The organism is Streptomyces sp. NBC_00028 (assembly GCF_045041065.1).
Taxonomy (GTDB): domain Bacteria; phylum Actinomycetota; class Actinomycetes; order Streptomycetales; family Streptomycetaceae; genus Streptomyces.
Map to the genome: position 1 here is coordinate 2352270 of NZ_CP108293.1, position 56442 is coordinate 2408711.

Below are 56442 nucleotides of genomic sequence, written 5' to 3' on the forward strand. Positions count from 1 at the left end.
GAGGAGGATCCGCCCGCCGCGGGCCCGGCCCGGGTGCGGGAGGTGCACAGCGCGTGGGAGGGGTTGCTGGAGCTGCGCCGGATGACGAACCAGGACGGGGCCACGGACCGGCCGTGCGGCTGGGAGCGCGCGCATCTGGTGCAGGCCGCCGCGCTGGCCCTGGAGGCGGCCGGGCACCCTCCCGCTCAGGCCGATGCCGAAGACGGCTACCGGGTGCGCGCGACCCCGCAGCCCGACGCGGTCGCCGTGCGCGAACCGGACGCCGCCGCGCTCACGGCCTGCGCGGCCACGCTCCAGGCGGCGGGCTGGCAGGTCGGCGAGTACACCGAGCCACGCACCCGAGCCCGCTATCTGCTGGCCTCGCCGAGACGCGTGTAACAGCCACATGCCAGGATCGGTCCATCAACTTCCGTGGTACGAGAGGGGATTGAGATGACCGAGCCGTTCGCCGTTCCGGTGACAGTCCGCGGGTACGAGACGGATGTCCAGGGCCACCTGAACCAGAGCGTCTACATCAACTACGCGGAGCACGCCCGCTGGTCGCTGCTGCGGGCCGCCGGGATCACCCAGGCGGGGCTCATCGGCAGCGGTGTGGGGCCGGTGGCGCTGGAGACCACGATCCGCTATCGGCGGGAGCTGCTGGCGGGCGACGAGGTGGAGGTGAGCTGCGGCTTCGAGTGGGGCGAGGGCAAGACCTTCCGCATAGCGCAGACCATCCGCAAGAAGGACGGCACCGTGGCCGCCGAGATCACGGCCGTCGGCGGGCTGATGGACCTCACCGAGCGCAGGCTGGTCGCGGATCCGCGGAGGTACTTCAAGGAACTGGCGGCGGATCCGGCGCTGTTCGGCCTGTGAACCGCCCGCGAGACGCCGGTTACGCGTCGACCAGCTCCGGCCGGTGCTCGGTGTCGTAGGCCGCGCGCGACTCCGCGATGTAGACCCTGTTGCGCTCGGCCCAGTCGGTCAGGCGTTGCAGGGTCTCGTGCAACTCCCTGGCCGCCCGCGTCAGTTCGTACTCGACCTTCGGCGGGACCGTGGGATGGACGGTGCGCGTCACCAGGCCGTCGCGCTCCAGGTTGCGCAGGGTCAGGGTGAGCATCCGACGGCTGATGCCCTCGATGCCGCGCTCCAACTCGGTGAAGCGGATGGGCCCCTGAGCGGCGGCGACCAGGATCTGGACGCTCCATTTCCCGGAGACCCTGTCAAGAACTTCCCGCACCGGGCACGCGTGCGCGTTCACTGCCTCGACGGTTACACCGGTGTTCCTCTGTGACATCGAACTGCCTCCTTACGCCTCGCCTCATGGTCACTGACGATGCACTCAGTTACAAGTCGTGCACCCAAGGAGAGCGAAGGTCATGCCGACCACGATCGAGTCACAGGCGAAGGCGCAGGCGACGGCCGCGACACCGCCCCGAACATACTCCCGCTGGGCGTCTCTCGTCGTCCTCTGCGCGGGGACGCTGATGACGATCCTGGACGGCAACATCGTCACGGTCGCCATGCCGGCCATACAGAGCGACCTGGGCTTCTCGGCGACGGGTCTGGCCTGGGTCGTCAACGCCTATCTCATCCCCTTCGGCGGGCTGCTCCTGCTCGCCGGCCGGCTCGGCGACCTCGTGGGCCGCAAGCGGATGTTCACGGCGGGGCTCGCCGTGTTCACCGCGGCCTCCGTGCTGTGCGGGCTAGCGACCGGCCAGGGCGTGCTGATCGCGGCGCGTGCCCTCCAGGGCGTGGGCGGGGCGATGACCTCGGCGGTCGTGCTCGGCATGCTGGTGGCACTCTTCCCCGAGCCACGTGAACAGGCCCGTGCCATCGCGGTGTTCAGCGCGGTCGGCGCGGCGGGCGGGGCGCTCGGCACGTTCCTCGGCGGGGCGCTCACCGAGGCGTTGAACTGGCACTGGATCTTCCTGATCAACCTGCCGATCGGGATCGTGGCGTGGCTCGCCACCGTACGGGTGCTGGAGCCGGGCACCGGGGCCGGGCTCGGCAAGGGCGCCGACTACCCCGGCTCGGCCCTGGTCACGGGCGCCCTGATGCTCACGGTCTACGGCATCGTCGGCGCCGGCGACCGCGACCTGACCCACACCCTCCTCCTCGCGGCGCTCGCCCTCGCGCTCTTCACGGCGTTCACCCTCCGCCAGGCCCGGGCCGCCCGCCCCCTGCTGCGGCTGCGCCTGTTCCGCTCCCGGCTGCTGAGCGGCGCGAACGCCGTGCAGATCCTGATGATCGGCACGATGTACGGCTTCCAGTTCATCGGCGCGCTCTATCTCCAACGTGTCCTAGGCTACGGCGAGTTGCTCACCGGCACCGCGTTCCTCCCGGCGCCGATCGCGATCGGGCTGCTGATGCTCGGCCTCTCCGCCCGCACGATCGGCCGCTTCGGCGCCTACCGGGTGCTGCTCGCCGGGCTCGTCCTCATCGTCGCCGGGATGGCGCTGCTGGGCCGCGCCCCAGCCGACGGCTCCTACGTCACCGACGTACTCCCGCCGCTGCTTCTGCTCTCCGCCGGGTTCGCCGCCGCGATGCCCGCGCTGACCGGGCTGGCCATGTCGGGAGCGCGGGAGGAGGACGCGGGACTGGCGTCCGGGCTGTTCAACACCACGCAGGTGGTGGGAGGTTCACTCGGGCTCGCGGCGCTCTCGGTCCTGGCGGCGAACCGGACGGAGGGGCTGCTCGACGGCGGCGGCACGACGCTGGTGGCGGCCACCGCCGAGGGCTACCAGCTGGCGTTCCGGGTGGGCGCCGGGATCGCGCTCGCCGCGCTGGCCCTGGCGACGGTGGTCCTGCGGCCTCGGAGCAGGTGAGACGCCGACGGCCACCCGGGACGTCCTGCGCCCCCGGACCAGGCGAGACGACGGCGGGCGCCCCGCCCCGCGCCCCCGGACCAGACGGGACGACGGCGGGCGCCCCGCCCCGCGACCCCGGACCAGACGAGACGACAGCGGGCACACCACCCCGCAACCCCGAACCAGGCCAGACAACAACGGGCACACCACCCCGCAACCCCGAACCAGGCCAGACAACAACGGGCACCCCACCCCGCAACCCCGAACCAGGCCAGACAACAACGGGCACCCCACCCCGCAACCCCGAACCAGCTGAGACGACAGCGGGCACCCCACCCCGCGACCCCGGACCAGCTGAGACGACAGCGGGCACCGCGCCCCGCGACCGCGGGCCCAGTGTGAGCCGGCGGCGGGCCCCCGTGCCCGCCGCCCCCGCGTCACGCCTCGACGAACGCGTGCCGGTGGTCCTCGGCCCACTCCCGGTAGGACCGCGCGGGCCGTCCCAGCGCCTCGCGCACATCGTCCGTGACGGTGGTGTTGCCACCCCCGCGCGCGAACTCCAGCCCGCCGAGCACCCCGTCCACCGCCGGCTCGCTCAACCCGGAGGCGGCCAGCTGCTCCCGTATCTGCTCCGTCGACGGAGTGACCGTCTCCACCGGGCGCCCGATCACCTCGGCGAGCACCGCGGCCTGGTCGGGGACGCTGATCGCCTCGGGCCCCGTCAAGGTGTACGTCCGCCCCGCGTGCCCGGGGCCGGTCAGGGCCGCCACCGCCGCCTCGGCCACGTCCCGCGGGTCGACGACGCCCTGCCGCCCCTCCCCCGTCAGGTTGGGCACGGGCTGCCCCGCCCGCAGCGCCTGTGCCCAGCCGAGAGTGTTCGAGGCGAAGGACGAGGGCCGCAGGATCGTCCACTCCACCCCGCTCGCGCGCAGGGCCTGTTCACCGGGCAGATGCCAGGTGCCGAACGGGCCGAACTCCGGCTCACCGGTGCCGATGGAGGAGAGCTTCACGATCCGCCGCACGCCCGCGGCCCGCGTCAGCTCGATCAGCCGCGCGTCCCGCCCGCCGTCCTCCGGCCCGAGCACCCCCACGAGGAACGCGGCGTCCACCCCCACCAGCGCCGCCTCGACGGAGGGCTGGTCGAGGAAGTCGCCGCGCACCACCTCCACCCCGTCGGGCACCACCGCCCGCCCGGGGTCGCGGGTCAGGGCCCGCACCTTCTCACCACGTGCCGTGAGCTGTCGTACGACTTCGCTTCCGATGGTGCCCGTGGCACCCGTCACCAGGATCATGGCCTCCACGCTGCCGGACGGGCCGAGGACGACTCTTGGAGATTCCGGCACGGTTGGGCGCCCCACCCGGCCGCCGCGCCCGCTTACGGTGGAGGAGTGACGACCACGACCGCCGAGCCCTTGCCGCCGCTTCCCGACGCCCTGCGCCCCTGGATCGCCGAGACCAGCACGGTGACGGGCGGCAAGTCCGTCGCGCACGCTCCCGACACCGCGACGAAGCTGGTCGTGCGGGTCGAGGAGGGCGGCCGGCGGGATGTGCTGGTCGTCGGCCCACAGACCCGCGCCTCCTACCACCGGGCCGAGGGGGAACGCCTCTCGTCCTGTCTGCAACTGCACCTGGCGCCGGGGACGGCACGTCCGCTGCTGGGCGTGGCGGCGGCCGACCTGGTCGGTCGGGTCGTACCCCTGCGGGAGCTGCCCGCACGGGCGGCACGGCAACTGTCGTACGGCATAGGCGACTTGGCTCTCGACGACATGCTCGGCCGACTGGCTGCCGCACTGCCGCCGCTCCCGGAGTCCCGGAGCGGGCTGCTGCGGGCCGCGGTGGACGCCCTGTCGTTCCGCGGCGGCCGGATACCGGGGCAGGTGAAGGACGTGGCCCGGGAACTCGCCGTCAGTGAAAGGCAGTTGCGGAACCTCTTCGCGGAGGGCGTCGGCCTCTCCCCCAAGCACTACGCCCGCATCGACCGCGTCCGCGCGGTGCTGGCGCAGGCCCCGACCGCGAGGTGGGCCGATCTCGCCGCCACCACCGGCTACTACGACCAGGCCCACATGACGACCGACTTCCGGACCCTGATGGGCGTTCCGCCGCGTTCCTTCTTCACCGGCCGCCTCCCCGAGGCCCGCCCCTGCCAGGCGTTCGACCGGCTCCGCACGCGGGACGCGGACTCACAGTGACCTGCTAACGGCACCTCACGGCTTTCCCAAGTTGGCGCGCGACTCTCGACTGCCCTTCACAGCGCCTGCCTTGGAGATGAAGACGTGCCCCTGATGTCCGCGAAAGCCGCTCGCCGCACCCTGCTCGCCGCCTTCGGCACGGCCGTGCTGAGCACCCGGTGGCCGTCCGCCGAGGCCGCTGCCGCCACCGGGCTCGACGCCCCGGGGAAGAAGGACATCGCCATGCGGCTGGTGTCGAGCGCGGAGAACTCCTCGCTCGACTGGAAGGCGCAGTACAAGTACATCGAGGACATCAGGGACGGCCGCGGGTACACGGCCGGGATCATCGGCTTCTGCTCGGGAACGAGCGACATGCTGGCGCTGGTCGAGCTGTACACGGAGCGGGATGCCGACAATCCGCTCACCGGCTACCTGCCCGCCCTGCGCGCGGTCGACGGGACCGACTCCCACGAGGGCCTCGACCCGGGTTTCCCCGCCGCCTGGCGGAAGGCGGCGAGGACGGCCGCGTTCCGCGAGGCCCAGCGGGACGAGCGGGACCGGGTCTACTTCGACCCGGCCGTGGCGCGCGCCAAGAAGGACGGCCTCGGCACGCTCGGCCAGTTCGTCTACTACGACGCGATGGTGATGCACGGCCCCGGCACGGACGCCGTCAGCTTCGGCGGCATCCGCAAGCGGGCCCTGAAGCACGCCGACACCCCGGCCGCCGGCGGCGACGAGACGACGTATCTGCACGCCTACCTCGACGCCCGGGTGTGGGCGATGCGGCAGGAGGCGGCTCACAGTGACGTGAGCCGGGTCGAGACCGCCCAGCGGGTCTTCTTGAAGAAGGGCAATCTCGACCTGGACACGCCGCTCAAGTGGAAGGTGTACGGGGACAGTTACACCATCGCCTAAGCCGAGCCTCAGTGCGCTGCGGCGATCTCCTCGCCCGCCTCCATCGGGTGCGTCACGTCCTGCGCGTCGCGCTGCCTGCCCAGGTGGTTGAAGACCAGGTTGAGCGCCACCGCGGCCACGCAGCCCGTGGAGATCCCCGAGTCGAGCACGATCTTCGCCGTCTCAGGGAAGGCGTGGTAGAACTCCGGCGCGGTGATCGGGATGATCCCGACGGCCAGCGAGACGGCGACGATCAGGACGTTGTTGTCCTTGTCCAGGCCGGCCCTGACCAGGGTCTGGATGCCGCTGGCCGCGACCGACCCGAACAGGACGACGCCCGCTCCGCCGAGCACCGGGCGCGGTACGACCGCGATGAGCGAGGCGGCCATCGGGCACAGGCCCATCAGCACCAGGAAGGCGCCGCCGGTGGCGACGACGTACCGGCTGCGGATCCGCGTCATGGCGACCAGGCCGATGTTCTGGGCGAAGGCGCTGCACATGAAGCCGTTGAAGAAGGGGCTGAGCGCCGAGCCGAGGGTGTCGGCGCGCAGGCCCGCCGCGATGGTCCGCTCATCGGCGGGGCGCTCGACGATCTCGCCCAACGCCAGCATGTCGGCGGTCGATTCGGTCATCGAGACCACCATCACCACGCACATGGACACGATGGCCGCGGCCTGGAACTGCGGGGCGCCGAAGTGGAACGGCGTCGGGAAGCCGATCACGTCCGCGGCCCCGACCGGGCTGAAGTCGGTGACGCCGAAGGGGATCGCGAGAAGGGTGCCGATCACCAGGCCGAGCAGCACGGCGATCTGCTTGACGAACCCGCGGGTGAAGCGGCGCAGCAGCAGCACGATCACGAGTGTCGCGCCCGCCAGGCCCAGGTAGGTGGTCGAACCGTAGTCGTCCGCCGCGGGGTTGGGGCCCTGCGCCCAGCCGAAGGCCACGGGCAGCAGGGACACGCCGATGAGCGTGATGACCGTCCCGGTGACGACGGGCGGGAAGAAGCGGATCGCCTTGCTGAAGAAGGGGGCGGCGAGGAAACCGAGGAGTCCGGCGACGATCACCGCGCCGAATATGATGGGCAGCGCGTCGGACTTGTCGTCGGTGGAGGCGACGATCGCGGTCATCGGGGCCACGCCCGCGAAGGTGACGCCGTTGACGAAGGGGAGCCGGGCACCGATCTTCCAGATGCCGAGCGTCTGGAGGAAGGTGGCGAGGCCCGCGGTGAACAGACAGGCGCCGGTCAGGAAGGTGAGTTCGGTGCCGGAGAGGCCGACGGCCGCCCCGACTATCAGGGGCGGGGCGACGACTCCCGCATACATGGCGGCCACGTGTTGGAGGCCCGTGGTGGCCATTTTGACTGCGGGGAGTTTTTCGTCGACGGGGTGTGTGTCGTCGGCTCGTTGGGCGGTCACGGCGGTTCCTCCGGGTCAGCTAACACGTCGGCTCTGACGTGGGTTTCTTGGAGGTGGTGCACGGTCGTGCGGGACCGGAGGACGGGTGGGGTGCACGGGGGGACATGCACGGTGACCGTTCCGGGGCGCACACGTGTGGCGTACGCCCCGGAGACGGCCGCCATGAACCCCGCTCGGGTTCACGGCTACCGGCCGGGAGCCGTCCCTCCCAGCCGGAGATCAAGTGCCGTACAGGAATACGGAGTTACTGCGCGGCGATCCGCGCCAGCCGCTGCGCCTGCTCGCGCGTGGAGCGGGCGATCGCGTCCTCGTCGGCGTGCAGCAGGCGGTTGTTCTCGACGATCTGGCGGCCGTTGACGAAGGACGCCGTGACCGGGGCCGCGGCACCGAAGACCAGCGCGGTCACCGGGTCGGCGATGGAGGCGTGGGCGAGGGTGTCCAGCTTCCACAGCACCAGGTCGGCGAGCTTGCCGGCCTCCAGGGAGCCGATCTCGGCGCTGCGGCCGAGGACCTGGGCCCCGCCGTAGGTGCCGAGGCGCAGCGCCTGGCGGGCGTTGAGGGCGGCCTCGCGGTGGGCGCCGAGGCGGTTGATGAGGAGCGCGTTGCGCAGTTCGGTGTGGAGTTCGCCGGACTCGTTGGAGGCGGTGCCGTCGACACCGAGGCCGACCGGGACACCGGCGGCCAGCATGTCGGGGACGCGGGCGATACCGGCGGCAAGGCGGGCGTTGGACGACGGGCAGTGGGCGACACCGGTCTTCGTGCGGGCGAAGGCGGCGATGTCGGAGTCGTTCATATGGACGCAGTGCGCCATCCACACGTCCTCGCCGAGCCAGCCGGTGGACTCGAAGTAGTCGGTCGGGCCCATGCCGAACAGTTCCTTGCAGAACTGCTCCTCCTCGACGGTCTCCGAGCCGTGGGTGTGCAGCCGCACGCCGAGACGGCGGGCCAGTTCGGCGCCCTGGCGCAGGAGTTCGGTGGAGACGGAGAAGGGCGAGCAGGGGGCGACGGCCACCTGGGTCATGGCGTCGAAGGAGGAGTCGTGGTGCTCCTTGACGGTCGCCTCGGTCGCGGCGAGGGCGCCTTCGAGGGTCTCGACGGCGAAGTCCGGGGGCAGGCCGCCGTCCTTCTCGCTGCGGTCCATGGAGCCACGGGCGAGGGTGAAGCGGACGCCCATCTCGCGGGCGGCGCGGATGATCGAGCCGGACAGGTCGCCGGAGCCCTGCGGGAAGACGTAGTGGTGGTCCATCGCGGTGGTGACACCGCCGCGGGCCATCATGCCCAGCGAGCCCTGCGCGGCCGAGTACGTCATCTGCTCGTCGATGCGCGCCCAGGTCGGGTACAGCGCGACGAGCCAGTTGAAGAGGTTGTGATCGGTGGCCAGACCCCGGGTGATCCACTGGTAGAAGTGGTGGTGGGTGTTGACCAGACCGGGGGTCACGAGATGTCCGGTGGCGTCGATGCGGCGTACGACGTTCTCCAGGCCCTCGGGGGCCCTGCCCGCGCCGAGCGACTCGATGCGGTTGCCGGCGATGACGACGTGACCGCTCGCGTACTCCGTGTCCTGGGCGTCGACCGTCGCGATCGAACAGTTCTCGATGACGATGCGCTGGGCTGTTGCTGCCATGGTTTCGTCCTTTGCGCTTCGGTGGAGAGGGCACGGCAGGACCCCGGAAGATTTGAGTGCCGCGGCCGGTTCGGAGACCTCAGGAGACCTCACCGGCCGCGGGTGCCGCAAAAACGTGCGTTGTTACAGGTTGGTGAGGTCCACGGGGATCTTCGGCTCGCAGCCGTCCCGCAGGATCGTCGCCTCGATCAGGCCGTAGGGCCGGTCCGCGGCGAAGTACACCTCGTTGTCGTTCTTGAGCCCGAACGGCTCCAGGTCCACCAGGAAGTGGTGCTTGTTCGGGAGCGAGAAGCGGACCTCGTCGATCTCGCTGCGGTTGTTGATGATCCGCGAACCCATTTGGTACAGGGTCTGCTGGAGCGAGAGCGAGTAGGTCTCGGCGAACGCCTGGAGCATGTGCTTCCTGGTCTGCTCGTAGGACTTCTCCCAGTGGGGCATCCGCTGCTCGTCGTCGGTCCAGTTGAACCGCCAGCGGGCCGAGACCTGGGTGGCCAGGATGCGGTCGTACGCCTCCTGGAGCGTCGTGTACTTGTCCTTGACGTAGCCCCAGAACTCGGAGTTCGTCGAGTTCATCACGACCAGGTCCTTCAGACCCGAGATGACCTCCCATGACGAGCCGTCATAGGTGATCTGGGTGACCCGGGTCTCCTGGCCCTTGCGCACGAACGAGTGCTTGACCTCGTCCGCGCCGATGAACTGGGAGTTCGCGTCGGAGGCGGCGATGCGCTCCCAGGCGTACTCCTCGATCCGGATCCGGGCCACCTTGATCGGCTCCTGCGAGGTCACGAAGTGCCGGGCGAGGTGGATGCCGAACTGCTCGGCCGACTCGATGCCGTGCTCCTTGGCGAACGCGTACACCGTGTTCTTGGTGGTGTCGGTCGGCAGGACATGGGCGTTGGAGCCGGAGTAGTGGACCTCGTCCATGTCGCCGCTCAGCGCGACGGACACGTTCAGGTCCTTGATGTGGTGGGTGGCGCCGTCCCGCGTGATCTTTACGACTCGGTTCTCGGCCTTGCCGTACTGGTTCTGTCCCAGGATCGTGGGCATGTCTGCTAGCTCCCTCGGTAAACGGAGTAGCCGAACGGGTTGAGCAGCAGCGGTACGTGGTAGTGCTCGCCGGGCTTGACGGCGAAGGTGATCGCTACCTCTGGAAAAAACGCACCGCTGTCCCGATTCGCGGGGGCGTCCTGCTGCGCATCGGCTTGCTTCTTCTCGAAGTACGGTTCGACGGCGAAGTCGAGCCGTACGTGTGTGGTGCCCTCCGGCAGGGCCGGCAGGTCCTTGCACCGCCCGTCCGCGTCGGTCGCGCTGCCGCCGAGCGCCTGCCAGTCCGCGCCCGGGCCCGGGCGGGCGGACAGCTGGACGGCGACTGCCTCGGCGGGGCGGCCGATGCTGGTGTCCAGGATGTGGGTGGACACCGAGGCGGTGGTGCTGGTGCTCATGCTGCGTCAGTCCTCTTCGACGAGTCGGGCGAGCCGGATACGGTTGATCTTGCCCAGCTCGGTGCGGACGATCTCCCGCTCCTGCTCCGGCGCGTTCCCGATCCGCTCCTTGACCGCGTCGCGCATCTGCTCGCCGGTCCGGCCGGTGGCGCAGATGAGGAAGACATGGCCGAACCTCTCCTGGTAGGCGAGGTTCAGCTCCAGCATCTCGGCCTTGAGCTCCTCCGTCGCGCCGGCCATGCCGCGCTGTTCACGGGCGGAGGTCGGGTCGCCCTCCTTGGGGCGGCCGATGGGCGGGTGTCCGGCCATCGCCTCGGCGAGGTCCTCGGCGGTCAGCTCGGCCGTCGCGGCGTCGCTGACGGCGTAGAGCTCGTCGCTGGTGGAGTAGGGGCGGGCGGCGAGCAGCCGCCGCGCCCATGCCGTGGAGGCACACGCCTCGTGGAGGGCGGCGAAGGCCGCGTGCTCCTCCAGGGCGTTGAACCGGGTCAGGCCCGGCGGCGTGGAAGTCGAAGTCACGGGAGCCTCCGTGGCCATGTTGCTGAACGGGCTGCCGATAGCTAACGCCCTTCGAAACACCACGTCAACACTTTGTTGAAAATTCGGGGTTACAAGCCCCTGCGGGGGCTACAGGCCCTTGTCGCGGTTCAGATAGTTGTAGACCGTGAACCGGCTGACGCCGAGGGCGCTCGCCACGGTCTCCACGCCGTGCCGTACGGAGAAGGCGCCACGCGCCTCGAGTATGCGCACGACCTCCTGCTTGGCCTTGCGGTCCAGGTCGGCCAGCGGCTTGCCCTGTTTGCGCTCCATGGCGGCCAGGATGTGATCGAGGGAGTCCGCGAGCTGTGGCAGGCGCACGGCGACCACGTCGGCGCCGTCCCAGGCCAGCACGACGTCGTCGGGGCCGGCCTCGTCGGGCGGGACCAGCTCCCCGCCCATGGCGTCGACCAGCGGCTTCACCGCCGTGATGAAGGGTTCGTCCCCCGAGCCGGTCACTTCCCGCCCTCCCCGACCACGTTCTCCCCGATCACGTTGACCTGGAGCGAGACCCGGGTGGCGCCGGCCGCCAGGGACCTGCGCAGCAGCGCGTCGACAGCGGTGAGCACGGCGTCGGCACCGCCTTCCACGGTGTTGCCGAACGGGCCGACGTCCACCGCGTCCAGTTCGGCGCTCTCGACGACCTCACGGGCCGCGACCGCGTGCGCGGGCGCCTCGTCCAGGTCGAAGGGCTCGGTCGTGAACTCCACTCTCAATCGCACGCGCTCAACCTAACGCGCGGCGTCGACTTCCGCCGAGCCCTCTTGACAAGCGACGAGACCCGACGGCAATCTTCCATTAAGCAGAAACGAACTTCCGCAATACGGAATCACTCGACACGGAAGGGAGCGCAGACCCCTATGGGATTCGCAGACCAGCGCTTCAACGTCAACCTGTCGATCCTCTTCACGGAACTCCCGCTCCTGGAGCGCCCCGCGGCCGCCGCCGCGGCGGGCTTCACCGCGGTCGAGCTGTGGTGGCCCTGGGTCGACTCCCCCACCCCCGAGCAGTCCGAGCTCGACGCCCTGAAGAAGGCGATCGAGGACGCGGGCGTCCAGCTCACGGGCCTGAACTTCTACGCCGGTCAGCTGCCCGGCCCCGACCGCGGCGCCCTGTCGATCCCGGGCGAGGAGTCGGAGAGGTTCCGCGCCAACATCGAGGTGGCCGCGGACTTCGCCCGCTCCCTCGACTGCAAGGCGCTCAACGCCCTGTACGGCAACCGCGTCGACGGCGTGGACCCGGCCGCGCAGGACGCGCTCGCGCTGGAGAACCTGGTCCTCGCGGCCCGCGCGGCCGACCGGATCGGCGCGATCCTGCTGATCGAGACGCTGAACAAGCCGGAGTCGCCGCGCTACCCGCTGGTGTCCGCGCCGGCCGGGATCGGGATCGTCGACAAGGTCAACGAGGCGACGGGACTCGGTAACGCCAAGTTCCTCATGGACCTCTACCACCTGTCCATGAACGGCGAGGACCTGCCGGCGGTGATCGAGGAGTACGCCGCGAAGACCGGCCACGTCCAGATCGCCGACAACCCGGGCCGTGGCGCCCCGGGAACCGGCTCGCTGCCCCTCGAAGACCTCCTCGACCAGCTGAAGAAGGCGGGTTACGACGGCTGGGTCGGCCTCGAGTACAAGCCGGGCGACCGCCCGAGCGCCGAGGCCTTCGACTGGCTGTCCCGCTGACCCCCTCCCCGAAAGGCACCCCCATCATGAGCAACACCCTTCCCAAGATCGCGTGGATAGGCCTCGGCATCATGGGCTCCCCCATGTCCGAGAACCTGATCAAGGCGGGTTACGACGTCACCGGCTTCACGCTGGAGCAGGACAAGCTGGACCGCCTGACCGCCGCGGGCGGCAAGGCCGCCGCCTCGATCGCCGAGGCCGTGCGCGACGCCGACGTGGTCGTCACCATGGTCCCGGCCTCCCCGCAGGTCGAGGCCATCTCCTACGGCCCCGACGGCATCCTGGAGAACGCGAAGTCCGGCGCCCTGCTGATCGACATGTCCTCGATCACCCCGCAGACCTCGGTCGACCTCGCGAAGGCCGCCAAGGACAAGGGCATCCGCGTCCTGGACGCCCCGGTGTCCGGCGGCGAGGCCGGCGCCATCGAGGCCGTGCTGTCCATCATGGTCGGCGGTGAGCAGGCCGACTTCGCCGCCGCCAAGCCGATCCTGGAGGCGCTCGGCAAGACCATCGTGCTGTGCGGTCCGCACGGCTCGGGCCAGACCGTGAAGGCCGCCAACCAGCTGATCGTCGCCGTCAACATCCAGGCGTGCGCCGAGGCCGTGGTCTTCCTGGAGAAGTCCGGCGTGGACCTGAAGGCCGCGCTCGACGTCCTCAACGGCGGCCTCGCGGGCTCGACCGTGCTGACACGCAAGAAGGACAACTTCCTGAACCGCGACTTCAAGCCGGGCTTCCGTATCGATCTGCACCACAAGGACATGGGCATCGTCACCGACGCCGCCCGCAACGTCGGCGCGGCCCTGCCCGTCGGCGCGGTCGTCGCCCAGCTGGTCGCGTCGCTGCGCGCCCAGGGCGACGGCGGCCTGGACCACTCCGCACTGCTGCGCGCGGTCGAGCGCCTCTCCGGCGCCCAGCTCTGACACTCAGCCCCCCAGACCCCGGGCGGCGCACGCTGCTGACACCTGTCCTGTCGCGCCCAAGCGGCGGCGCCGCCCGGAATCCACTTCAACAAAGTGTTGACGTCCAGATCGCCCCACTTCTAGGCTCCACAAAGCGGAAACAGGTTTCCGCTGTCACCCGCACGGAAGGTCCCCGATGTCGAAGCGCGTGCTGACGACCGAGTCCGGCGCCCCGGTCGCCGACAACCAGAATTCCGCCTCCGCCGGTGTCGGCGGTCCGCTCCTCCTCCAGGACCAGCACCTGCTGGAGAAGCTCGCCCGCTTCAACCGTGAGCGCATCCCGGAGCGCGTGGTGCACGCCCGCGGCAGCGGTGCGTACGGCTACTTCGAGGTGACCGACGACGTCACCGGGTTCACGCACGCCGACTTCCTGAGCAGCGTCGGCAAGCGCACCGAGGTCTTCCTGCGCTTCTCCACCGTGGCGGACTCGCTCGGCGGCGCGGACGCGGTCCGTGACCCGCGCGGCTTCGCGGTGAAGTTCTACACCGAGGAGGGCAACTACGACCTCGTCGGCAACAACACCCCGGTGTTCTTCATCAAGGACCCGATCAAGTTCCCCGACTTCATCCACTCGCAGAAGCGCGACCCGTTCACGGGCCGTCAGGAGGCGGACAACGTCTGGGACTTCTGGGCGCACTCCCCCGAGGCCACGCACCAGATCACCTGGCTGATGGGCGACCGCGGCATCCCGGCGTCGTACCGCCACATGAACGGCTACGGCTCGCACACCTACCAGTGGACGAACGCCGAGGGCGAGGCCTTCTTCGTCAAGTACCACTTCAAGACCAACCAGGGCGTCCGCTCCCTGTCCGCCGAGCAGGGCGCCGAGCTCGCGGGCAAGGACCCGAACTCGCACCAGACGGACCTACTCCAGGCCATCGAGCGCGGGGTGAACCCGTCCTGGACGCTCTACGTCCAGATCATGCCGGCGGCCGAGGCGGCGGACTACCGCTTCAACCCGTTCGACCTCACCAAGGTGTGGCCGCACAAGGACTACCCGCTCCAGCGCGTGGGCCGGCTGGTCCTCGACCGCAACCCGGACAACGTGTTCGCCGAGGTCGAGCAGGCCGCGTTCTCGCCGAACAACTTCGTGCCGGGCATCGGCCCCTCGCCGGACAAGATGCTCCAGGGCCGGCTGTTCGCCTACGCGGACGCGCACCGCTACCGCCTGGGCGTCAACCACACCCTGCTCGCGGTGAACGCCCCCAAGGCGACGACCGCGCAGAACTACGGGCGTGACGGCCTCATGGCGGCCAACTCCCAGGGCCGCGCGGCGAAGAACTACGAGCCGAACTCCTACGACGGCCCGGCGGAGACCGGCCGCCCGCTCGCCGCCCCACTGGCGGTCAGCGGCTGGACCGGCACGCACGAGGCGCCGCAGCACACCAAGGACGACGACTTCTTCCAGGCCGGTGAGCTCTACCGGCTGATGTCCGAGGACGAGAAGAAGCGTCTGATCGCGAACATCGCCGGCGGCCTGTCCCAGGTCTCCCGCGACGACGTGATCGAGAAGAACCTGGCCCACTTCCACGCCGCCGACCCGGAGTACGGCAAGCGCGTGGAGGAGGCGGTCCGCGCCCTGCGCGAGGACTGACCTTCCAGGGGATGAGCTCCCTGTTCGCGCCCGGACGCTGAGCGACCCGGATGAGGGGTGGTCCCTCGGTACGGGGCACGGGCAGGGTGATGGACCGCGGCGGCGTGCGAGCCAGTGCGGTGGTGAAGGACCGGAGATCCTCTTCTCGACCTGAGGGAAGGGCGTTTCGGGCTCCGTCGCTGCCGCCGCGGTCCCAGCAGCACGGCACGACCCGAAGAGCACCGGATACGGACGGTCCCGTATCCGGTGCTCTTCGCCGTGTCCGGGATGCGCGGACGGCTTGCGCGCAGCACGCTGAAGGCATGGCACACGCACCGCACCATCCGCACGTCGTGGTGCACTCGCCGGGCCTGGACGGCTCCCGGCGGGTCACCGCGGACGACCACAACCTCGGCGTCGCCTCCCACCTGGACGATGTCGTGGAGCTGCTGCGCCTCGCCGATCTCGACCGGATCGAGGTCGAGGACGAGGACATCGTGGAGTGGCAGGGCGGCGGCCCGGACGACTGGCCGGGGCTGTCCGAGCACCCTCAACCGTGAGCCCGCCTACACCCGGCGGCGTAGACGGGCTACGGAACCCTCAAATCAACCTCTGAACCCGCCCCCGGAGGCTTCAACCGCCCCCGGGGGCGGGCACATTGTCGTCACGCGGTGCCCGCCGGCACGGGGGCGGCGGGCACCGCGTGACGGGGGTACGGGGGGGCACGGGGGATACGGGGGGACGGGCACCGGGGGGACGGGACATGCCGAAGGGGCGGCCCATCCCCCCGGCTGGGCCGCCCCTGTGGTCGCTGCGGTACGTCAGGCCTTCAGCGTCCTGATCGCCGTCGGGGCGTGCCCCGGCTCCGTCGCGAGCTCCTCGAACTCGGTGACGTCACTGATGTCGGCGGTCTTGCTCATCGCGATGTTGGTGATCCGCTCCAGGATCGCCTCGACGACGACCGGCACCCGGTACTCGGCGGCCAGCTTCTTGGCCTCCTCGAAGGCCGGCAGCAGCTGGTCGGGCTCGGTGACGCGGATGGCCTTGCAGCCGAGGCCCTCGACGACCTTGAGGTGGTCGACGCCGTAGACGCCCAGCTCCGGGGAGTTGATGTTCTCGAACTCCAGGTTGACCTGGAAGTTGATGTCGAGACCGATCTGCGCCTGCCGGATCAGGCCCAGGTAGGCGTTGTTGACCAGGACATGGACGTACGGGATCTTGTGCTGCGCGCCGACGGCCAGCTCCTCCAGCATGAACTGGAAGTCGTAGTCGCCGGAGAGGGCGACGACGGGCGTCTCCGGGTCGGCCTTGGCGACGCCGAGCGCGGCCGGGAGGGTCCAGCCGAGCGGGCCGGCCTGACCGCAGTTGATCCAGTGCCGCGGCTTGTAGACATGCAGCATCTGGGCGCCCGCGATCTGCGAGAGGCCGATCGTGGTGACGTAGCGCGTCTCGGGGCCGAAGGCCTTGTTCATCTCCTCGTAGACGCGCTGCGGCTTCATGGGCACGTTGTCGAAGTGCGTACGGCGCTGGAGGGTGGCCTTGCGCTCCAGGTGGGAGGCGACCCAGGCGGAGCGGTCGGGCAGCTCGCCCGCGGCCTTCAGCTCGCGCGCGATCTCGACGAAGAGCTCCAGGGCGGCCTTGGCGTCGGAGGCGATGCCGTAGTCCGGGGCGAAGATCTTGCCGATCTGGGTGGGCTCGATGTCGACGTGGACGAACTTGCGATCGCCCCGGTAGACGTCGAGCTTGTAGCCGGTGTGCCGGTTGGCCCAGCGGTTGCCGATGCCGAGGACGAAGTCCGACTCCAGGAACGTGGCGTTGCCGTAGCGGTGCGAGGTCTGGACGCCGACCATGCCGGCGTTCAGCTCATGGTCGTCCGGGATGGTGCCCCAGCCCATCAGGGTGGGGATGACCGGGGTGTCGGTGAGTTCCGCGAACTCGACGAGCAGGTCGGAGGCGTCCGCGTTGATGATGCCGCCGCCGGCGACGATCAGCGGGCGCTCGGACTCCAGCAGGAACCTGATCGCCTTCTCGGCCTGGGCGCGGGTCGCGGCCGGCTTGTAGACGGGCAGCGGCTCGTAGGTCTCCGGGTCGAACTCGATCTCGGTGAGCTGGACGTCGATCGGCAGGTCGATGAGGACCGGTCCTGGACGACCTGAGCGCATGAGGTGGAAGGCCTGCTGGAAGACGCCGGGGACCTGGGCGGCCTCCAGGACGGTGGTCGCGGACTTGGTGACCGGTTTGGCGATCGAGGCGATGTCGACGGCCTGGAAGTCCTCGGTGTGCAGTTTGGCGACCGGCGCCTGGCCGGTGATGCACAGGATCGGGATCGAGTCGGCGATCGCCGAGTACAGGCCGGTGATCATGTCGGTGCCGGCCGGCCCCGAGGTGCCGATGCAGACACCGATGTTGCCGGGCTGGGTACGCGTGTACCCCTCGGCCATGTGGGAGGCGCCCTCGACGTGCCGGGCGAGCGTGTGGTCGATGCCGCCGCCCTCCTTGAGGGCGCGGTAGAAGGGGTTGATCGCCGCGCCGGGCACACCGAACGCGTTGGTGACGCCCTCGCGCTTGAGGATCTCAACTGCCGCGCGGGCAGCGGTCATACGTGCCATCGAGTACTCCCTGCTTCGGCTGTCGGATTCGCACTCCCGTCGCGCCCCGCGGTGAGCACTTCCGTACGCTCGAAATTCCACATTACGGAAACTAACTTCTACTATCTGGAATCAATGTAAGTGGAGGGGTGAAGGGCGTCAAGAGACGGACAAGCCGGGGTTCGCTGGAGGACGATGGGAGCGCTGTCCCGACGTGCGGTCGTTCTGGAGTGGGCCATGTCCGAGAACGTGTCGGTGCGCTGCCCGGTCTGCCGGCGCGAGCACTTCTATGCGGCACCGTCCTATCCGTGCGCCTGCGGGGCGCCGGTGACACCGGCGTTGGACCGGCGGGCGCGTGCGACGACGGTCACGCACCGCTCCTGGGAGGACGACTGGGTGACAGTCCTGTGCGCGCGCTGCGGGCGCACGGGCGAGTGGCCGCACCCCGAGGTGGGCTGCGCGTGCGGAGCGGTGCTGCGCGTTCCGGTCACCCCGGAGGCGGTCGGCATCACGACGACCCGGCGCGTCGAGCAGTCCCGCCGGCGCACCTTCCAGCCGGTGACGATCCGCACGGCGCGCGACGCGGTGACAGCCGCGGCCCTGTACCTGCGCTGGCTCGGCTACCAGGACATCCGCCGCGCCGACCAACGCCCCCCGAACGGCATCGGCCTCGCCGCCCGCGGCCTCCTCGCCCAGGTCGACCCGACCGTCCGCCCGGCCTCACTCCGCGACGTCGAATGCCTGTGGCTCACCGCGATGACGGAATCCGCGGACTGCGTCTACTTCTCCCTGGCCGGCTACGCCACAGAGGCCCGCACAGTCGCCGACGCCCTGGGGGTACCCCTGTTCGTCCTCGACCTGACGGGAACACCCCAGCCGGTGAACGGCCTGGCGGACGAACTGGATTCCACGGGGGCGTAGGCCTTTGGCGGTGGAGCCGAAAGGGGGCTGCGGTGAAAGAGATACGGCCGCTCGGTCGACGAGGCTGAGGTTGCCGATGCTCGTACCGATCGCGGTTGTCAGGGGCGGCGCCGGGACGGCCGCCGTCGTGGGCGTCGGAAACCCGATGCGGCCGGACCCGGCGCCCTGCACATCGAGCAGGTGTCCGTCCACCCGGGCTTCCGCGTCCTGGACGCGAGTGAACTCACCCCTCCGCGTAGGTCTCCCGCAGTTCCACCTTGCGTACCTTTCCCGACACCGTCATCGGGAACGACTCCAGTACCTGGAGCCTGCTCGGCACCTTGTAGTGGGCCAGGCGGCCCTCGCAGAAGGCGTGGACGTCCTCCAGGGTCGGTGGGTCGGCGGGGTCGCGGGGGATGACGCAGGCGAGGACCTCCTCGCCGTACCGCTCGTGAGGGACGCCGACGACCTGGACGTCCGCGATCTTCGGGTGGGCGTAGAGGAACTCCTCGATCTCGCGCGGGTAGATGTTCTCGCCGCCCCGGATGATCATGTCCTTGATGCGGCCGACGATCTCGACATAGCCGTCCTCGCGCATCACGGCCAGGTCGCCGGTGTGCATCCAGCGGCCCGCGTCGATCGACTCGGCGGTCTTCTCGGGCTCGTTCCAGTAGCCGAGCATCACGCTGTAGCCGCGGGTGCACAACTCCCCCGCCTCGCCACGGGGTTGAGTCACTCCCGTCACCGGGTCCACGATCTTGACCTCGATGTGGGGCAGGACGCGGCCGACCGTTCCCGTGCGGTGTTCCAGGTCGTCGTCCCGCCGCGTCTGGAGCGACACCGGGGACGTCTCGGTCATGCCGTAGCAGATGGAGACCTCCGCCATGTGCATCTCGGCGACCACCCGCTTCATCACCTCCACCGGACACGGCGAGCCCGCCATGATGCCGGTGCGGAGGGAGGAGAGGTCGTACGACGCGAAGTCCGGGTCGTTCAACTCCGCGATGAACATGGTCGGTACGCCGTAGAGGGAGGTGCAGCGCTCCTGCTGGACGGCGTCCAGCGTGGCCTTCGGGTCGAAGGACGGGGCCGGGATCACCATGCAGGCGCCGTGCGAGGTCGCCGCCAGATTGCCCATCACCATGCCGAAGCAGTGATAGAAGGGCACCGGGATGCAGATCCGGTCCTGCTCGCTGTACGCGATCAACTCCCCCACGAAGTAACCGTTGTTGAGGATGTTGTGGTGGGAGAGGGTCGCCCCCTTCGGGAAGCCCGTCGTCCCCGACGTGTACTGGATGTTGATCGGGTCGTCGCAGGACAGCTCCGGGTACGGCGCCGGGGTCGCCCGGGCGAGGAGCGCGTCCCAGCTCGGGTCGCCGATGAACACCGTCTCCCTCAGCCGCGGGCACGCACCCCGCACCTCCTCCACCATCGCCCGGTAGTCGCTCGTCTTGTGACTGAGGGACGCGAACAACAGGGAGATCCCGGCCTGGTTGAGCACGTACTCGACCTCGTGGGTGCGGTACGCCGGGTTGATGTTCACCATGATCGCGCCGATGCGGGCGGTGGCGTACTGGACGAGCACCCACTCGGGGCAGTTGACCGCCCAGATGCCCACCCGGTCACCCTTGGCGACCCCGCTCGCCATCAGCGCGTACGCCAACTCCTCGACATCGGCGGCGAATTCACCGTAGGTCCAGCGCCGTCCGGACGGTACGTCGACCAGTGCCTCACGGTCCGGCCAACTCGCCACCGCCCGGTCGAGGTTCGCGCCGATCGTGTCCCCGAGCAGTGAAGTCCCGCTCGTCCCATGGGTGTAGGAGCTCATCGGAAGTCCTCCTCGCGGTACTCGGCGGCCGAGCCGGCGGCCGTGGCCTCGCGCAGCTCGATGCGGCGGATCTTGCCGGAGACGGTCTTGGGCAGCGGCGCGAACTCCAGGCGGCGGATGCGCTTGTAGGGCGCGAGGACGTCCCGCGAGTGCTCGAAGAGGACCTTCGCGGTGTCGGGGCCTGGTTCCCAGCCCTCCGCGAGGACCACGTACGCCTTCGGCACCGCGAGCCGCAGCTCGTCCGGCGCGGGCACGACGGCCGCCTCGGCGACCGCCTCGTGCTCCAGCAGCGCGCTCTCCAGCTCGAAGGGGCTGATCTTGTAGTCGCTCGCCTTGAAGACGTCGTCGCTGCGGCCGATGTAGGTGAGGTAGCCGTCCGCGTCCCGGGATGCCACGTCCCCGGTGCGGTAGTAGCCGCCCGCCATCGCCTCCGCCGTACGGTCCGCGTCGCCGTGGTAGCCGGTCATCAGGCCGACGGGCCGCGCGGACAGGTCGAGCGCGATCTCGCCCTCGTCGGCACCCGGAGCGCCGGTCACCGGGTCGAGGAGTTCCACGCGGTAGCCGGGGCTGGGCCGTCCCATGGAGCCGGTCTTCAGGGGCTGGCCGGGGCTGTTGGAGACCTGGACCGCCGTCTCCGTCTGTCCGAAACCGTCCCGGATCGTCACCCCCCACGCCCGCCGCACCTGCTCGATGACCTCGGGGTTCAGCGGCTCGCCCGCCGCCACCGCCTCCCTCGGCGGGGTCCGCAGCTGGGTGAGGTCGGCCTGGATGAGCATCCGCCACACGGTGGGAGGGGCGCAGAAGGTGGTCACTCCCGCGCGGTCCATCTCCGCCATCAGCCGGGCCGCGTCGAAGCGCGTGTAGTTGTGGATGAAGACGGTGGCTTCCGCGTTCCAGGGCGCGAACAGGTTCGACCAGGCGTGCTTGGCCCAGCCGGGCGAGGAGATGTTCAGATGCACGTCGCCGGGCCTGAGGCCGATCCAGTACATGGTGGCCAGGTGCCCGACCGGGTACGAGGTGTGGGTGTGCTCGACCAGCTTGGGGCGGGCCGTGGTGCCCGAGGTGAAGTAGAGCATCAGCGGGTCGTCGGCCCCGGTCGGGCCGTCCGGCGTGAAGTCGGGCGATGCCTCGTAGGCGTCCTCGTAGCGCCGCCAGCCCTCCGAGGCGCCGCCGACCGCGATCCGGGTGTAGTCGCCGGGCACGTCGTCGAACTTGCCGGTGTCCTCCGACCGTACGAGCACCTGGCGCACCCGCCCGCGCTCGACGCGGTCGCGCAGGTCGGCGGGGCCCAGCAGCGGTGTGGCCGGGATGACGACGGCGCGCAGCTTCATCGCGGCGAGGGCGGTCTCCCACAGCTCGGCCTGGTTCCCGAGCATCACCAGGACGCGGTCCTCGGCGCGCACTCCCTGGTCGCGCAGCCAGTTCGCGATCCGGTCGGAACGCTCGGACAGCTCGGCGAAGGACAGCCTGACCTCGGCGCCGTCCTCCTCGACGATGTGCAGGGCGGTCCGGTCGTTGCCGTCGGCGATGACGTCGAACCAGTCGAGCGCCCAGTTGAAGCGCTCGGGCCGGGGCCAGGTGAAGCCCTCGTAGGCCGTCGCGTAGTCCTCGCGGTGGGCGAGCAGGAAGTCCCGCGCTGCGCGGAACGACTCCGTCGTCATCTGTCCTCCTCAGGGCCGGACCATTGCCGGGCGGCTCTCTGTCATCGTTTACTCCGTGATGCAGGTCTCACTACCCCCGAACGGGGGTGTGCGCCGCGGCGAAAGGACGAACGGGTGGCTACGGAGGCGGCGGAGATCCGCAACGCGCTGGTGCGGCTGCGGCGGACGACCGGGCTCCCGGTCGCCTTCGGCGGGCTCGTGGAGGCCGGCCGCCCCCAGATGCGCATCAGCGAACTGAGCGGCACGGCGACGGTCGCGCTGCGCGCCTTGGCCGTGACCTCGGGCAGCGGCCTCGGCGGCAGGGCGGTCGCCCTCGCCCGCCCGTGCGCCGTGACGGACTACTCCGCCTCCCGGCAGATCAGCCACGAGTACGACGCCCCGGTCGCCACCGAGGGCCTGCGCTCGATCGTGGCGGTGCCCGTCGTCGTACGGCGCCGGGTGCGGGGTGTGCTGTACGGCGCGCTGCGCACCGTACAGCCGCTGGGTGACCGGGTGCTGGGCGCGGCGATGGAGGCGGCGCGGGACGTGGAGCAGGCGCTGGTGGTGCGCGAGGAGGCGAGGGAGCTGGTGGCGGCGGCCGAGCCGGCCGGGGTGGACCCCGTGTCGCGGGAGCAGGTCCGGGAGGCGCACGCGGCGCTGCGGGCGCTGGCGCCACGGATCACCGACCCGGCGCTGCGGGCCGAACTCCTCGACGCGTGCGGACTGCTCACCCCGCGGCAGCGACCGGTCCGCACGGCCCTCGCCCCGCGTGAGCTGGACGTCCTGGCCTGTGTGGCCGAGGGAGCGACCAACGCGGCGGCCGCCGAGCGGCTGGGGCTGCGGCCGGAGACGGTCAAGGGGTATCTGCGCTCGGCCATGCGCAGGCTGGGCGCGCGCACCCGTGGGGAGGCGGTGGCGGCGGCGCGCCGGGCAGGGCTGCTGCCCTAGAACGTTGCCCCACCATTCATTCACCTGTGCTTTGAATTTCCCCATACTTTGAGGTTGTTATGTGCCTCACCACGTCTCCCCTCCGGATTTCAAAGAATCGTTGCCTAGAATTTGGCCCGGACACGACACGAGGGGAGCGGCGACCGTGCAACGGGACTTCCAGGAGCCTGCGAGATGCCGCCCCGACCTGGTCATCGGCCGGGAGGAGGTGTTCGGTCGGGCCCGGGAGCAGCTCGTCCGGGGCGGCAGCGTGCTGCTGCACGGCCCCGCCGGAATAGGAAAGTCCACCGTCCTGCGGGCATTGGCCGCGGATAACGGCGGCTCGGCCCGCACCGTCCTGCGCTGCTCGGCGACCGAGTCCGAATCCCATCTCCCCTTCCTCGCCCTCGCCGACCTGCTCGGTCTGGTCCTCGACGAGGTCTCCGGGAAGCTGCCCGCCGCACAGCGCACCGCGCTGGAGTCGGCGCTCACCGGCCGCGGCGAGTCCACCCTCCAGCGCGACGGCCTCGCCCTGCGCCTCGCCGTGCTGTCGGCACTGCGCGCGCTCGCCGCCGAGGGCCCGGTGCTGATCGTCGCCGACGACGTGCAGTGGCTGGACTCCGCCAGCGCCGAACTCCTCGGCTTCGCCGCCCGCCGCCTCGGCGACACCCCGGTGCGGATGCTGTGCGCGGTGCGGACCGAGGGTCAGGAGTACGACCGCCATCTACGCGCGTCCCCGCCGGACACCCTCGCCCTGCGCGTCAACCCGCTCTCCCGCACCCAGGTCTCCGAACTGCTCGGCCACCGCGGCTACACCGGCCTGCCCCGCTCCACGGTCCGCGACATCCACCGCACCAGCGGCGGCAACCCGCTCTTCGCCCTGGAACTCGGCCGCGCCCTCAGCGAGAACCCCACCCCGCCCCGGCCCGGCGAGCCGCTCCCGGTGCCCACCTCGCTGCGCACCCTCGTGCTGAACCGCCTGGAGATGCTCTCCGACGAGGCCCGCCGCACCCTCCTCGTCGCGAGCGCCGGCGCCCGCCCCACCCCCGCCCTGCTGCGCGCGGCCGGCCGGGAGAACGCCGAGGCGGAGACCGCCCAGGCCGCCGCCCTCGGCCTGCTGGCCACCGAACCGGAGGGCCCCGCCGTACGGTTCGCGCATCCGCTGATCTCGGCCGCGCTGTACGCGGAGGCGCCCGCGCACGAGAGACGGGCGGCGCACGCCGCGCTGTCGAAGGCCGCCTCCGACCCCATCGAGCGGGCCCGGCATCTCGCCCTGGCCACCACCGGCACCGACCCGGACACCGCCGACAGCCTCGCCGAGGCCGCTTCCCTCGCCCGGGACCGCGGCGCCCCCTCGGTCGCCGCCTCCCTCGGACTGCTCGCCGCCCGCCACACCCCCGTCGAGGCCGACCCCGACGCGCGGCGCCTCCAGGCCGCCGAGGACGCCATCACCGCCGGTGAGCTGGACCTCGCCCGGGACATCGCCCGGGACGTGCTGACCCGGGCGACCGTCCCCGCGGACCGGGTGCGGGCCTGGATCATCGTGATCGACACCGCGGGCCACGCCATGACGGAGGTCGACTCGGTCTTCCCGCAGGCCCTGGCCGACGCCGGCGACGACCCCCAGTTGCTCGCCCTGATCCACTACCAGCTGACCTGGCGGGCCGTCCTGGTGGACGGCGACTTCGACCAGGCCCGCGAGGAGGCGGCGCACTCGGCGGCGCTCGCCGCGCGGGCCGGCGACCGCTACAACGAGCTGATGGCCCTGGCCTTCCAGGCCCAGATCGAGACCCTGATGGGCCATCCGGACGCCCCCGCGACCATCAAGCGCGCCCTGAAGGAGCCCCAGGACCCGAGGGTGTCGTGCCACCACAACGGCGCCGGCTACTCCCGGTTCCGCTGGCTGATCATGAGCGACCAGCTGGCCGAGGCCCGCGCCACGGTCACCGCGCTGCTGCGCGAGGTCCAGCGCACCGGGGCCGTCGAGAGCGAGGTGCACTTCCTGCGCGGGGTCGCCGAGACCGAACTGCGCTCCGGGCACTGCGGCCGCGCCCTCGACCTCGCCCGGGAGAGCCTGATGATGGCCCGGGACACCGGCATCGGCGAGGTCGCCTCCGCGGTCCTCACCTCCCTCGGGGAGGCCTCGGGCGGCGAGGTGGAGCGAGCACTGGAGCTGGCCCGGGAAGCGGTCGACCACGCCGAGGAGGACGGCGACCAGATGTACGTCTCCCGCGCGCTGACCGCCCTCGGCTACGCCCAGCTGGTCGCCGGGGACGCCGAGGCCGCCGTCCGCTCGCTGCGCCGGGTACGCGAGCTGGAGCAGGGGCTCGGCATCACCGACCCGGCCCGGGGCCGCTGGCAGGGCGATCTCGCCGAGTCCCTCGTCCGGATCGGGGAGCTGCGCGAGGCCCAGGACGTCATCGAGGTCACCCGGGAGCAGGCGCTGCGGCTGGGCCGGGAGAGCGTGCTCGCGGTGCTGGACCGTGCCGAGGGGCTGCTGCGGGCCGCGCGCGGTGAACACGAGGCCGCCCTCGCCCAGTTGACGTCGGTGCAGGACCGGCTCGCCAAACTCGGGTACGGCCTGGAGGAGGCCCGCACCGCCTTCGCGCTGGCCCAGCTGCGCACCCGGCGCCCGGGTCCGACCTCGTACGACGAGGCGGCCCGCCTCTTCCGGCGCTGCCGGGCGCTGCCCTGGCTGCGGCAGGTCGACGCGGCGACCGTCGTACCGGCGGCCGAACCGGAGCCGCCGGCTACGCCCGCCCCGACCGCCGACGCCCTCGAAGGGCTCGCGGCGATGGAGCGTCAGGTCGCCGCGCTCGTCATGGAGGGCGCGACCAACCGGGAGATCGCCGCGCGGCTGTTCATCAGCGTCAAGACGGTCGAGGCGACCCTGACCCGGGTCTACCGCAAGCTGGGGATCCGCTCGCGGGTGGACATCGTCCGGCTGGCGGCGGGGCGCCGTACGAAGTGAGACAGCGCGGGATTTACTGACCCGCGTGGTGTTTCCTGCGGCCGACCGAGGGTTTTCCCTGCCCAACTCCCCTAGGGGGTTCCCTCATTGGGAAGGGGAACTTCCCGGTTCTAGGTTATGAACGTGCCGCTCGCCCGGGCATACGGGGGTCGGTCCCGCGACCCCCGTGCTCACCCCCCACACCCGCGCGTCCCCCCACCGGCAACCCCCACTGAGGAGACTCATGTTCGGGCTCAACCGCGCCAAGAGAACCGCGGCCGTCGTGGCGGCCACCGCTGCGGCCGCAGCGACCGCGCTGCTCGGCGCCCCCTCCGCCGTAGCCGCTCCCCAGCCCATCGTCGGCGGTTCCACGACCACGACGACCTCGTACCCGTTCATGATGCAGATCACGGACTCGTCCCAGAACCAGTTCTGCGGCGGCACCCTGGTCTCCTCGACCAAGGTGGTGACGGCGGCCCACTGCATGGTCGGCGAGACCACGAGCAGCGTCCGTGTCGTCGGCGGCCGGACCTATCTCAACGGCACCAACGGCACGGTCAGCCGGGTCAGCAAGATCTGGATCAACCCCAGCTACACGGACGCCACCAACGGTGACGACGTGGCCGTCCTGACCCTGTCGACGGCGATGTCGTACACCCCGGCGTCGTACGTCTCCTCGTCCCAGACCGGTGTGTACGCGGCGGGCACCACCGCCCGCATCCTCGGCTGGGGCACCACCTCGGAGAACGGCAGCTCCTCCAACCAGCTGCGGACCGCGACCGTGCCGATCGTGTCCGACTCCAGCTGTGCGAGCTCCTACGGTTCGGACTTCGTCCAGTCCGACATGGTTTGCGCCGGATACACCTCCGGCGGCGTAGACACCTGCCAGGGCGACAGCGGCGGTCCCCTGCTCATCGGGGGCGTCCTGGCAGGGATCACTTCTTGGGGCGAGGGCTGTGCGGAGGCCGGTTACCCGGGTGTCTACACCCGGCTGACCACCTTCTCCAGCCTGGTGACCGCACAGGTCAACTCATAGGTCCCAGAAGTTCTCCTGAGCACCCCTCAGGTGAAGTACCAGGGGGCGTTGCGGGCCTCCACGAGCGGCCCGCAGCGCCCCCTATCCATGTCTTTTGAGACCCTCCAGCTCTGGGTCCACGAGGTACCCACCGACGGCTGGGGCACCGACCCGCGCACGGCCAGTCCCGTCGACAGGGCGAGCCCGGGCGCGCGGAACGGCAGGAAGGCCACCCTCGGGGTGTGCAGCACGCGCGCGTGGGACGCGTAGACGACCGTCCACAGCGAGCGGCAGCCCGGCGAGTTCCTCGACGCCGATCTCGGAGCGGGCGGCGAGCGGATGCGCCGCGGGGAGCGCGGCCACCAGCGGGTCGGACCGCAGGGGCAGCACCGGGACGCCGGGAATCGCCGCGTTCGCCCGCCGGGCTCCCTAGGTGCCGGTCGAGCTGGGGTCAGCACCCGGTCCAGATGCTCACCGAGTCCGGTGCTGGTGCCGATCCGGAGACCGGGCGGCGGCGCGACGGCCTCCGGGCCCGCCGCACCCGCCGGGGCGAACGGTCGAACAGCTCGGCGGCCCGCCCGAAGTGCAGTTCCTCGGCGACGGTCACGAAGTAGGCGAGCTGGCGCAGTTCCTCGGTCCGGACTCTAGGACGGCCGTACGACGGTCCCGAACCGGATGTCGTACGACGTCCCGGGATGCATGGTGGCGAGCATCCGCGCCCCCTCCTGGATGACCTCGTCCCGCTGTCCCTTGGTCAGCTTGCCGAAGGGCTCGATGACGAGGGCGTGGCTGTCCGGGGCGTCCTTCTCCAGCTTCCACACGCCGGCGAGGAAGCCGTCGACGAGGAAGGTGGCGTACACCATGTTCCCGACCCAGCTACGGCCCCAGTACTCGGCCGGGATGACGCGGGTGCGGTCGGCGTGGGAGAGGAGGAGGTTGTCGAACTCGGGGAGGAAGCGGGGCGGGGCCGGGGTGTCGGCAGCGGGGCGCGGGGCGTCGGGGAGGTCGAAGAGTTCGACGCCGTGCTCGTCGCGGAAGGTCAGGAGCTGCGGGCGCAGGCGCTCGAAGGCTTCACGCAGGCGGGTCAGGCCGGCCCAGGTCTGCATGTCCTTGACGGAGGCGGGGCCGAAGGCGGCGAGGTAGCGCAGGACGGTGGCGTCGGGAGCGGGGGCGGGTTCGGCGGGGCGGCCGAGCCAGTGCTCGGCGGTGGTGAGGGCCACCTGGCCGCTCTGTCCCCACAGTCCACGCGGGGTGACCTGGACGAGGGGGAGCCGGCAGCGGGCGGCGATCGCGAGGGACTGCGGGTCGGCGTCGGGCCACTCTTCGAGCAGCGCCTCGCGGAGCTGCTTCATGGTGCGGGGCTCGGTCTCGACGAGGTCGCGGGCGAGGAGGGCGAGCCGGTCCAGGTCGACGCCGGCGAGTCCCTTGCGGAAGTTGGTGAGTTCGCGGTCGCGGGCGGCCTGGACGAGCGGGCGCAGGGTGAGGGTGTCGGCGGCGGTGTGGGTGTGGATGGTGGACCGCATGGTGACGATCCGGACGACCTCCCGATCGGCCATCAGGCCGGACAACTCCTCGGGGGCGAACCCCTCCAGGCGGGCGGCGAGCGCGTAGTAGGGCGGCTTGACGTTCTGCGCCTGGAGACCGAGCAGATGCTCCACCGCCGCCTTCGCCGTCAGCGACGAACGCTCCAGCAGCAACTGCCGGTCGAGGGTCGCTCGGTTGAGGGCGCGGGGGTCGAGCACGGGGGCCGTCTTCGTCATACCGCGCACGCTAACGCCCGTTGCGGACACCTTCTGTCCGCAACGCACATGGATTCCCCGCCGGGCCACGCCCCTTGACGCCCCTCCCGGCAGAACCCACCCAACCGACACGGCCCCCCGCAGGGCCCGGCCCAACCGCCATGACCTCCCGCAGGACCCGCCCCCACCGACACCGCTTCCCACACGGCCCGACCCGCCAGGACCGACACCCGCACCCCCGACCCAACCGACACGACTGCCCACACCACCCAGCCCCGTCTACGCCGGCACCCTCACGCCCTGACCCCGTCGACGCCGACGCCCGCACCACCGCCCCCCTCGACGCCCGACCCCACCCCGCCCCACCCGACCCCGTCGGCGTCGTTTGCCGCGTATATCCTGCTCGCTGATCACGCAGCCGGTGACTCGAGCCGAGAGGCAGCCGTGATGTCCGAGCGACGCGTTCGTCCGACCGCGAAGGGCCGAGGGAAGTCCGCCTGGCTCCGTGCCCTCGCTCCAGCCGCCCCTCCCCCGCCGACGGAGAAGCAAGCCGCCGACCGGTCCGACCCGGCGACGACCGAAGCGGAGCCGCCGAGCATCGTTCAGGCGGCTCTGTACCGGGACGGCGTCCGGGTCTCCGCGCCGGCGACCCTCGCCGAGACCTTCCGTGAGCTGCGTGAGCAGCGGTCCGGCATGGCGTGGATCGGTCTTGCCCGTCCGACCGAGGCGGAACTCCTGTCCCTGGCCGCCGAGTTCGATCTGCATCCGCTCGCGGTCGAGGACGCGATGGAGGCCCATCAGCGGCCCAAGCTCGAACGCTACGGCGAGACCCTCTTCGTCGTCCTGCGGGCCGCCCGCTATCTGGACGCCCCGGAGGAGGTCGACTTCGGTGAGCTGCACGTGTTCGTGGGCCCCGACTTCGTGATCACGGTCCGGCACGGCGCCGCTCCCGACCTGTCCGCGGTCCGCAGCCGCATGGAGGCCTCGCCGGACCTGCTGAAGCTCGGTCCGGAGGCGGTGCTGTACGCCATCCTGGACGCCGTGGTCGACGGCTATGTCCCGGTCGTGGCCGGCGTGCAGAACGACATCGACGAGATCGAGACGGAGGTCTTCCGGGGCGACCCCGAGGTCTCCCGCCGGATCTACGAACTCTCCCGTGAGATGGTCGAGTTCCAGCGCGCCACCCGCCCCCTGGTCGGCATGCTGCACGGCCTGATGACCGGCTTCTCCAAGTACGGCACCGACGACGAACTCCAGCGCTACCTCCGCGACGTCGCCGATCACGTCACGCACACCAGCGAGCGCGTCGACGGCTTCCGTCAGGCCCTCACGGAGATCCTCACCGTGAACGCGACGCTGGTCACCCAGCAGCAGAACGCCGAGATGCGGGCGTTGGCGGAGGCGGGGTTCGAACAGAACGAGGAGATCAAACGCATCTCCTCGTGGGCCGCCATCCTCTTCGCCCCCACCCTCGTCGGCACCATCTACGGCATGAACTTCCCGCACATGCCCGAGCTGGGGTGGCGCTTCGGATATCCCTTCGCGGTCGGTCTGATGGGCGTGATCTGTGTCAGCCTCTACGTGATCTTCAAGCGGCGCGACTGGCTCTGAGGGACCGCGCTCCTACGGCGACACGGCGGCCGGCGCGGGGCCGACCAGCTCCGTCAGTACGTCCTCCATGGTCACGAACCCGAGGACGGCCCCCTTCTCCCCGGTCACGGCGGCCAGATGGCTGCCGTCGGCGCGCAGGGCGGTGAGGGTGTCGTCCAGCGGGGTGTCGATGCGGACCCGGGTGACCGGGTGCAGGGCGGTGCGCGGGAAGGGGCGGTCGCGGTCGGCGTTGCCGAGGGTGTCCTTGATGTGGAGGTAGCCGAGGAGCGTGCCCTGCGGGCCGGTGACCGGGAAGCGGGAGTAACCCGCCTCGGCGGCCACCCGCTCAAGGCGCGCCGGGGTGACCGAGGCGTCGACGGTGCGCATCCGCTGGACCGGTACGAGGATCTCGCCGACCGGGCGGGTGCCCAGCTCCAGGGCGTCCCGCAGCCGTTCGCCGTCGGCGGGCGAGAGCAGTCCGGCCTCGCTCGCGTCGAGGACCATCCGGGCCAGCTGGTCGTCAGTGAAGACCGACTCCACCTCGTCCTTCGGCTCGACCCGCAGCAGCTTCAGCAGGGTGTTGGCGAAGGCGTTGATGCCGAACACGACCGGCCGCAGCACCCGGGTGAGCGCCACCAGCGGCGGGCCGAGCACCAGCGCGGTCGCCACGGGGGCCGCCAGCGCGATGTTCTTCGGGACCATCTCGCCGATCAGCATGTGCAGATAGGTGGCCAGCGCCAGCGCGATCACGAACGCGATCGGATGCACCAGGCCGTCCGGAATGTGGGCCGCCTCGAAGCCGGGCTCCAGCAGATGGGCGATGGCCGGTTCGGCGACCGCGCCGAGCACCAGGGAGGAGACGGTGATGCCGAGCTGGGCGGTCGCCATCATCGCGGAGAGGTGCTCCAGGCCCCACAGGGTCATCCGGGCCCGCTTGTCGCCCTCCTTCGCGCGCGGCTCGATCTGGCTGCGGCGCACGGAGATCAGGGCGAACTCGCCGCCCACGAAGAACGCGTTGGTCAGCAGCGTCAGGGCGCCGATGAGAAGCTGCACGGCGGTCATCGGGACTCCTCCCCCACCTGGACCGGCACCTGGGCCGGTGCGGTGATGCGGACACGGTCGGCGCGGTGGTGCTCGACGTCGAGGACGTCCAGCAGCCAGCCGTCGAGCGCGACGACGTCGCCCTTGACGGGGATACGGGCCAGTCGGGTGGCGACGAGGCCCGCGACGGTCTCGTACGGGCCGTCCGGGGCGTCGAGTCCTATCGCCTCCAGCTCGTCCAGCCGGACGGAGCCTTCCGCCTCCCAGGCGCCGACGCCGACGGGTTGCAGGTCCGGCGCCTCGACGGGGTCGTGCTCGTCACGGACCTCGCCGACGACCTCCTCGACGATGTCCTCCACCGTCGCGACGCCCGCCGTACCGCCGTACTCGTCGATGACCACGGCCATGGTGCGGGTCGCGCGCAGCCGCTCCAGGAGCCGGTCCGCGGGCAGGCTGTCCGGCACCAGCAGGGGCTCGGTGGCCAGGTCGGTGACCGGGGTGACGGACCGCTTCTCCGGTTCCAGGGCCAGTACGTCACGGATGTGGACGCTGCCGATCACCTCGTCGAGGCTGTCGCGGTAGACCGGGAAGCGGGACAGGCCGGTGGCGTACGTCAGGTTGGCCGCGTCGGCGGCCGTGGCGTGTGCCTCCAGGGCCTGGACGTCGACACGCGGGGTCATCACGTTCTGCGCGGTCAGCTCGCCCAGGTGCAGGGTGCGCACGAACAGTTCGGCGGAGTCCGCCTCCAGGGCGCCCTCGGCCGCCGAGTGCTCGGCGAGCGCGACGAGCTCCTCGGGGCCGCGGGCGGAGGCCAGTTCCTCGGCGGGCTCCAGGCCGAGACGTCGTACGACCCGGTTCGCGGTGTTGTTGAGATGGCCGATGAACGGGCCGAACGCGGCCGTGAAGCCGCGCTGCGGTCCGGCCACCACCTTCGCGACCGCCAGCGGCCGGGAGATCGCCCAGTTCTTCGGCACCAGCTCGCCGATCACCATCAGCACGACCGTGGACAGCGCCACGCCGAGGATGGTCGCCACCGTGGGGGCGGCCCCGCCCAGGCCGAGGGCCTCCAGCGGGCCCCGCAGCAGCGCGGCCAGCGACGGCTCGGCGAGCATGCCGATCACCAGTGAGGTGACGGTGATGCCGAGCTGGGCGCCGGAGAGCTGGACGGTCAGCCGGCGTACGGCCTTCAGGGCGCCCTCGGCGCCGCGCTCGCCCGCCTCGGTGGCGCGCTCCAGCTCACCGCGCTCGACGGTGGTCAGGGAGAACTCGGCCGCGACGAACACGGCGCAGGCCAGTGTGAGCAGGAGGGCCAGCAGGAGCAGCAGGATCTCGGTCACCGCGCCACCCCCGTTGCCTCGACGAGCGGTCGGGAGTCGGCGCGGTCGGTACTGGGAGGCTCACCCATCGCGGGCTCGGTCTCCTTCTCTTCTCGGTGAATCGGGGGCATGGACGCATCCCCATGGTAAAGGACACGCAAAGCACGCTGGTCAAGTGCACAACGCTCGGGACTTCCCCGTTGTTCCACCGATCGGTGGTTTACCTCGCCCGGAGTCGGCAAGGCGGACAGGATGCCGCCCTCCGCCACCACAGCCGTAACTCCAGTAAGAGACGTAACCCGCCCCACAGGTTCCAGAACAACGGCGGCCGAACAACCGCGACAGCGGGACGCGTTCTTCGACAACGCCAAGTACCTGGCGATCGTGCTGGTGGCGATGGGGCACGCCTGGGAGCCGCTGCGCTCGGACAGCCGTGCGGTGACCGCGCTCTACATGGTCGTGTACGCCTTCCACATGCCGGCGTTCATCGTGATCTCGGGCTACTTCTCGCGGAACTTCGACGCGAGCCCGGCGAAGATCAGACGTCTGGTCACCGGTGTCGTGGTCCCCTACGTCGTCTTCGAGACGGCGTACACCTACTTCACCCGCTGGTCCGACGGCGAACCCGACCGTGCGATCAGTCTGCTGGACCCGCTGTATCTGACCTGGTTCCTGGCGGCACTGTTCATCTGGCGGCTGACCACGCCGATCTGGCGGGCGGTGCGGTGGCCGATGCCGATCGCGCTCGCCGTCGCGGCGCTGGCCACGCTCACGCCGTCCATCGGCAAGGACCTCGACCTCCAGCGCACGCTTCAGTTCCTGCCGTACTTCGTGCTCGGCCTGTGTCTGCGGCCCGCGCACTTCAGTCTGGTCCGGCAGTGGCGGGTACGGCTCGCGGCGGTGCCGGTCATGGCGGCCACGCTCGTGTTCGCGTACTGGGCGGCGCCGCGCATGGACTACGCCTGGTTCTTCCACAAGGACGCCGCCGCGGACTTCGCCGTACCCGACTGGTACGGGCCCCTCATGACCCTGGCCCTGTTCGGCTGTTCGCTGGTCCTGGTCGGCTGCTTCCTCTCCTGGGTGCCGGGGCGCCGGATGTGGTTCACCGCGCTGGGCGCGGGCACGCTCTACGGCTATCTGCTGCACGGGTTCGTCATCCAGGCCGCCAACCACTGGCACTGGTCCCACGTCGAGTGGTTCCACCAGCCGCTCGGCAAGGTCGCCGTCTCCGTCGTCGCCGCCGCGGTGGTGACGGTGTTGTGCACGGCGCCGGTGCGGCGGGCGTTCCGGTGTGTGATGGAGCCGCGGATGAACTGGGCTTTCCGCAGGGAGGCCTGACCTCGGTTCGAACGGGCACTCGTATGTCACCAACGACTGAGGGGTGGCAGACCGCTCATGGAGATTTCCGGCGTCATCAGCGCCATCGTCATCGGCATCGTGATCGGTGTCCTCGGCCGGCTCGTCGTCCCGGGCCGGCAGCGCATCGGCGTCCTGTGGACGATCGTGATCGGCATCGTCGCCGCGTTCATCGGAACCGGCATCGCCTCCGGCCTGGACGTGGCCGACACCAAGGGTGTCGACTGGGTCGAGTGGCTCATCCAGATCGCCCTCGCCGCCCTCGGCGTGGTCGCGATCAGCAAGGTCAAACTGCGTCGGTGAGGGGTGACGGCGGGCCAGTGCGCCAGGTCACATTCCGAGCGAGAACAAGGTCACAGGCCTGCGCTCTGCTGGAACTTCAGTGATCTGCCCTAGCATCCGAGCATGACGGTCCTGCCTGACGACGGGCTCGCGCTGGCCGCCGAGTTCCCTGACACGACACACGAACAATGGCAACACCTCGTAGCCGGGGTGCTGCGCAAGTCGGGCAAGGAGGTCTCGGACACGGCGGCGGAGGATGCTCTGGCCACCGTGCTCGAGGACGGGCTCGGCGCCCGCCCCCTGTACACCGCGCGCGACGCCGCACCCGACCCCGGCCTCCCCGGCTTCGCCCCGTTCGTCCGCGGCGGCCGGGCCGCGGGCAACACGGTCGGCGGCTGGGACGTGCGCCAGCGGCACGCGACGGCCGACGGCCAGGCGGTCCTGACCGACCTGGAGAACGGCGTCACCTCGGTGTGGCTGCCGCTCGGCGAGGGCAGCGGCATCCAGGTCTCCGAACTGAGCCGGGTCCTCGACGGCGTCTATCTCGACCTCGCGCCCGTCGTCCTCGACGCGGGCGCCGAGACCGAGGCCGCCGCACTCGAACTCTTCAAGGTGTACGAGGAGCGCGGCGTCGCCCCCGACGCCGTGCGCGGCAACCTCGGCGCCGACCCGCTGGGCTTCGAGGCCCGCACCGGGCGGTCGTACGACCTCGCACCCGTGCTGAAGCTCGTCGGGCGCCACCCCGGACTGCGCGCCCTGACCGTGGACGCGCTGCCGTACCACGAGGCCGGCGGTTCGGCCGCGCAGGAGCTGGGCGCCTCACTGGCGACCGGCGTCGCCTATCTGCGCACGCTCACCGAGGCCGGGCTCAGTGCCGAACAGGCCTGCGACCAGCTGGAGTTCCGCTACGCGGCGACCGCCGACCAGTTCCTGACCATCGCCAAGCTGCGCGCCGCGCGCCGGCTGTGGGCGCGGGTCGCGGAGGTGTGCGGGGTGCCGAAGGCGGGCGCCCAGGTGCAGCACGCGGTCACCTCGCCGGTGATGATGACGCGCCGCGACCCGTGGGTGAACATGCTGCGGGCCACGATCGCCACGCTGGCCGCCGGTGCCGGTGGCGCCGACGCGGTGACGGTGCTCCCCTTCGACCAGGAGCTGGGGCTGCCGGACGCGTTCGCCCGCCGTATCGCCCGCAACACCTCCACGGTCCTCATCGAGGAGTCCCACCTCGCCCGGGTGATCGACCCGGCGGGCGGCTCCTGGTACGTGGAGCGGCTGACCGACGAACTCGCCCACGCGGGCTGGGAGTTCTTCCGCACGATCGAGCGGGACGGCGGTCAGGCGGCCGTCCTGCGCTCGGGCCGGCTGCGCACCGACCTGGCGACTACCTGGGCGGAGCGCTCCAAGAAGCTCGCCAAGCGACGTGAACCGATCACCGGCGTCAGCGAGTTCCCGCATCTGGCCGAGAAGCCGGTCGTGCGCGAGCCCGCGCCCGAGCCGCTGACCGGCGGACTGCCCCGGGTGCGCCGCGACGAGGCCTACGAGGAGCTCCGCGCCCGCTCCGACGCCCACCTGGCCGCCACCGGCAGCCGGCCCCGCGTCTTCCTTGCCGCGCTCGGCCCGGCCGCCGCCCACACCGCACGGCTGACGTTCGCCGCGAACCTCTTCCAGGCGGGCGGCATCGAGGCCGTCACCGAGGGCACCTTCGCGGACAGCGGTGCCACCGAGGTGTGCCTGTGCTCCAGTGACGCGCTGTACGCGGAGCAGGCCGAGGACACCGCCCGGGAGCTGCGCGCGGCGGGTGCCACGCATGTCTCCCTCGCCGGCCGCCCGGCGGAGTACGCGGGCGTGGACTCCTATGTCTTCGCCGGCTGCGACGCCGTCTCCGTACTGACCGACGCTCTCGACCGCTTGGGGGTCTCCCGATGACCGTCCCCGACTTCTCCGGGATCGAACTCGGAACCCCGGCCGCCACCGGCACCGCCGACGACTGGCAGGCGGCCGTCAAGAACGCCGGTGACGGCGACGACCTGCTCTGGGAGACGCCCGAGGGCATCCCGGTCAAGCCGCTCTACACCGGGCAGGACCTGGAGGGCCTGGACTTCCTGGACACGCGTCCGGGCGTCGCGCCGTATCTGCGCGGCCCGTACCCGACGATGTACGTCAACCAGCCCTGGACGATCCGCCAGTACGCGGGTTTCTCCACGGCCGAGGAGTCCAACGCCTTCTACCGCCGCAATCTCGCGGCCGGACAGAAGGGGTTGTCGATCGCCTTCGACCTGCCCACGCACCGGGGTTACGACAGTGACCACCCGCGCGTGACGGGTGATGTCGGCATGGCGGGCGTGGCCATCGACTCGATCTACGACATGCGTCAGCTCTTCGACGGCATCCCGCTGGACAGGATGACCGTGTCGATGACGATGAACGGCGCCGTGCTGCCGGTGCTCGCGCTGTACATCGTCGCCGCCGAGGAACAGGGCGTACCGCCCGAGAAGTTGGCCGGGACCATCCAGAACGACATCCTCAAGGAGTTCATGGTCCGCAACACCTACATCTATCCGCCGTCGCCGTCGATGCGGATCATCTCCGACATCTTCGCGTACACCTCGCAGCGGATGCCGCGGTACAACTCCATCTCGATCTCCGGCTATCACATCCAGGAGGCGGGTGCGACGGCCGACCTGGAGCTGGCGTACACCCTCGCGGACGGTGTGGAGTACATCCGCGCGGGGCGTGAAGCGGGCCTGGACGTCGACGCGTTCGCGCCCCGGCTGTCGTTCTTCTGGGCGATCGGCATGAACTTCTTCATGGAGGTCGCCAAGCTGCGCGCGGCCCGCCTGCTGTGGGCGAAGCTGGTCAGGCAGTTCGAGCCGAAGAACACCAAGTCCCTTTCCCTGCGCACCCATTCGCAGACCTCGGGCTGGTCACTGACCGCGCAGGACGTCTTCAACAACGTGACGCGCACGTGCGTGGAGGCGATGGCGGCCACGCAGGGCCACACGCAGTCGCTGCACACCAACGCCCTCGACGAGGCGCTCGCGCTGCCCACCGACTTCTCCGCGCGCATCGCCCGCAACACCCAGCTGCTCCTCCAGCAGGAGTCGGGCACCACCCGGGTCATCGACCCGTGGGGCGGCAGCGCGTACGTGGAGAAGCTGACCTACGACCTCGCGCGCAAGGCCTGGCAGCACATCCAGGAGGTCGAGGCGGCCGGCGGCATGGCCAAGGCCATCGACGCCGGCATCCCGAAGCTGCGCATCGAGGAGGCCGCGGCCCGCACCCAGGCCCGCATCGACTCCGGCCGCCAGCCGGTGATCGGCGTGAACAAGTACCGGGTGGAGAACGACGAGGCGATCGACGTCCTCAAGGTCGACAACTCCTCCGTGCGCGCCCAGCAGATCGAGAAGCTGCGCCGGCTGCGCGCCGAGCGTGACGAGCGGGCCTGCCAGGACGCCCTCGACGCGCTGACCCGCGCGGCGGGCGGTGAGGGCAACCTGCTGGAGCTGGCCGTGCACGCGGCCCGCGCGAAGGCGACGGTCGGTGAGATCTCCGACGCCCTGGAGAAGGTGTACGGCCGGCACGCGAGCCAGATCCGTACGATCTCCGGCGTGTACCGCAACGAAGCAGGGGAGTCCCCGTCCGTGGACCGCACCCGCGCCCTGGTCGATGCCTTCGAGGAGGCGGAGGGCCGGCGCCCGCGCATCCTGGTCGCCAAGATGGGCCAGGACGGCCATGACCGCGGTCAGAAGGTCATCGCGACCGCCTTCGCCGACCTGGGCTTCGACGTCGACGTCGGCCCGCTGTTCCAGACCCCGGCCGAGGTGGCCCGGCAGGCCGTCGAGGCGGACGTGCACATCGTCGGGGTGTCGTCCCTTGCGGCCGGTCATCTCACCCTCGTACCGGCGCTGAAGGAGGCGCTGGCCGAGGAGGGGCGCGACGACATCATGATCGTCGTCGGCGGGGTGATCCCGCCGCAGGACGTGCCGACCCTCCTTGAGATGGGCGCCGCGGCCGTGTTCCCGCCCGGGACGGTGATCCCGGACGCGGCCCACGACCTGGTGAAGCGACTGTCGTCGGACCTCGGGCACGCCCTGTGATCGATGTCGACGCGTATGTGAAGGGCGTGCTCGACGGGAAGCGGGCGATCATCGCGCGCGCCATCACGCTCGTCGAGTCCACCCGACCCCAACACCGGGTACTGGCACAGGAGTTGCTCACCGAGCTGCTCCCGCACAGCGGCCGGTCGCGGCGGATCGGGATCAGCGGGGTGCCCGGCGTCGGCAAGTCCACCTTCATCGACGCGTTCGGCACCCTGCTGACTGGCCTCGGCCATCGGGTCGCGGTCCTCGCGGTGGACCCGTCCTCCACCCGGACCGGCGGCTCGATCCTCGGCGACAAGACCCGTATGGAGCGCCTGGCCGTCGACCCGGCGGCCTTCGTGCGCCCCTCCCCCACCGCGGGCACGCTGGGCGGCGTGGCCAAGGCGACCCGTGAGTCGATCGTCGTGATGGAGGCCGCGGGCTACGACGTGATCCTGGTGGAGACCGTCGGCGTCGGCCAGTCGGAGACCACGGTCGCCAACATGGTCGACACCTTCCTGCTGCTGACCCTGGCCCGTACCGGTGACCAGCTCCAGGGCATCAAGAAGGGCGTCCTGGAGCTCGCCGACGTGATCGCCGTGAACAAGGCGGACGGCCCGCACGAGCGCGACGCGCAAGCAGCCGCACGCGAGTTGGCCGGCGCGCTGCGCCTCATGCACGGCAAGGACGCCTTCTGGGCGCCGCCGGTGCTCAGTTGCAGCGCCCGTGAGTCGACCGGCCTCGACACGGTCTGGGAGCGGATCGAACAGCACCGCACCCTGCTGGACTCCACCGGCCGCCTCACCGCGAAGCGGCGCGACCAGCAGATCGCCTGGACCTGGAGCATGGTCCGCGACGAGCTCCTGGACCGGCTGAACGCCGACCCGGCGGTGCGCGCCGTCGCTCCCGGCCTCGAACAGCGGGTCAGGGAGGGCGAGTTGACGGCCACCCTGGCCGCCGAGCGGATCCTGAAGGCCTTCGGGAGCCGTACGCCCACAGAGGACTGAGGGCCCAGCCCTCTGGCCTGCGCCAGAATGGTCGTACGAAACCCCGTACGAACCGGAGAGACCCACTCATGACCAGCGCGAACCCCGAGCGGAAGCAGCGTGCCAACGGGGTGGAGTCCCGGCGCCGGATTCTCGACGCGGCCGTGGAGATCGCGGGTGAGCGCGGCTACGAGGGCACGTCCATCGCGGCCGTGCGGGAGAAGTGCGGGCTGCCGGCGAGCTCGATCTACTGGCACTTCAAGGACAAGGACGACCTGATCGCGGCGGTCATCGAGCGCAGCTTCGAGACCTGGCTGGCGGCCGTGGAGCTGCCCGGGGAGGACGCGGGCACGCCGCTGGAGCGGGTCACCGCCATGGCGGCGAACGTGGCGAAGTCCCTGATCGACGCGCCGGACTTCCTGCGGCTCGGCCTGATGCTCGCCCTGGAAAGGCGGCCCGCCGAGCCGCGCGGGCGGACGGTGTTCCTCCAGGTCAGGGACATCTCCCGGCAGCGGATCGCGGACGTCGTCCGCACGGTGTTCCCCCAGCTCGCCGAAGGGGACGTGCAGACCCTCACGACGTACGCGATCGCCGGCGCCGACGGGCTGTTCGTGCACCGGGAGATCCATGGCGAGTCCGTGGACCTGGTGGCGATGTTCGAGCTGCACGCGCGGCTGGTGTTCGACGCGGCGGCGCGTATGGCGGCCGCCGCGCGATGACGGCGTCCGGTCTCAGTCGTCGGGGACGCCGGCGCCGCTGAGGGCGGGCACCGTGTCCTCACGGCGGGCCAGGGAGAGGCCGCCGCGGCGGAACTGCTCCAGCTTGTCGACGATCGTCCGGCCGACCGGGGTGTGGCCCCAGACGCTGATGCCCTGGTGGGTGGCGGGCTGCCAGGTCGCCTCGTCGACGACGAGGGGGTTCCAGCCGACCTCCCACTCGAAGCCCGAGGGGGTGCGGGCGTAGTAGGAGAGCTCCTTGTCGTTGGTGTGCTGCCCCACCGACAGGGCCATGTCGAAGCCGAGTTCGCCCACGCGGTCGTAGCTGCGCGCCAGGTCGTCCAGGCTCTCGGCCTGGATGTTGAGGTGCTGGACGCGAGTGCGGACCGGGTCGATGGGCAGGCCGCGGACGGCGGCGATGGCGATGGAGTGGTGACGCTCGTTGACGCGCAGGAAACGGATCTTGAGCTTGACGCCGCTGATGGTCTCGTCGATGTAGTCGGTGAGCCGGGCGTCGAAGACGGTGTCGAAGTAGCCGCGCAGCCGGGCCGGTCTGGCGGAGGTGATCGCGACATGGCCCATGCCGGAGTCGCCGGTGACCCAGCCGGAGGAGAGCATGCGCAGCGGCTCGGACGAGACGACCGGGGTGGTGTAGATCTCCTGGGTGATGCCCTTGGGGCCGGGGAAGCGCAGAAGGCGTTCGACGCCGCGCAGGGCGGCCTCCTCGGCGGAACCCTCGGTACAGGGGACGCCGTGGGCGCGTACCCGGGCCTCGATCCGTTCGAAGGAGGCGTGGTCGTCGATATGCCAGCCGGTGGCGACGACGTCCTCGGCGGGGCCGCGCCGGAGCAGGAAGCGGCACTCCTGGTCGTCGAGGCGGAAGCGCATGACGTCACGTGAGAGGGCGTCGTGGTGCATGCCGATGGCGTCGGTGCCGAAGCGGCGCCAGTCGGTGAAGCGGTCGGTCTCGATGACGAGGTAGCCGAGGTGGACGGCTCCGAACACGGACTCGGTGCTCATCGGCGGCCTGCCAGGAAGTCGGCGCAGAGACGGTTGAAGAGGTCGGCGCGTTCCCACTGCACCCAGTGCCCGGTGTTGGCGACCAGGTAGAGGTCGCCGTTGGGCAGCCGGTCGGCCAGCATCCGGCCGCCGGAGGGCCGGTTGACCCGGTCGGCGGCACCCCACAGGACGAGGGTCGGCACCGGCAGCCGGGACAGCCGCCTGTCGCGCGTGAAGTCCGTCTTCCACAGCGCCTTGAGCGACTTCGGCCGCCGCAGCGGCGGGGCCGCCACGACCTCGGGGTCGAGGCTGTCCCGGTAGCGGGCGTCGATGACGCCGTCGGGGACGTCGGCCGCGTTGAAGACGAGGTACTGACGGATGAACTTCTCCAGCTTCAGCCGTGAAGGGCCCTCCCCGCCGTAGTAGTTGAGCAGGGAGTTGAGGCCGGGCGTGGGCAGCGCGCGGGTGGTGCCGATGCCGCCGGGGCCCATGAGGACCATGCGGTCGACCCGGTCGGGGGTGTCCAGGGCGAGCCGCAGGGCGCAGGCACCGCCGTAGGAGTTGCCGACGAAGTGCGCCTTGTCCAGGCCCAGTTGGTCCAGTACGCCGCGGATGCCGGTGGCGAGGGCGCCGAACGGGTCGGTGCGGTCGATGCCCTTGCTGCTGCGGCCGTAACCGGGCAGGTCGGGGACGACGACCCGGTACTCCTTGGCCAACTCGGCGATGTTGCGGGAGTAGTTGGAGACGCCGGAGGCGCCGGGACCGCCGCCGTGCAGCAGGAGGACGGGCGGGGCGTCGGCCGGTCCGGCCGCGGCGACGAAGATCTGCCGGCCGCCGACGTCGAGGAGGGACTCCTCAAGGGGCGGGAGGGCGGTATGTGTGCTCATCGGGTCCTCGTGATCGGGCGGGCGAGGGGGTTCCTGTTGGTGAGGGGGTGCCTGTTGGTGACGGGGTGCGTGTTCATCGGGTGCTCGCGATCGGGCCGGTGAGGGGGTGCCTGTTGGTGAGGGGGTGCCTGTTGGTGACGGGGTGCGTGTTCATCGGGTGCTCGCGATCGGGCCGGTGAGGGGGTGCGTGTTCATCGGGTCCTCGCGGCCGGGCGGGTGACGGGGGTGAACCCGGCGGGCGGGTGACGGGGGTGAACCCGGCGGGCGGGGGCGGGAGGCGGTCCCCGGCGGCCGCCGCGCCGTAGACGTAGGCGTCGGGGCGCAGGGCGACGGCTGCCGCGCGGTGCGCGGTCAGCCAGGGCAGCAGGACGCCGTCACTGTCGACGACCGCGCCCTCGGCCGGACGCGCGCCCACCGGCAGGACGGCCAGCGACGGAACGCCGAGGCGGTCCCAGGCCGGCTGCGGGGTCGGCCGCCCGAGGTGCACCAGCAGCCACCGGCCGCCTAGGGCGTCGTCCAGGCGTACGCGCTCCCCGTCGGCGCCGGTCACCCAGGGCTGCGGGATCTGATGCCCCGTGGCCTTGGTGCGGGGGCGGGCCTGGAGACCGTCGGCGTAGTGGGCGACCGGTATCCAGTTGGAGTCGGTCAGCCAGTCGCTCAGGCGCTGGACCCGGTTCAGGAGCGGGAGGACGGTGTCGCGGACGCGGGTGACCGGGCGGCGCCGTTCGGTGATGATGCGCCCGACGAGGACGGCCCGTCGGGTGACCTCCCTGACATGGGGTTTGCGCTCGGTCTCGTAGCTGTCGAGCACCGACTCGGGCAGCTCGCCGCGGAGCACCGCGTCCAGCTTCCAGCACAGGTTCGCCACGTCCCGTACGCCGGCGGCCATGCCCTGTCCGATCCACGGCGGCATCGCGTGGGCCGCGTCGCCGGCGAGGAAGACCCGGCCGACGCGGAAGCGGGCGGCGAAGCGGACGTGGTGGCTGTAGACGGTGGCGCGCAGGATCCTGATCTGGTCCCGGCCGATGCCGTACTTGGCGACCATCGCGTGGATGGCGTCGTCGGTGGTCAGGCGCTGCTCGTCGTCCCCGGGGAGGATCGGGAACTCCCAGCGGTGGTGGCCCAGCGGGGTCGGGCAGTCGACGGCGGGCCGCTCCGGGTCGCAGCGGAAGCGGAGCCGGTCGTGGTCGGGCCAGGGCTTGAGCATCTCGGTGTCGACGACGACCCAGCGGTCCTCGTACGTCCGCCCCTCGTAGCCGACGTTGAGCTGGGCGCGGGTCAGGCTGGAGCCGCCGTCGGCCGCGATGACGTACCGCGCGCGCAGGCGTCGTACGGAGTCGTCGTCGCTGGACACCACGGTGAGCTCCACGCCGTCCGCCTCCTGGCGCAGGCGCAGACACTCGTGGCGCAGCCGCACCTCCACGTTCGGGTAGCGCTCGACGCCCTCGCGCAGGACCTGCTCCAGCGCGGGCTGGTAGAGGAACATCTGTGGCGGATGGCCGTGGCCGCGCGGGGTCGGGCAGGCGCTGAGGAAGGCCCGGCCGCGGGCGTCGACGAAGTCGAGCGGGCGCTCGGCCAGCATGTCCCGCTTGAGCCGGTCGGCGAGGCCGGCGCGCTGCCAGATCCGTACGACCTCCTCGTCCGTGGAGATGGCCCGGGCGCGGGAGTAGACCTCGGAGTCCCGTTCCAGGACGACGACCCTGAGACCCGCCGCACCCAGCAGGTTCGCGGCGGTGACGCCGGTCGGCCCGTAGCCGATCACCGCCACGTCGTACGTGCTGTCACTGTCTTCGCTCACCCGGACCACCTCGTTGCTGTAACGCTTATTCCAATTGGAATGCTCGCTACGGTAAGGTGGTGGTCGAAGACGGTCAAGAGGCCGCGGCGCAGGAGGGACACCTTCATGACCAGGCGCGTCAAGCGGGCGAACGGCGTGGAGTCGCGGGAGCGGATCCTCGACGCGGCCGTGGAGATCGCGGGCGAGCGCGGCTACGAGGGCACGTCCATCGCGGCCGTCAGCGCCAAGTGCGGGCTGCCCGCCAGCTCGATCTACTGGCACTTCGAGCACAAGGACGACCTGATCGCGGCGGTCATCGAGCGCAGCTTCGAGGCCTGGCTGGCGGCCGTGCGGCTGCCGGACGAGACGACGGGGACGCCGCTGGAGCGGGTGCTGGTCATGGCCCGGAACGTGGCGGAGTCGTTGCTGGCCGCGCCGGACTTTCTGCGGCTCGGTCTGATGCTCGCCCTGGAACGGCGGCCCGCCGAGCCGCGCGGGCGGACGGTGTTCCTCCAGGTCCGTGAGACCGCCCGGCGGCGGATCGCCGACGACGTCCGCGGCCTTTTCCCGGACCTCGACGAGGCCGCCGTGCAGACCCTGACCACCTACACGGTGGCCGGTGCCGACGGTCTGTTCGTGCACCGGGAGATCAACGGCGGTGCCGTCGACCTGCGGACGATGTTCGAGCTGCACGCGCGGCTCGTGTTCGACGCGGCGGCCCGGCTGGCGGCGCGCCCCGGTGAAGCCCTTCCGACTCCCCTGAGCCCCCTCAGAAAGCGATCCGCATGACTGCCGACTCACCCCGCCGTATCGACGTCCACCACCATCTGATCCCGCCCTTCTACCGCGACCTGCTCACCAAGGCGGGCATCGCCGAGGCCGGTGGCCGTGCCCTGCCGGACTGGAGTGCGGAGGCGGCGCTGGAGCAGCTGGACCTGCTGGGCACCGACACCGCCGTCGTGTCCGTCTCCACCCCCGGCGCCGGCTTCCTCACCGACCCGGCCGAGGCCGCCGACCTCGCCCGCCGGCTCAACGAGTACGCGGCCGGCCTTCCCGAGCGGTTCGGCTGGTTCGCCACCGTCCCGATGCCGGACGCCGCCGCCTCGGCCGCGGAGGCCGTGCGTGCCCTGGACGAACTGGGCGCCGACGGGGTGACCCTCCTGGCCAACAACCGGGGCACCTATCTGGGCGCGCCCGGCCAGGACGCCCTGTGGCGGGCGCTCAACGACCGGGGCGCCGTCGTCTTCGTGCACCCGGCCGACCTTCCGGCACCCGCCGTCGAGGGGATCCCGCCGTTCGCCGCGGACTTCCTCCTGGACACCACGCGGGCCGCCTTCCTCCTCGTCCGCAACGGCGTCGTCCGTACCTACCCGGACATCCGGTTCATCCTCAGCCACGCGGGCGGCTTCGTGCCGTACGCCTCCCATCGCATGGCCGTCACCATCGCGGGCGAGACCGGGCGCAGCCCGCTGGACGTCCTGGACGACTTCCGCTCCTTCTACTTCGACACCGCGCTGTCCTCCAGCCCGGCCGCCCTGCCCACGCTGCTCGCCTTCGCCCGCCCCGGACATGTCCTGTTCGGCAGCGACTGGCCCTTCGCCCCGTCGATCGCGGGCCAGTACTTCGCGACCGCCCTGGACACCGAGCTCGCCCCCACCACCCTGGCCGCCATCAACCGCACCAACGCCCTACCCCTCTTCCCCCGCCTGGGCGGCACACCCGCACCGGCGCCGTCGCGGAACCTACGCCGGTCCGCGCAACGCGCTGGCGCGCGCTTCTTCTTCCGGCTGGTGAATCCCGGGACGAAGTGAGAGACAGTCCGATGGGCACGTCGATGGACCGGGGGCCGGTGAGTCGACGCGCCCGTGGGCCGGCGGGGCGGTGGGCCGGCCGGGCGGTGGGCCGGCCGGGCGGTGGGTCGGCCGGGCGGTGGGTCGGTGGGTCGACGCGCCCGTGGGCTGGCAGGCCGGTGGGGCGACGGACCGGCGGGTTGGCGGACCTGTGGGTCGGTCGGCCAGTGGGCTTGCCGGGGCCGGTCGGCCGACGGACCGGCGGGTTGGCGCGTTGATGAGCTGCCGGAACTGCGGGCTGACGAGCCGGCGACTGCCGGCACGGCCGGCCGGCGGCACCGCCAGCCGGGTGGCACGGCCGGCCGGCGGCACGGTCGGCTGGCGGGCTCGATGGCCTGAGGGGCGCCGCGCAGGCAGTCGTATTCTCAGCTCGTCCGCCGCCGCGCGCAGCACCCGCACCATCGCGGTTGTGTCCGCCATGGTCGGCAGAAGGCCGGGCTCACGAGTCGGCGGGCGGCGAACTGACGCCCAGCCGGGCTGACGCGGCAGCCGGCCGGCGGCACGGTCGGCTGGCGGGCTCGATGGCCTGAGGGGCGCCGCGCAGGCAGTCGTATTCCCAGTTCGTCCGCCGCCGCGCGCAGCGCCCGCACCATCGCGGTCATGTCCGTCATGGTGCGGCAGAAGGCCGGGCTCACGAGTCGGCGGGCGGCGAACTGACGCCCAGCCGGGCTGACGCGACAGCCGGCTGGCGGGACGGCCAGCAGCGCGGACGGCCAGTTCGCCGGGCCCAGGGTCACCGCCCCGGCAGCCGTACCCCCAGCTCGTCCGCCGCCGCGCGCAGCACCGGCACCAGCGCGGTCATGTCCGTCATGGTGCGGCGGAAGGCCGGGGCGGCGGTGGAGAGGGCGGCGAAGAGTGTGCCGTCCGGGCGGAGGATGGGGACGGCGACGGCGCGGAGGCCCGCGTGGTGTTCCTCGTCGGCCGTGGCGTAACCGCGTCCGGCCGCGCGGGCGACCTCCTCGCGCAGGACGTCGCGGTCGGTGATGCTCCGGGGGCCGTGCGGGGTGAGTTCGACGCGGTCGAGGAGGTCCTCGCGGACGTCGTCGGGCGCGAAGGCCATGAGGACCTTGCCCATCGAGGTGCAGTGCAGCGGGCCGTGGCGGCCGGGGTCACTGCGGACGCCGACCGGCAGGGGGCCGTCCACGTAGTGCACGTACAGATGGCGGGTGCCGTCGAGGACGGACATCAGCGTGGCTTCCTCGGTCTGCCGCGTCACCCGCTGCATCACGGGCAGCGCGGTGCCGGCGAATCCGTAGACCTGGCCCGCCTGCTGGCCGAGCTGGAACAACCGGAGCCCGGGCTTGTAGCGCTTGCCCGCGGTCTCGAACTCCACCAGGCCCTCCCGGCACAGGGAGTTGACCAGCCGGTGCACGGTGCTGACGGCGACGCCGCTGGCCCGGGACAGCTCGGACAGCGTGATGCCGTGCGGATGCTCGCCGACCAGGACGAGCAGCCGGATCGCCCGGCCCACGACATCGGCCGGCACATCGGAGGGCATCCCGGTCGGCCCCTCACTGGTGGCACTCATACCTCGCAGATTACCATTGAGTGGATATGTTTTCCACTGAATGGAAAAACAGCGAATGAGTCACCCTCTCTTCGACGTCACCGGCAAGGTGGCCCTGGTCACCGGTTCGAGCCGTGGCATCGGCCGGGCCCTGGCCACGGGACTGCTGGAGGCCGGCTGCACCGTCGTCCTCAACGGCCGTGACCCCGTCGCCCTGGAGGCCGCCCGCAAGGAACTCGCCGAGACGTTCGGCGACCGGGTCCGCACCGAGACCTTCGACGTCACCGACTCCGCCGCGGTCGCGGACGCCGTCGCCCGCGTCGAGGACCGCGCCGGACCGATCGACATCCTGGTCAACAACACCGGCGCCCAACGCCGCGCCCCCTTCCTCGACTTCACCGACGAGGACTGGCACGGCCTGCTGGACACCAACCTCACCAGCGCCTTCCTCGTCGGCCGCGAGGTCGCCCGGCGCATGGTGCCGCGCGGCCACGGCAAGATCGTCAACATCTGCTCGCTGCAGAGCGAGGCGGTCCGCCCCGGTATCGCGCCCTACTCCGCCACCAAGGGCGGCCTGAAGATGCTCACCAAGGGCATGTGCGCCGACCTCGGCCCGCACGGCATCCAGGTCAACGGCATCGGCCCCGGCTACTTCGACACCGAGCTGACCTCCGCCCTGGTCGCCGACGAGGAGTTCAGCGCCTGGGTCCGCGGCCGCACCCCCGCCGGCCGCTGGGGCAAGGTCGAGGACCTCGTCGGCGCCCTGCTCTTCCTCTCCTCCCCCGCCTCCGACTTCGTCAACGGACAGCTCGTGTACGTCGACGGCGGCATGCTCTCCGTCCTGTAACCCCGAAGGGAACCCTCATGCACGCCTGTGTCGTCCACGGAGCCGGTGATCTCCGGGTCGAGGAACGGCCGTACGACGGTCCCGGCGCCGGCGAGATCGCGGTCGCCGTCGCCCTCGGCGGGATCTGCGGCAGCGACCTGCACTACTACCAGCAGGGCCGGGTGGGGGACTTCGCCCTGCGCGAGCCCATGGTGCTGGGCCACGAGGTGGTCGGCCGGGTCGCCGCCCTCGGCCCCGGCACCGACGGCCCGCCGCCCGGTACGCCCGTCGCGGTCCACCCCGCCACACCCTGCGGCAGCTGCGCCGAGTGCACCGGCGGTCGGCGCAACATCTGCGCCCGCACCCGCTACCTCGGCAGCGCCGCCCATTCCCCGCACGTCCAGGGCGGGTTCGCCGAGACGATCACCGTGCCCGCCGAACAGATCCGCGCACTGCCGCCGGGCCTCGACCTGCGGCGGGCCGTCCTCGCCGAGCCGCTGTCGGTGGCGCTGCACGCCGTCAACCGGGCGGGCGAGGTGCGCGGCAGACGGGTCCTCGTGACCGGCGCCGGGCCGATCGGCTGCCTGGTGGTGGCCGCGTTGCGGCACCGCGGCGCCGCCGAGGTGGTCGTCAGCGACCTCTTCGACGAGCCGCTGCGCATCGCGACCGCCGTCGGCGCCACGGCGACAGCACGGGCGGACCGGCCCGAAGACCCGGCCTGGGCAGGCGACTTCGACCTCGCGATCGAGGCGTCCGGCGCCCCGGCGGGACTGCGGACCTGCGTCGAGCGCGTCCACCGCGGCGGCGTCGTCGTCCTGCTCGGGCTGCTCCCGCCGGGCGAGATCGGCCTGTTGGGCAATGTCGCGGTCACCCGTGAACTCGAACTGCGGGGCGCCTTCCGCTTCGACACCGAGTTCGACGAGGCGCTCGCCCTGCTGGCCGAGGGCCTGCCCGTGGACCCGGTGGTCACGCACACCTTCCCACTGGCGGACTCCGTCACCGCGTTCGCCACCGCCCAGGACCGGAGGGCCGCGTCCAAGGTGCTGCTGGACCTGTCGGGGTCCTGACCGGCCGAACATCCGCTCACAGCCGAGCAGTTGTGGCGGGTACGTTCGATCGCATGCGCATACGGACGATGGTCATAGGCGGCGGAATCGGCGGTACGGCGACGGCGTTGGCCCTGCACAAGGCGGGCACCGACGTCGTCGTGCACGAGGCGCATCCCGACTCGGCCGAGGACCTGGGCGCGTTCCTCACCCTGGCGAGCAACGGCATGCGGGCCCTGGCCCAGTTGGACGCCGGTGCCGCCGTCCGCGCGGTCGGGTTCCCGCTGCGCTCGATGCGGGTGCTCGACGCGACGGGCGACGAGCTGGCGCGGGTGCCGCTGGGCGAGGCCGACGATCCGCTGCTGCGGTTCCGGTGCGTACGCCGCGGCGACCTCAACGCGGCGCTCCAGACGGAGGCGGTGCGCCGGGGCATCGACGTCCGGCACGGGGCGCGGCTGACCTCCGTCGAGGAGGGCCCGGGCGGCGTCACCGCCCGCTTCTCGGACGGGGGCAGTACGACGGCCGACCTCCTCGTCGGCGCCGACGGCCTCCACTCCACGGTTCGGGAGACGATCGCCCCGGGCGTGCGCCCGCGCTACGCCGGGCAGCGCGTGTTCTACGGCTACACCGGCGCCGCCCGCCCGTCCGGCGCCGCCGAGCAGATCACGATGGTGCGCGGCAGCCGGGCCGCGTTCGGATACGCGGTGTCGCCCGACGGGGAGACGTACTGGTTCGCGCGCGTGGCGGACGTACCGCCGAAGGCGCCCGGCGGGTGGCGCGAGCCGCTGGTGGAGCTGCTGCGCGAGGACGCCGGCCCGGCCGCGGACATCGTCGCCGCCACCCAGGACGACGTCCTCGTCACCGACGCCGCCGAGATCCCCGCCGGCACGCCCTGGCGCTCCGCCCGCACCCTGCTCGTCGGCGACGCGGCCCACGCGGCGTCCCCCGCGACCGGCCAGGGGGCGTCGATGGCGCTGGAGGACGCCGTCGTGCTCGCCAAGTCGCTGCGGGACACCCCGGATCTCGACGCCGCGCTCACCCGCTACGAGGCGCTCCGCCGCCCGCGCGTGGAGCACAACATCGCGGTCAGCGGCGCCCTCTCCCGCGGCGACCGCCCCACCGGGGCGCCCCGCCCGGGCGAGGACGATCTCGTACGACTGCTGGACTGGAACAGCGAGTTGGCGGCCTGATCCCCGGCGTCGCTCAGATCCAGCCGTCCAGGGACTTCATGAACCCGTCGAAGTCGTCCCGGTGGATGGTGTGGCCCGCCCCGGCGACCGTGCGCACCTCGAAACCGCTCGCCCGCAGCCGCGTCACGTCCGCCGCCCCCACCAGGAAGCTGGGCTCGGCGAGTTGGACCAGGGACGGCACGGCCGGGCGGTCGGGGACGAAGCCGGTGAGCGGGCGGCCGTCGAGGAAGTACGAGGTGTCCGCGTCCCAGTCGGCCAGCGTGGCCACCTCGACGTCCACGTCCGCGGGGTCCCAACGCGGGTTCGACCGGGCTATGTGCTCCCGTGTGACGTTCTTGCCGGACGCGAACGTCTCGGGGTCCAGAGGCTGTTCGGGGTCGGGTGAGGACCAGGCCGGGTCGGAGTAGACGGCCCGCAGCGGGCGCAGCCGCTCCACGGCGAGGGAGAGGGCGAGTCCGCCGAGGGAGTGGCCGATGATCACGTCGGCGCCGGGCGGCAGGGTGTCCACGAGGTCGTCGGCGAAGTCCCGCGGGGTGTACTCGCCGCGCGGCGAACGGCCGTGGCCGCGCAGGTCGACCGCGAGCACCCGGTAGCCGCGCTCGGCGAGGGCCGGTCCGACGCGGCGCCAGGTGCGGGAGTCGGACATGATGCCGTGGACGAGCAGGGCCGTCCGGTCGCCGGTGCCCCATTCACGGGTGTGGAGTTGCACGGAATGCCTTTCGCTCCGGTGTGCGTGTGTGAGTGTGCCGCAGTCAGTGTGCGGGTTCCTTCCCCGCGGGGACATGCCGGCCGCTGTCGTGGATGAGCTCGCCGAGCGCGGCCCTGTCGTGACGCGCGGCCCGGCTCACCCGGACGGGCCCTCCCTGCGGGCAGGCCGGGCGGGGGCTTCTTAGCGTGGCGGTATGTACCGGCCGGCGGTGACGAGGTGACCATGCGCGAGTCCTCCGACACGCCGCTCTGCAAAGGGCAGTTCGCCGGTTCCGACGAAGGGCTGACGTGCACCGCACGGGCCCGTTTCGAGATCGGCCGGTACGTCGACTTCCCGCTGCCGGTGTGCCCGGAACATCTCGGGCCGTCCCTGCTACGGGCGCGCAACGTGCTGTGGCCGCCGGTGATCAGACTGATCGGCTGACCGTCCCCGTCGGACACCGACGAGGCCGACGAACGCACCGACTCCCCACCGTCGCGCGCTCAGCGCCGGGCGCGACGGAGTTCCGGGCGGGGCGGGCTGATGAACTGGAGGGTGAGGGTGGCCGGGGGTTCGGCCAGGCCGGGGCCGCCGGCCGCCACCCAGTCCAGTACGTCGTCCGTGCAGGCGTCGTCGCCGGACCAGCCGATCCAGGTCGCCCGCCCGCCGCGGCGCCGCCCCTCGCCGGAGGGCTGTACGACGAGGACGTTCGCCTGGTCGCAGGGGCCGAGACAGTCGGTCGTACGGACCGCGAGCCGGCCGCCGGACTCCGCGGCGGCGGCCCGCAACCGGTCCAGCTGCCACTCGTGGTCGACACCGGGGTGCTTGCGCGCGTCACCGCAGCAGCAGCCCCGGCACAGGACGAGGGTGCACGGCCGGGCGCCGGCGGCCCCGAACACGGCCCGGCTCTTCGGCACGCTCACTTCAGTCCCCTCCCGACAACACCATCGATCTTGAAGATCGTACGTGCACCACGTATGACGAAACCGTTGACGGGAACATGCCCCATCCCTATCTTCTGACCGGAATCACGAACTACGTTCGAAATTACGGACAGGGACGGTCGCGTATGCCTCGGACTCACCTCGGGAAGCACCGCGGAGCACTGCTCGCCTGCGTGCTCGGCCTGCTGCTCGCGCTCGTGGCGGTGACCCAGCCGGCCCAGGCCGCGGAGGGCCGCCCGTACACCAACCCGCTCAAGTCCTCCAAGGGCGCCGACCCCTGGCTGGAGTACTACGACGGCAACTACTACCTGATCACCACGACGTTCACCGGCATCCTCGGCATCCGGAAGTCGCCGACGCTGGCGGGCCTGGCCACCGCACCCAACGTGCAGGTGTGGTCGGACACCACCTCGACCCGCAACACCAACATCTGGGCGCCGGAGATGCACTTCTTCGACGGCCACTGGTACGTCTACTACTCCGCCGGACAGAGCGGGGTGGCCTGCTGCGACTCGCAGCGCACGCATGTACTGGAGAGCGCCGGGACCGACCCGATGGGCCCGTACACCTACAAGAACACGCTCACCGGGTCCAACCTCAGCCCGAACGGCTGGCTGATCGACGCGAGCGTGCTGGAGCACGGCGGCAGCCTGTACCTCGTCGGCAGCGGCTTCATCAACGGCAGTACGCAGAGCCTTGTCATCGCGCCAATGAGCAATCCGTACACGCTGGCCGGCAGCACCTTCACCATCATCTCCAGCCCGACGGCGAGTTGGGAGACCTCCGGCTCCCCCGTCAACGAGGGCCCCGAGCCGCTCTACCACAACGGCCGCACGTTCCTGACCTTCTCGGCGAGCTCCTGCCAGACGGCCGACTACAAACTCGGCATGCTGGAGCTGACCGGCTCCGATCCGCTCAACGCGTCGTCGTGGACGAAGAGTTCGTCACCGGTGTTCCAGCGCAGTGACGCGGCCGGCGTGTACGGCCCCGGCCACAACGGCTTCTTCAGCTCCCCCGACGGCACCGAGAACTGGATCGTCTACCACGCCAACTCGTCGTCCTCCGGCGGCTGCGGCAACGGACGGACCACCCGCGCCCAGAAGTTCACCTGGAACGCCGACGGCACCCCGAACTTCGGCACCCCCGTCGCCCTCGGCACCTCCCTGCCCGGTCCGTCCGGCGAGAGCGCGGCGACCCCGACGTCGTACACCCTCGTCAACCGCAACAGCGGCAAGTGCCTCGACGTGAACGGCGGCGGCACCGCCGACGGCACCGACATCTTCCAGTGGACCTGCAACGGCGGGACCAACCAGAAGTGGCGGATCGAGGACCTCGCCGACGACACCAACCGGCTGGTGAACGTGGCGGCCGGCAAGGTCGCCGACATCGCCGACTGTTCCGGCTCGGACGGCGCCGACATCCGCCAGTGGTCCTGGCTCAACAACAAGTGCCAGCGCTTCCGGCTGGTGTTCACCGCCACCGGCGACTACGTCCGGATCGTCAACGAGTCCACCGGCAAGGTCGCCGACGTCGCCGACTGCGGCACCGCGAACGGCTCCGACGTCCGGCAGTGGACCTGGCTGAACAACAACTGCCAGCAATGGCGCCTCGTTCCGACGACCTGACCTTCTCCCCCCGCTCCCCGTCTGATCGCGTATCTGGAGAACTCCCTTGAGACGCAACGCCGTTCGCCTGCTACTGGCTCTGCTGGTGGCGCTCACCGCGTGCCTGGGCACCGCCCCCGCCCAGGCCGCCGTACCCGACTCCCCCGCCGTGACCTACACCAACCCGATCGCCGAGAAGCGGGCCGACCCGCACATCTTCAAACACACCGACGGCTACTACTACTTCACCGCGACCGTCCCCGAGTACGACCGCATCGTGCTGCGCCGGGCCACCACCATCCAGGGCCTCAGCACGGCCTCCGAGGTCACCATCTGGACCAAGCACAGCAGCGGTGTGATGGGCGCGCACATCTGGGCGCCGGAGATCCACTACATCGACGGCAAGTGGTACGTGTACTTCGCCGCCGGCTCGACCAGTGACGTGTGGGCGATCCGCATGTACGTCCTGGAGGGCACCGGCGCCAACCCGCTGACCGCGACCTGGACCGAGAAGGGCCAGATCACCACCACCTGGGAGAGCTTCTCGCTGGACGCGACGACCTTCGTCGTCAACGGTGTGCGGTATCTGGCGTGGGCGCAGCGCAACCCGTCGGAGAACAACAACACCAGCCTGTTCCTCGCGAAGATGGCCAACCCCTGGACCATCACCGGGACTCCGGTCGAGCTCTCGCAGCCGACGCTGTCGTGGGAGACGGTCGGCTACAAGGTCAACGAGGGCCCGGCGGTGATCCAGCACGGCGGCAAGGTCTTCATGACGTACTCGGCCTCGGCCACCGACGCCAACTACTGCCTGGGGATGCTGACCGCGTCGGCGACGGCCGATCTGACCAACGCGGCGTCCTGGACGAAGAGTTCGACCCCGGTGTTCCAGACGAGCGCCGCGACCTCGCAGTACGGCCCGGGCCACAACTCCTTCACCACCTCCGAGGACGGCAAGTCGGACATCCTCGTCTACCACGACCGCAGCTACAAGGACATCAGCGGCGACCCGCTGAACGACCCCAACCGTCGCACCCGGGTGCAGAAGGTCTACTGGAAGGCGGACGGCACCCCGGACTTCGGCATCCCGGTCGCCGACGGTGTCACCCCGCGGCGCTTCTCGTCGTACAACTTCGCGGACCGGTTCATCCGCCACTGGGAGTACCGGGCGAAGATCGAGGCGAACGTCTCGCCGCTCGCGGACTCACAGTTCCGGGTGGTCACCGGTCTCGCGGGCACCGGCACGGTCTCGCTGGAGTCGGCGAACTTCCCGGGCTACTACCTGCGGCACAAGAACTTCGAGGTGTGGGTGGAGAAGAACGACGGCACGTCCGCCTTCGCCTCCGACGCGAGCTTCTACCAGCGGTCCGGGCTGGCCGACTCGGCGGGAGCCTCGTACGAGTCGTACAACTACGCGGGCCGGTACATCCGGCACTACGACTACCTGCTCTACGTGCAGACGCCCGCCACGGCGACGGACCGGGGGGACGCCACGTTCTACGCGCAATAACCAGCCCGAAGGCATGACCGAATAGACTATAAACCGCGAGTATAATCGCTGTGTATAGTCCGGACATGCCATCTCTCACCCACCAGATGCACAAAACGGGGAACAGGTTCCAAGCGGCGCTGATGTCGGCGGCGGCAGCGTGTCTCGCGCTGTCGCTGACCGGCTGCGCGAAGGTCGACACGACCGCGCCCAGCGCCGCCCGGGCCGAGGCCGCGACGGCCACCGCCCAGGCCCGCTTCGGGACCGTCGACTGCCGTCACACCAAGTGCATCGCGCTCACCTTCGACGCCGGACCGAGCGAGCACTCCGCGAAGCTCCTCGACATCCTCAAGGAGAAGCAGGTCCCGGCGACCTTCTTCCTCCTCGGCAAGCGACACATCGAGAAGTACCCGGAGCTCGTCAAGCGCATGGCGGACGAGGGCCACGAGGTGGCCAGCCACACCTGGGACCACAAGATCCTGACCCGGCTGAAGCCGGACGAGATACGTGAGGAGCTGGAGCGCCCGAACCGGGAGATAGAGCGCCTCACCGGGAAGCGCCCCACCCTCATGCGCCCGCCGCAGGGCCGCACCGACACCGCCGTCCACGACATCTGCGAGGAACTGGGCATGTCGGAGGTGCTCTGGACGGTCACCGCCAAGGACTACACGACGACCGACTCGGCCCTGATCCAGGAACGCGTCCTCGCCCAGGCCTCCCGCGACGGGATCATCCTGCTGCACGACCTCTACGACGGGACGGTCCCGGCCGTGCCCGGGATCATCGACGCGCTCAAGGCGCGCGGGTATGTGTTCGTGACCGTGCCGCAGTTGCTGGCGCCCGGGAAGGCGGAGCCGGGGAAGGTGTACCGCTGACGCCGCTCACCAGGCGAGGTGGAGGCGGAGCGGGGACCGGTGGATCATCGTCGGCCGCATCTCGACGGCTTCACCCTCCGCAAGCCGAAGCCGCGGCAGTCGCCTGGTCAACTCCTCCAGCGTGAGCCGCAGTTGCTCGCGGGCCAGCTGCGCGCCGGGACAGCCGTGCGCGCCGAAGCCGAAGGCGAGATGACGGGCCGGGGTGCGGCTGATGTCGAACGTGTCGGCCCGCTCATGCCGGTCCGGGTCCCGGTTCGCGCCGCCGAAGGCCACGAACACCGCGGCCCCTGCCGGGAGTTCGGTCCCGGCGAGGGAGACAGGCCGGGTGGTGACCCGGCGGAACCCCTGGAGCGCGCTGTCGTACCGGGCCGCCTCCTCGACGGCGCCCGGTATCCGCTCGGGCTCGGCGCACAGCAGCGCCCACTGCTCGGGGTGCCGCAACAGGTGCAGGACGGTCGTGCCGATGAGGGCGGTGGTCGTCAAGTGCCCGGCGATGAGCAGGTTCTGGAGGTGGGCGACCAGTTCATGGCGTTGTTCCAGGGTAATCTCACCGCCGGGCTCGACCACGGAGGCGACGAGTTCGCTGCCCAGGTCCTCGCGGGGTGAGGCGTGCCGTTCCCGCACGTACCGTTCGAGGATGCGCTGCATGTCGACGACGTCCTCGGCGGCGGCGATCTGCTCGCTCTCCTCCAACGGCCGGAAGAGCAGTTCCTCGGCACGGTGCCCG

The 56442-nt window shown here is 71.1% G+C and carries 52 protein-coding genes and 1 pseudogene (2 of these 53 running past the window's edge); 30 read left to right on the forward strand and 23 right to left on the reverse strand.

Going from position 1 to position 56442, the window contains the following annotated elements; genetic code table 11:
- Both OG885_RS10445 and OG885_RS10450 read left to right on the forward strand, forming a co-directional pair.
- Positions 1–378 carry the 3' portion of a hypothetical protein gene (locus OG885_RS10445; protein WP_405729491.1) on the forward strand. 249 nt of this gene lie to the left of the window's left edge, so only the last 378 of its 627 coding nucleotides appear in the window; its start codon lies beyond the left edge, outside the window; it ends in the stop codon at positions 376–378.
- Positions 379–432: 54 nt separating this feature from the next.
- Positions 433–855 (forward strand): acyl-CoA thioesterase, encoded by a 423-nt coding sequence (locus OG885_RS10450; RefSeq protein WP_405729494.1) that lies wholly within the window; start codon positions 433–435, stop codon positions 853–855.
- Between the two features lie 19 nt (positions 856–874).
- Here the strand turns inward: OG885_RS10450 and OG885_RS10455 are convergent, their stop codons facing one another.
- Positions 875–1276: a winged helix-turn-helix transcriptional regulator gene (locus OG885_RS10455; RefSeq protein ID WP_405729496.1), complete on the reverse strand. Its 402-nt coding sequence runs from the start codon at positions 1274–1276 to the stop codon at positions 875–877.
- 82 nt (positions 1277–1358) lie between these two features.
- Between OG885_RS10455 and OG885_RS10460 the strand changes: the two genes are divergently transcribed.
- Complete coding sequence (locus OG885_RS10460) at positions 1359–2807, forward strand: MFS transporter (RefSeq protein ID WP_405729498.1); 1449 nt, start codon at positions 1359–1361, stop codon at positions 2805–2807.
- Positions 2808–3226: 419 nt separating this feature from the next.
- Here OG885_RS10460 and OG885_RS10465 read toward each other — a convergent pair whose 3' ends face one another.
- Positions 3227–4081, reverse strand: coding sequence for an SDR family oxidoreductase (locus OG885_RS10465; RefSeq protein WP_405742678.1), 855 nt, complete (start codon positions 4079–4081; stop codon positions 3227–3229).
- Positions 4082–4177: 96 nt separating this feature from the next.
- Between OG885_RS10465 and OG885_RS10470 the strand changes: the two genes are divergently transcribed.
- Together OG885_RS10470 and OG885_RS10475 are read left to right on the forward strand one after the other, a co-directional pair.
- Entirely contained in the window at positions 4178–4978 is an 801-nt protein-coding gene (locus OG885_RS10470; RefSeq protein ID WP_405729501.1) for a helix-turn-helix domain-containing protein, read from the forward strand.
- 93 nt (positions 4979–5071) lie between these two features.
- The gene (locus tag OG885_RS10475) at positions 5072–5872 is read left to right on the forward strand and encodes a chitosanase (protein WP_405729504.1); all 801 of its coding nucleotides are present in this window, start codon (positions 5072–5074) and stop codon (positions 5870–5872) included.
- Positions 5873–5880: 8 nt separating this feature from the next.
- Here the strand turns inward: OG885_RS10475 and OG885_RS10480 are convergent, their stop codons facing one another.
- The 7 genes from OG885_RS10480 to OG885_RS10510 all read right to left on the reverse strand — a co-directional run bounded on the left by OG885_RS10480 (position 5881) and on the right by OG885_RS10510 (position 11588).
- Positions 5881–7266: a nucleobase:cation symporter-2 family protein gene (locus OG885_RS10480; protein WP_405729507.1), complete on the reverse strand. Its 1386-nt coding sequence runs from the start codon at positions 7264–7266 to the stop codon at positions 5881–5883.
- A gap of 244 nt (positions 7267–7510) precedes the next feature.
- Positions 7511–8890, reverse strand: a complete 1380-nt coding sequence (locus tag OG885_RS10485; RefSeq protein ID WP_405729510.1) for an 8-oxoguanine deaminase — start codon at positions 8888–8890, stop codon at positions 7511–7513.
- 123 nt (positions 8891–9013) lie between these two features.
- Positions 9014–9937 (reverse strand): factor-independent urate hydroxylase, encoded by a 924-nt coding sequence (gene pucL, locus OG885_RS10490; protein ID WP_405729513.1) that lies wholly within the window; start codon positions 9935–9937, stop codon positions 9014–9016.
- Positions 9938–9942: 5 nt separating this feature from the next.
- Positions 9943–10332 (reverse strand): hydroxyisourate hydrolase, encoded by a 390-nt coding sequence (uraH, locus tag OG885_RS10495; protein WP_329333079.1) that lies wholly within the window; start codon positions 10330–10332, stop codon positions 9943–9945.
- A 6-nt stretch (positions 10333–10338) separates the two neighbouring features.
- A complete protein-coding gene (gene uraD, locus OG885_RS10500) occupies positions 10339–10848 on the reverse strand; it encodes a 2-oxo-4-hydroxy-4-carboxy-5-ureidoimidazoline decarboxylase (protein WP_405729517.1) in 510 nt (169 codons plus the stop codon).
- Positions 10849–10956: 108 nt separating this feature from the next.
- On the reverse strand, positions 10957–11325 hold the full coding sequence (locus OG885_RS10505) for a helix-turn-helix domain-containing protein (protein ID WP_399951370.1): 369 nt from the start codon (positions 11323–11325) through the stop codon (positions 10957–10959).
- The gene (locus tag OG885_RS10510) at positions 11322–11588 is read right to left on the reverse strand and encodes a hypothetical protein (protein WP_329333084.1); all 267 of its coding nucleotides are present in this window, start codon (positions 11586–11588) and stop codon (positions 11322–11324) included. The genes OG885_RS10505 and OG885_RS10510 overlap by 4 nt, the downstream gene beginning before the upstream one ends.
- Positions 11589–11726: 138 nt before the next feature.
- Between OG885_RS10510 and OG885_RS10515 the strand changes: the two genes are divergently transcribed.
- From OG885_RS10515 to OG885_RS10530, 4 genes are all read left to right on the forward strand, one after another.
- Entirely contained in the window at positions 11727–12548 is an 822-nt protein-coding gene (locus OG885_RS10515; RefSeq protein WP_405729520.1) for a TIM barrel protein, read from the forward strand.
- Between the two features lie 26 nt (positions 12549–12574).
- Positions 12575–13468, forward strand: a complete 894-nt coding sequence (locus OG885_RS10520; RefSeq protein WP_405729523.1) for a 2-hydroxy-3-oxopropionate reductase — start codon at positions 12575–12577, stop codon at positions 13466–13468.
- A gap of 175 nt (positions 13469–13643) precedes the next feature.
- On the forward strand, positions 13644–15101 hold the full coding sequence (locus OG885_RS10525; protein ID WP_405729526.1) for a catalase: 1458 nt from the start codon (positions 13644–13646) through the stop codon (positions 15099–15101).
- 302 nt (positions 15102–15403) lie between these two features.
- Positions 15404–15640 carry a hypothetical protein gene (locus tag OG885_RS10530; RefSeq protein WP_399951358.1) on the forward strand — a complete coding sequence of 79 codons (237 nt, stop codon included), beginning with the start codon at positions 15404–15406 and terminating at the stop codon, positions 15638–15640.
- A gap of 261 nt (positions 15641–15901) precedes the next feature.
- On the opposite strand, the gene gcl is transcribed toward OG885_RS10530, so the two are convergent.
- Entirely contained in the window at positions 15902–17689 is a 1788-nt protein-coding gene (gene gcl, locus OG885_RS10535) for a glyoxylate carboligase (protein ID WP_405729529.1), read from the reverse strand.
- Positions 17690–17905: 216 nt separating this feature from the next.
- Between gcl and OG885_RS10540 the strand changes: the two genes are divergently transcribed.
- Positions 17906–18589 (forward strand): hypothetical protein, encoded by a 684-nt coding sequence (locus tag OG885_RS10540; RefSeq protein ID WP_405729531.1) that lies wholly within the window; start codon positions 17906–17908, stop codon positions 18587–18589.
- Between the two features lie 223 nt (positions 18590–18812).
- Here OG885_RS10540 and OG885_RS10545 read toward each other — a convergent pair whose 3' ends face one another.
- Positions 18813–20396, reverse strand: a complete 1584-nt coding sequence (locus tag OG885_RS10545) for an AMP-binding protein (RefSeq protein WP_405729534.1) — start codon at positions 20394–20396, stop codon at positions 18813–18815.
- Entirely contained in the window at positions 20393–22057 is a 1665-nt protein-coding gene (locus OG885_RS10550) for an AMP-binding protein (protein WP_405729537.1), read from the reverse strand. Before OG885_RS10550 ends, OG885_RS10545 begins: the two co-directional genes overlap by 4 nt.
- A 114-nt stretch (positions 22058–22171) precedes the next feature.
- Here OG885_RS10550 and OG885_RS10555 point away from each other — a divergent pair, with 114 nt between their 5' ends.
- The 4 genes from OG885_RS10555 (at position 22172) to OG885_RS10570 (ending at position 27198) form a co-directional block, all read left to right on the forward strand.
- Complete coding sequence (locus OG885_RS10555; protein WP_405729540.1) at positions 22172–22984, forward strand: response regulator transcription factor; 813 nt, start codon at positions 22172–22174, stop codon at positions 22982–22984.
- Between the two features lie 145 nt (positions 22985–23129).
- Positions 23130–25934 (forward strand): ATP-binding protein, encoded by a 2805-nt coding sequence (locus OG885_RS10560; protein WP_405729543.1) that lies wholly within the window; start codon positions 23130–23132, stop codon positions 25932–25934.
- A 223-nt stretch (positions 25935–26157) separates the two neighbouring features.
- Complete coding sequence (locus tag OG885_RS10565; RefSeq protein WP_399951339.1) at positions 26158–26949, forward strand: S1 family peptidase; 792 nt, start codon at positions 26158–26160, stop codon at positions 26947–26949.
- Positions 26950–27036: 87 nt separating this feature from the next.
- Positions 27037–27198 (forward strand): hypothetical protein, encoded by a 162-nt coding sequence (locus OG885_RS10570; protein WP_405743197.1) that lies wholly within the window; start codon positions 27037–27039, stop codon positions 27196–27198.
- Between the two features lie 12 nt (positions 27199–27210).
- On the opposite strand, the pseudogene OG885_RS10575 reads toward OG885_RS10570, so the two are convergent.
- A pseudogene (locus tag OG885_RS10575) lies at positions 27211–27318 on the reverse strand (LysR family transcriptional regulator); the annotation flags it as partial.
- 254 nt (positions 27319–27572) lie between these two features.
- A complete protein-coding gene (locus OG885_RS10580) occupies positions 27573–28688 on the reverse strand; it encodes a winged helix DNA-binding domain-containing protein (protein ID WP_405729546.1) in 1116 nt (371 codons plus the stop codon).
- Between the two features lie 426 nt (positions 28689–29114).
- On the opposite strand from OG885_RS10580, the gene OG885_RS10585 reads away from it, so the two are divergent.
- Entirely contained in the window at positions 29115–30278 is a 1164-nt protein-coding gene (locus OG885_RS10585) for a magnesium and cobalt transport protein CorA (RefSeq protein WP_405729549.1), read from the forward strand.
- Between the two features lie 12 nt (positions 30279–30290).
- Here OG885_RS10585 and OG885_RS10590 read toward each other — a convergent pair whose 3' ends face one another.
- Positions 30291–31319: a hemolysin family protein gene (locus tag OG885_RS10590; protein WP_405729552.1), complete on the reverse strand. Its 1029-nt coding sequence runs from the start codon at positions 31317–31319 to the stop codon at positions 30291–30293.
- Positions 31316–32635 (reverse strand): hemolysin family protein, encoded by a 1320-nt coding sequence (locus OG885_RS10595; RefSeq protein WP_405729555.1) that lies wholly within the window; start codon positions 32633–32635, stop codon positions 31316–31318. Before OG885_RS10595 ends, OG885_RS10590 begins: the two co-directional genes overlap by 4 nt.
- A 231-nt stretch (positions 32636–32866) precedes the next feature.
- Between OG885_RS10595 and OG885_RS10600 the strand changes: the two genes are divergently transcribed.
- The 6 genes from OG885_RS10600 to OG885_RS10625 all read left to right on the forward strand — a co-directional run bounded on the left by OG885_RS10600 (position 32867) and on the right by OG885_RS10625 (position 40036).
- Entirely contained in the window at positions 32867–33952 is a 1086-nt protein-coding gene (locus OG885_RS10600; protein ID WP_405729558.1) for an acyltransferase family protein, read from the forward strand.
- 57 nt (positions 33953–34009) lie between these two features.
- Positions 34010–34273: a GlsB/YeaQ/YmgE family stress response membrane protein gene (locus tag OG885_RS10605; protein ID WP_399951321.1), complete on the forward strand. Its 264-nt coding sequence runs from the start codon at positions 34010–34012 to the stop codon at positions 34271–34273.
- 102 nt (positions 34274–34375) lie between these two features.
- Positions 34376–36178 carry a methylmalonyl-CoA mutase family protein gene (locus OG885_RS10610; RefSeq protein WP_405729562.1) on the forward strand — a complete coding sequence of 601 codons (1803 nt, stop codon included), beginning with the start codon at positions 34376–34378 and terminating at the stop codon, positions 36176–36178.
- Positions 36175–38349: a methylmalonyl-CoA mutase gene (scpA, locus tag OG885_RS10615; protein WP_405729565.1), complete on the forward strand. Its 2175-nt coding sequence runs from the start codon at positions 36175–36177 to the stop codon at positions 38347–38349. The genes OG885_RS10610 and scpA overlap by 4 nt, the downstream gene beginning before the upstream one ends.
- Positions 38346–39338 (forward strand): methylmalonyl Co-A mutase-associated GTPase MeaB, encoded by a 993-nt coding sequence (gene meaB / locus OG885_RS10620; RefSeq protein ID WP_405729568.1) that lies wholly within the window; start codon positions 38346–38348, stop codon positions 39336–39338. Before scpA ends, meaB begins: the two co-directional genes overlap by 4 nt.
- Before the next feature lie 68 nt (positions 39339–39406).
- Positions 39407–40036, forward strand: a complete 630-nt coding sequence (locus OG885_RS10625) for a TetR/AcrR family transcriptional regulator (protein WP_405729571.1) — start codon at positions 39407–39409, stop codon at positions 40034–40036.
- A 12-nt stretch (positions 40037–40048) separates the two neighbouring features.
- Here OG885_RS10625 and OG885_RS10630 read toward each other — a convergent pair whose 3' ends face one another.
- From OG885_RS10630 to OG885_RS10640, 3 genes are all read right to left on the reverse strand, one after another.
- Entirely contained in the window at positions 40049–41053 is a 1005-nt protein-coding gene (locus OG885_RS10630; protein WP_405729574.1) for a VOC family protein, read from the reverse strand.
- Positions 41050–41919 (reverse strand): alpha/beta fold hydrolase, encoded by an 870-nt coding sequence (locus OG885_RS10635; RefSeq protein ID WP_405729577.1) that lies wholly within the window; start codon positions 41917–41919, stop codon positions 41050–41052. Before OG885_RS10635 ends, OG885_RS10630 begins: the two co-directional genes overlap by 4 nt.
- A 73-nt stretch (positions 41920–41992) precedes the next feature.
- Positions 41993–43717, reverse strand: a complete 1725-nt coding sequence (locus OG885_RS10640; protein WP_405729580.1) for a bifunctional 3-(3-hydroxy-phenyl)propionate/3-hydroxycinnamic acid hydroxylase — start codon at positions 43715–43717, stop codon at positions 41993–41995.
- 105 nt (positions 43718–43822) lie between these two features.
- On the opposite strand from OG885_RS10640, the gene OG885_RS10645 reads away from it, so the two are divergent.
- Together OG885_RS10645 and OG885_RS10650 are read left to right on the forward strand one after the other, a co-directional pair.
- Positions 43823–44485, forward strand: a complete 663-nt coding sequence (locus OG885_RS10645) for a TetR/AcrR family transcriptional regulator (protein WP_405729583.1) — start codon at positions 43823–43825, stop codon at positions 44483–44485.
- A complete protein-coding gene (locus tag OG885_RS10650) occupies positions 44482–45507 on the forward strand; it encodes an amidohydrolase family protein (protein WP_405729586.1) in 1026 nt (341 codons plus the stop codon). The genes OG885_RS10645 and OG885_RS10650 overlap by 4 nt, the downstream gene beginning before the upstream one ends.
- Before the next feature lie 772 nt (positions 45508–46279).
- Here OG885_RS10650 and OG885_RS10655 read toward each other — a convergent pair.
- The gene (locus OG885_RS10655) at positions 46280–47074 is read right to left on the reverse strand and encodes an IclR family transcriptional regulator (RefSeq protein WP_405729589.1); all 795 of its coding nucleotides are present in this window, start codon (positions 47072–47074) and stop codon (positions 46280–46282) included.
- Positions 47075–47129: 55 nt separating this feature from the next.
- Here OG885_RS10655 and OG885_RS10660 point away from each other — a divergent pair, with 55 nt between their 5' ends.
- Genes OG885_RS10660 through OG885_RS10670 form a run of 3 tightly spaced genes read left to right on the forward strand, consistent with a single transcriptional unit; the run spans position 47130 to position 50115 of the window.
- On the forward strand, positions 47130–47900 hold the full coding sequence (locus OG885_RS10660) for an SDR family oxidoreductase (protein WP_405729592.1): 771 nt from the start codon (positions 47130–47132) through the stop codon (positions 47898–47900).
- A gap of 17 nt (positions 47901–47917) precedes the next feature.
- A complete protein-coding gene (locus tag OG885_RS10665; protein WP_405729595.1) occupies positions 47918–48946 on the forward strand; it encodes an L-idonate 5-dehydrogenase in 1029 nt (342 codons plus the stop codon).
- Positions 48947–48999: 53 nt separating this feature from the next.
- Complete coding sequence (locus OG885_RS10670) at positions 49000–50115, forward strand: FAD-dependent monooxygenase (RefSeq protein WP_405729598.1); 1116 nt, start codon at positions 49000–49002, stop codon at positions 50113–50115.
- Between the two features lie 13 nt (positions 50116–50128).
- Here OG885_RS10670 and OG885_RS10675 read toward each other — a convergent pair whose 3' ends face one another.
- Positions 50129–50824 (reverse strand): alpha/beta fold hydrolase, encoded by a 696-nt coding sequence (locus tag OG885_RS10675; protein WP_405729601.1) that lies wholly within the window; start codon positions 50822–50824, stop codon positions 50129–50131.
- Between the two features lie 222 nt (positions 50825–51046).
- Between OG885_RS10675 and OG885_RS10680 the strand changes: the two genes are divergently transcribed.
- Positions 51047–51247, forward strand: coding sequence for a hypothetical protein (locus OG885_RS10680; protein WP_405729604.1), 201 nt, complete (start codon positions 51047–51049; stop codon positions 51245–51247).
- 59 nt (positions 51248–51306) lie between these two features.
- Here the strand turns inward: OG885_RS10680 and OG885_RS10685 are convergent, their stop codons facing one another.
- Complete coding sequence (locus OG885_RS10685) at positions 51307–51720, reverse strand: (2Fe-2S) ferredoxin domain-containing protein (protein WP_405742680.1); 414 nt, start codon at positions 51718–51720, stop codon at positions 51307–51309.
- 152 nt (positions 51721–51872) lie between these two features.
- Here OG885_RS10685 and OG885_RS10690 point away from each other — a divergent pair, with 152 nt between their 5' ends.
- The 3 genes from OG885_RS10690 (at position 51873) to OG885_RS10700 (ending at position 55715) form a co-directional block, all read left to right on the forward strand.
- On the forward strand, positions 51873–53372 hold the full coding sequence (locus tag OG885_RS10690) for a family 43 glycosylhydrolase (protein WP_405729607.1): 1500 nt from the start codon (positions 51873–51875) through the stop codon (positions 53370–53372).
- Positions 53373–53418: 46 nt separating this feature from the next.
- Entirely contained in the window at positions 53419–54861 is a 1443-nt protein-coding gene (locus OG885_RS10695; protein WP_405729610.1) for a family 43 glycosylhydrolase, read from the forward strand.
- 65 nt (positions 54862–54926) lie between these two features.
- The gene (locus OG885_RS10700) at positions 54927–55715 is read left to right on the forward strand and encodes a polysaccharide deacetylase family protein (protein ID WP_405729613.1); all 789 of its coding nucleotides are present in this window, start codon (positions 54927–54929) and stop codon (positions 55713–55715) included.
- Between the two features lie 6 nt (positions 55716–55721).
- Here OG885_RS10700 and OG885_RS10705 read toward each other — a convergent pair whose 3' ends face one another.
- A protein-coding gene (locus tag OG885_RS10705) for a cytochrome P450 (RefSeq protein ID WP_405729616.1) crosses the window boundary here: on the reverse strand, positions 55722–56442 show its 3' portion. Its footprint extends 497 nt past the window's final position; only the last 721 of its 1218 coding nucleotides appear in the window; its start codon lies beyond the right edge, outside the window; its stop codon occupies positions 55722–55724.

Excerpts from the sequence above, each read along its gene's own strand:
- OG885_RS10450 (WP_405729494.1), top strand. The coding sequence starts at position 433 with ATGACCGAGCCGTTCGCCGTTCCGGTGACAGTCCGCGGGTACGAGACG.
- OG885_RS10455 (WP_405729496.1), bottom strand. The coding sequence starts at position 1,276 with ATGTCACAGAGGAACACCGGTGTAACCGTCGAGGCAGTGAACGCGCAC.
- OG885_RS10460 (WP_405729498.1), top strand. The coding sequence starts at position 1,359 with ATGCCGACCACGATCGAGTCACAGGCGAAGGCGCAGGCGACGGCCGCG.
- OG885_RS10465 (WP_405742678.1), bottom strand. The coding sequence starts at position 4,081 with ATGATCCTGGTGACGGGTGCCACGGGCACCATCGGAAGCGAAGTCGTA.
- OG885_RS10475 (WP_405729504.1), top strand. The coding sequence starts at position 5,072 with ATGTCCGCGAAAGCCGCTCGCCGCACCCTGCTCGCCGCCTTCGGCACG.
- OG885_RS10485 (WP_405729510.1), bottom strand. The coding sequence starts at position 8,890 with ATGGCAGCAACAGCCCAGCGCATCGTCATCGAGAACTGTTCGATCGCG.
- pucL (WP_405729513.1), bottom strand. The coding sequence starts at position 9,937 with ATGCCCACGATCCTGGGACAGAACCAGTACGGCAAGGCCGAGAACCGA.
- uraH (WP_329333079.1), bottom strand. The coding sequence starts at position 10,332 with ATGAGCACCAGCACCACCGCCTCGGTGTCCACCCACATCCTGGACACC.
- OG885_RS10515 (WP_405729520.1), top strand. The coding sequence starts at position 11,727 with ATGGGATTCGCAGACCAGCGCTTCAACGTCAACCTGTCGATCCTCTTC.
- OG885_RS10520 (WP_405729523.1), top strand. The coding sequence starts at position 12,575 with ATGAGCAACACCCTTCCCAAGATCGCGTGGATAGGCCTCGGCATCATG.
- OG885_RS10525 (WP_405729526.1), top strand. The coding sequence starts at position 13,644 with ATGTCGAAGCGCGTGCTGACGACCGAGTCCGGCGCCCCGGTCGCCGAC.
- OG885_RS10530 (WP_399951358.1), top strand. The coding sequence starts at position 15,404 with ATGGCACACGCACCGCACCATCCGCACGTCGTGGTGCACTCGCCGGGC.
- gcl (WP_405729529.1), bottom strand. The coding sequence starts at position 17,689 with ATGGCACGTATGACCGCTGCCCGCGCGGCAGTTGAGATCCTCAAGCGC.
- OG885_RS10540 (WP_405729531.1), top strand. The coding sequence starts at position 17,906 with ATGTCCGAGAACGTGTCGGTGCGCTGCCCGGTCTGCCGGCGCGAGCAC.
- OG885_RS10545 (WP_405729534.1), bottom strand. The coding sequence starts at position 20,396 with ATGAGCTCCTACACCCATGGGACGAGCGGGACTTCACTGCTCGGGGAC.
- OG885_RS10550 (WP_405729537.1), bottom strand. The coding sequence starts at position 22,057 with ATGACGACGGAGTCGTTCCGCGCAGCGCGGGACTTCCTGCTCGCCCAC.
- OG885_RS10565 (WP_399951339.1), top strand. The coding sequence starts at position 26,158 with ATGTTCGGGCTCAACCGCGCCAAGAGAACCGCGGCCGTCGTGGCGGCC.
- OG885_RS10570 (WP_405743197.1), top strand. The coding sequence starts at position 27,037 with ATGTCTTTTGAGACCCTCCAGCTCTGGGTCCACGAGGTACCCACCGAC.
- OG885_RS10580 (WP_405729546.1), bottom strand. The coding sequence starts at position 28,688 with ATGACGAAGACGGCCCCCGTGCTCGACCCCCGCGCCCTCAACCGAGCG.
- OG885_RS10585 (WP_405729549.1), top strand. The coding sequence starts at position 29,115 with ATGTCCGAGCGACGCGTTCGTCCGACCGCGAAGGGCCGAGGGAAGTCC.
- OG885_RS10590 (WP_405729552.1), bottom strand. The coding sequence starts at position 31,319 with ATGACCGCCGTGCAGCTTCTCATCGGCGCCCTGACGCTGCTGACCAAC.
- OG885_RS10600 (WP_405729558.1), top strand. The coding sequence starts at position 32,867 with ATGCCGCCCTCCGCCACCACAGCCGTAACTCCAGTAAGAGACGTAACC.
- OG885_RS10605 (WP_399951321.1), top strand. The coding sequence starts at position 34,010 with ATGGAGATTTCCGGCGTCATCAGCGCCATCGTCATCGGCATCGTGATC.
- OG885_RS10610 (WP_405729562.1), top strand. The coding sequence starts at position 34,376 with ATGACGGTCCTGCCTGACGACGGGCTCGCGCTGGCCGCCGAGTTCCCT.
- scpA (WP_405729565.1), top strand. The coding sequence starts at position 36,175 with ATGACCGTCCCCGACTTCTCCGGGATCGAACTCGGAACCCCGGCCGCC.
- OG885_RS10625 (WP_405729571.1), top strand. The coding sequence starts at position 39,407 with ATGACCAGCGCGAACCCCGAGCGGAAGCAGCGTGCCAACGGGGTGGAG.
- OG885_RS10630 (WP_405729574.1), bottom strand. The coding sequence starts at position 41,053 with ATGAGCACCGAGTCCGTGTTCGGAGCCGTCCACCTCGGCTACCTCGTC.
- OG885_RS10635 (WP_405729577.1), bottom strand. The coding sequence starts at position 41,919 with ATGAGCACACATACCGCCCTCCCGCCCCTTGAGGAGTCCCTCCTCGAC.
- OG885_RS10645 (WP_405729583.1), top strand. The coding sequence starts at position 43,823 with ATGACCAGGCGCGTCAAGCGGGCGAACGGCGTGGAGTCGCGGGAGCGG.
- OG885_RS10650 (WP_405729586.1), top strand. The coding sequence starts at position 44,482 with ATGACTGCCGACTCACCCCGCCGTATCGACGTCCACCACCATCTGATC.
- OG885_RS10655 (WP_405729589.1), bottom strand. The coding sequence starts at position 47,074 with ATGAGTGCCACCAGTGAGGGGCCGACCGGGATGCCCTCCGATGTGCCG.
- OG885_RS10660 (WP_405729592.1), top strand. The coding sequence starts at position 47,130 with ATGAGTCACCCTCTCTTCGACGTCACCGGCAAGGTGGCCCTGGTCACC.
- OG885_RS10665 (WP_405729595.1), top strand. The coding sequence starts at position 47,918 with ATGCACGCCTGTGTCGTCCACGGAGCCGGTGATCTCCGGGTCGAGGAA.
- OG885_RS10670 (WP_405729598.1), top strand. The coding sequence starts at position 49,000 with ATGCGCATACGGACGATGGTCATAGGCGGCGGAATCGGCGGTACGGCG.
- OG885_RS10680 (WP_405729604.1), top strand. The coding sequence starts at position 51,047 with ATGCGCGAGTCCTCCGACACGCCGCTCTGCAAAGGGCAGTTCGCCGGT.
- OG885_RS10690 (WP_405729607.1), top strand. The coding sequence starts at position 51,873 with ATGCCTCGGACTCACCTCGGGAAGCACCGCGGAGCACTGCTCGCCTGC.
- OG885_RS10700 (WP_405729613.1), top strand. The coding sequence starts at position 54,927 with ATGCCATCTCTCACCCACCAGATGCACAAAACGGGGAACAGGTTCCAA.